This is a genomic window from Nocardia sp. NPDC004573 (genome assembly GCF_053602135.1).
In genome coordinates, this window is the sequence record NZ_JBSGDA010000039.1 from 1 (window position 1) to 46,065 (window position 46,065).

47 protein-coding genes and 1 pseudogene are annotated in these 46,065 nt (G+C 68.9%); 23 read left to right on the forward strand and 25 right to left on the reverse strand.

Features of this window, described 5'->3' with window-relative positions; genetic code table 11:
• Window positions 1-212 (forward strand): hypothetical protein (locus ACWEKR_RS34025; RefSeq protein ID WP_452357998.1); only part of this gene is annotated, 212 nt, incomplete at its 5' end.
• A gap of 72 nt (window positions 213-284) precedes the next feature.
• Here ACWEKR_RS34025 and ACWEKR_RS34030 read toward each other — a convergent pair.
• The 4 genes from ACWEKR_RS34030 to ACWEKR_RS34045 all read right to left on the reverse strand — a co-directional run bounded on the left by ACWEKR_RS34030 (window position 285) and on the right by ACWEKR_RS34045 (window position 5,142).
• Window positions 285-1,472, reverse strand: coding sequence for a CHAP domain-containing protein (locus ACWEKR_RS34030; protein WP_452357999.1), 1,188 nt, complete (start codon window positions 1,470-1,472; stop codon window positions 285-287).
• 254 nt (window positions 1,473-1,726) lie between these two features.
• On the reverse strand, window positions 1,727-2,578 hold the full coding sequence (locus ACWEKR_RS34035) for a TIGR02569 family protein (RefSeq protein ID WP_195091448.1): 852 nt from the start codon (window positions 2,576-2,578) through the stop codon (window positions 1,727-1,729).
• A 55-nt stretch (window positions 2,579-2,633) separates the two neighbouring features.
• On the reverse strand, window positions 2,634-3,818 hold the full coding sequence (gene moeZ, locus ACWEKR_RS34040; protein ID WP_195091450.1) for an adenylyltransferase/sulfurtransferase MoeZ: 1,185 nt from the start codon (window positions 3,816-3,818) through the stop codon (window positions 2,634-2,636).
• Between the two features lie 148 nt (window positions 3,819-3,966).
• Entirely contained in the window at window positions 3,967-5,142 is a 1,176-nt protein-coding gene (locus ACWEKR_RS34045; RefSeq protein WP_452358000.1) for a DUF3152 domain-containing protein, read from the reverse strand.
• 282 nt (window positions 5,143-5,424) lie between these two features.
• Between ACWEKR_RS34045 and ACWEKR_RS34050 the strand changes: the two genes are divergently transcribed.
• The gene (locus tag ACWEKR_RS34050) at window positions 5,425-6,090 is read left to right on the forward strand and encodes a TetR/AcrR family transcriptional regulator (protein ID WP_040869167.1); all 666 of its coding nucleotides are present in this window, start codon (window positions 5,425-5,427) and stop codon (window positions 6,088-6,090) included.
• Window positions 6,091-6,170: 80 nt separating this feature from the next.
• Here the strand turns inward: ACWEKR_RS34050 and ACWEKR_RS34055 are convergent, their stop codons facing one another.
• Together ACWEKR_RS34055 and ACWEKR_RS34060 are read right to left on the reverse strand one after the other, a co-directional pair.
• Window positions 6,171-6,398, reverse strand: coding sequence for a DUF3107 domain-containing protein (locus ACWEKR_RS34055; protein ID WP_159847420.1), 228 nt, complete (start codon window positions 6,396-6,398; stop codon window positions 6,171-6,173).
• A 66-nt stretch (window positions 6,399-6,464) separates the two neighbouring features.
• Window positions 6,465-7,004, reverse strand: coding sequence for a YceI family protein (locus ACWEKR_RS34060; RefSeq protein ID WP_452358001.1), 540 nt, complete (start codon window positions 7,002-7,004; stop codon window positions 6,465-6,467).
• A 102-nt stretch (window positions 7,005-7,106) separates the two neighbouring features.
• On the opposite strand from ACWEKR_RS34060, the gene ACWEKR_RS34065 reads away from it, so the two are divergent.
• Window positions 7,107-7,946, forward strand: a complete 840-nt coding sequence (locus ACWEKR_RS34065) for a helix-turn-helix domain-containing protein (RefSeq protein ID WP_452358002.1) — start codon at window positions 7,107-7,109, stop codon at window positions 7,944-7,946.
• 6 nt (window positions 7,947-7,952) lie between these two features.
• Here the strand turns inward: ACWEKR_RS34065 and ACWEKR_RS34070 are convergent, their stop codons facing one another.
• The 3 genes and pseudogenes from ACWEKR_RS34070 to ACWEKR_RS34080 all read right to left on the reverse strand — a co-directional run bounded on the left by ACWEKR_RS34070 (window position 7,953) and on the right by ACWEKR_RS34080 (window position 10,651).
• Window positions 7,953-8,654, reverse strand: a complete 702-nt coding sequence (locus ACWEKR_RS34070; protein WP_452358003.1) for a ferritin-like fold-containing protein — start codon at window positions 8,652-8,654, stop codon at window positions 7,953-7,955.
• A gap of 27 nt (window positions 8,655-8,681) precedes the next feature.
• Window positions 8,682-9,738: pseudogene (locus ACWEKR_RS34075) on the reverse strand (alpha/beta hydrolase).
• Window positions 9,739-9,793: 55 nt separating this feature from the next.
• Window positions 9,794-10,651, reverse strand: coding sequence for an SCO6745 family protein (locus tag ACWEKR_RS34080; protein ID WP_452358004.1), 858 nt, complete (start codon window positions 10,649-10,651; stop codon window positions 9,794-9,796).
• A 409-nt stretch (window positions 10,652-11,060) separates the two neighbouring features.
• Between ACWEKR_RS34080 and ACWEKR_RS34085 the strand changes: the two genes are divergently transcribed.
• The 6 genes from ACWEKR_RS34085 to ACWEKR_RS34110 all read left to right on the forward strand — a co-directional run bounded on the left by ACWEKR_RS34085 (window position 11,061) and on the right by ACWEKR_RS34110 (window position 16,534).
• Window positions 11,061-12,794 carry a DEAD/DEAH box helicase gene (locus ACWEKR_RS34085; RefSeq protein ID WP_452358028.1) on the forward strand — a complete coding sequence of 578 codons (1,734 nt, stop codon included), beginning with the start codon at window positions 11,061-11,063 and terminating at the stop codon, window positions 12,792-12,794.
• 27 nt (window positions 12,795-12,821) lie between these two features.
• Window positions 12,822-14,051, forward strand: coding sequence for an Rv3212 family protein (locus ACWEKR_RS34090; protein ID WP_452358005.1), 1,230 nt, complete (start codon window positions 12,822-12,824; stop codon window positions 14,049-14,051).
• Window positions 14,052-14,092: 41 nt separating this feature from the next.
• Complete coding sequence (locus ACWEKR_RS34095; RefSeq protein WP_452358006.1) at window positions 14,093-14,605, forward strand: nitroreductase/quinone reductase family protein; 513 nt, start codon at window positions 14,093-14,095, stop codon at window positions 14,603-14,605.
• A gap of 98 nt (window positions 14,606-14,703) precedes the next feature.
• A complete protein-coding gene (locus ACWEKR_RS34100) occupies window positions 14,704-15,309 on the forward strand; it encodes an acid phosphatase (protein WP_452358007.1) in 606 nt (201 codons plus the stop codon).
• 41 nt (window positions 15,310-15,350) lie between these two features.
• A complete protein-coding gene (locus tag ACWEKR_RS34105) occupies window positions 15,351-15,827 on the forward strand; it encodes an N-acetyltransferase family protein (protein WP_452358029.1) in 477 nt (158 codons plus the stop codon).
• 5 nt (window positions 15,828-15,832) lie between these two features.
• Entirely contained in the window at window positions 15,833-16,534 is a 702-nt protein-coding gene (locus tag ACWEKR_RS34110; RefSeq protein ID WP_452358008.1) for an endonuclease V, read from the forward strand.
• Here ACWEKR_RS34110 and ACWEKR_RS34115 read toward each other — a convergent pair.
• Window positions 16,513-16,902 (reverse strand): hypothetical protein, encoded by a 390-nt coding sequence (locus ACWEKR_RS34115; RefSeq protein ID WP_195091540.1) that lies wholly within the window; start codon window positions 16,900-16,902, stop codon window positions 16,513-16,515. The genes ACWEKR_RS34110 and ACWEKR_RS34115 overlap by 22 nt on opposite strands.
• Window positions 16,903-17,122: 220 nt before the next feature.
• On the opposite strand from ACWEKR_RS34115, the gene ACWEKR_RS34120 reads away from it, so the two are divergent.
• Both ACWEKR_RS34120 and ACWEKR_RS34125 read left to right on the forward strand, forming a co-directional pair.
• Entirely contained in the window at window positions 17,123-18,067 is a 945-nt protein-coding gene (locus ACWEKR_RS34120; protein WP_452358009.1) for a diacylglycerol/lipid kinase family protein, read from the forward strand.
• A gap of 253 nt (window positions 18,068-18,320) precedes the next feature.
• Window positions 18,321-18,575 (forward strand): WhiB family transcriptional regulator, encoded by a 255-nt coding sequence (locus ACWEKR_RS34125; protein WP_011211115.1) that lies wholly within the window; start codon window positions 18,321-18,323, stop codon window positions 18,573-18,575.
• Window positions 18,576-19,080: 505 nt separating this feature from the next.
• On the opposite strand, the gene ACWEKR_RS34130 is transcribed toward ACWEKR_RS34125, so the two are convergent.
• Both ACWEKR_RS34130 and ACWEKR_RS34135 read right to left on the reverse strand, forming a co-directional pair.
• Window positions 19,081-20,595, reverse strand: coding sequence for a sensor histidine kinase (locus ACWEKR_RS34130; protein ID WP_452358010.1), 1,515 nt, complete (start codon window positions 20,593-20,595; stop codon window positions 19,081-19,083).
• A 22-nt stretch (window positions 20,596-20,617) separates the two neighbouring features.
• The gene (locus ACWEKR_RS34135) at window positions 20,618-20,833 is read right to left on the reverse strand and encodes a biotin/lipoyl-binding carrier protein (protein ID WP_195091480.1); all 216 of its coding nucleotides are present in this window, start codon (window positions 20,831-20,833) and stop codon (window positions 20,618-20,620) included.
• 90 nt (window positions 20,834-20,923) lie between these two features.
• Between ACWEKR_RS34135 and ACWEKR_RS34140 the strand changes: the two genes are divergently transcribed.
• Complete coding sequence (locus ACWEKR_RS34140; RefSeq protein WP_022597109.1) at window positions 20,924-20,998, forward strand: 50S ribosomal protein bL37; 75 nt, start codon at window positions 20,924-20,926, stop codon at window positions 20,996-20,998.
• A 74-nt stretch (window positions 20,999-21,072) separates the two neighbouring features.
• On the opposite strand, the gene rsrA is transcribed toward ACWEKR_RS34140, so the two are convergent.
• Window positions 21,073-21,339, reverse strand: coding sequence for a mycothiol system anti-sigma-R factor (rsrA, locus tag ACWEKR_RS34145; protein ID WP_195091541.1), 267 nt, complete (start codon window positions 21,337-21,339; stop codon window positions 21,073-21,075).
• 20 nt (window positions 21,340-21,359) lie between these two features.
• Window positions 21,360-22,118, reverse strand: coding sequence for a sigma-70 family RNA polymerase sigma factor (locus tag ACWEKR_RS34150; protein WP_452358011.1), 759 nt, complete (start codon window positions 22,116-22,118; stop codon window positions 21,360-21,362).
• A 170-nt stretch (window positions 22,119-22,288) separates the two neighbouring features.
• Here ACWEKR_RS34150 and ybaK point away from each other — a divergent pair, with 170 nt between their 5' ends.
• Window positions 22,289-22,783, forward strand: coding sequence for a Cys-tRNA(Pro) deacylase (gene ybaK, locus ACWEKR_RS34155; RefSeq protein ID WP_452358012.1), 495 nt, complete (start codon window positions 22,289-22,291; stop codon window positions 22,781-22,783).
• A 74-nt stretch (window positions 22,784-22,857) separates the two neighbouring features.
• Entirely contained in the window at window positions 22,858-23,157 is a 300-nt protein-coding gene (locus ACWEKR_RS34160; RefSeq protein WP_195091487.1) for a hypothetical protein, read from the forward strand.
• A gap of 262 nt (window positions 23,158-23,419) precedes the next feature.
• Here the strand turns inward: ACWEKR_RS34160 and ACWEKR_RS34165 are convergent, their stop codons facing one another.
• Complete coding sequence (locus ACWEKR_RS34165; protein ID WP_452358013.1) at window positions 23,420-24,208, reverse strand: SOS response-associated peptidase; 789 nt, start codon at window positions 24,206-24,208, stop codon at window positions 23,420-23,422.
• A gap of 166 nt (window positions 24,209-24,374) precedes the next feature.
• On the opposite strand from ACWEKR_RS34165, the gene ACWEKR_RS34170 reads away from it, so the two are divergent.
• The gene (locus tag ACWEKR_RS34170; protein WP_452358014.1) at window positions 24,375-25,883 is read left to right on the forward strand and encodes an aldehyde dehydrogenase family protein; all 1,509 of its coding nucleotides are present in this window, start codon (window positions 24,375-24,377) and stop codon (window positions 25,881-25,883) included.
• A 587-nt stretch (window positions 25,884-26,470) separates the two neighbouring features.
• Here ACWEKR_RS34170 and ACWEKR_RS34175 read toward each other — a convergent pair.
• Genes ACWEKR_RS34175 through clpS form a run of 3 tightly spaced genes read right to left on the reverse strand, consistent with a single transcriptional unit; the run spans window position 26,471 to window position 28,535 of the window.
• Window positions 26,471-27,532: a P1 family peptidase gene (locus ACWEKR_RS34175; RefSeq protein WP_452358015.1), complete on the reverse strand. Its 1,062-nt coding sequence runs from the start codon at window positions 27,530-27,532 to the stop codon at window positions 26,471-26,473.
• A gap of 60 nt (window positions 27,533-27,592) precedes the next feature.
• On the reverse strand, window positions 27,593-28,162 hold the full coding sequence (aosR, locus tag ACWEKR_RS34180; protein ID WP_159842688.1) for an oxidative stress transcriptional regulator AosR: 570 nt from the start codon (window positions 28,160-28,162) through the stop codon (window positions 27,593-27,595).
• Window positions 28,163-28,184: 22 nt separating this feature from the next.
• A complete protein-coding gene (gene clpS, locus ACWEKR_RS34185) occupies window positions 28,185-28,535 on the reverse strand; it encodes an ATP-dependent Clp protease adapter ClpS (protein WP_159842690.1) in 351 nt (116 codons plus the stop codon).
• 123 nt (window positions 28,536-28,658) lie between these two features.
• On the opposite strand from clpS, the gene ACWEKR_RS34190 reads away from it, so the two are divergent.
• Window positions 28,659-29,969, forward strand: coding sequence for a nicotinate phosphoribosyltransferase (locus ACWEKR_RS34190; protein ID WP_452358016.1), 1,311 nt, complete (start codon window positions 28,659-28,661; stop codon window positions 29,967-29,969).
• Window positions 29,970-29,971: 2 nt separating this feature from the next.
• On the opposite strand, the gene ACWEKR_RS34195 is transcribed toward ACWEKR_RS34190, so the two are convergent.
• Window positions 29,972-30,163 carry a hypothetical protein gene (locus ACWEKR_RS34195; protein ID WP_159842694.1) on the reverse strand — a complete coding sequence of 64 codons (192 nt, stop codon included), beginning with the start codon at window positions 30,161-30,163 and terminating at the stop codon, window positions 29,972-29,974.
• A gap of 151 nt (window positions 30,164-30,314) precedes the next feature.
• Here ACWEKR_RS34195 and ACWEKR_RS34200 point away from each other — a divergent pair, with 151 nt between their 5' ends.
• A complete protein-coding gene (locus ACWEKR_RS34200; RefSeq protein WP_452358017.1) occupies window positions 30,315-30,881 on the forward strand; it encodes an isochorismatase family protein in 567 nt (188 codons plus the stop codon).
• A gap of 57 nt (window positions 30,882-30,938) precedes the next feature.
• Window positions 30,939-32,987, forward strand: coding sequence for an ATP-dependent DNA helicase (locus ACWEKR_RS34205; RefSeq protein ID WP_452358018.1), 2,049 nt, complete (start codon window positions 30,939-30,941; stop codon window positions 32,985-32,987).
• Window positions 32,988-33,149: 162 nt separating this feature from the next.
• Here the strand turns inward: ACWEKR_RS34205 and ACWEKR_RS34210 are convergent, their stop codons facing one another.
• Complete coding sequence (locus ACWEKR_RS34210; protein ID WP_452358019.1) at window positions 33,150-33,545, reverse strand: RidA family protein; 396 nt, start codon at window positions 33,543-33,545, stop codon at window positions 33,150-33,152.
• 185 nt (window positions 33,546-33,730) lie between these two features.
• Here ACWEKR_RS34210 and ACWEKR_RS34215 point away from each other — a divergent pair, with 185 nt between their 5' ends.
• Window positions 33,731-33,979, forward strand: coding sequence for a hypothetical protein (locus ACWEKR_RS34215; protein ID WP_452358020.1), 249 nt, complete (start codon window positions 33,731-33,733; stop codon window positions 33,977-33,979).
• Window positions 33,980-34,044: 65 nt separating this feature from the next.
• Here ACWEKR_RS34215 and ACWEKR_RS34220 read toward each other — a convergent pair whose 3' ends face one another.
• From ACWEKR_RS34220 to glgP, 3 genes are all read right to left on the reverse strand, one after another.
• Window positions 34,045-34,584: a DoxX family protein gene (locus ACWEKR_RS34220; protein ID WP_452358021.1), complete on the reverse strand. Its 540-nt coding sequence runs from the start codon at window positions 34,582-34,584 to the stop codon at window positions 34,045-34,047.
• Window positions 34,585-34,744: 160 nt separating this feature from the next.
• A complete protein-coding gene (locus ACWEKR_RS34225) occupies window positions 34,745-36,106 on the reverse strand; it encodes an NCS2 family permease (protein WP_452358022.1) in 1,362 nt (453 codons plus the stop codon).
• Between the two features lie 108 nt (window positions 36,107-36,214).
• Complete coding sequence (gene glgP / locus ACWEKR_RS34230) at window positions 36,215-38,788, reverse strand: alpha-glucan family phosphorylase (RefSeq protein ID WP_452358023.1); 2,574 nt, start codon at window positions 38,786-38,788, stop codon at window positions 36,215-36,217.
• A 423-nt stretch (window positions 38,789-39,211) separates the two neighbouring features.
• On the opposite strand from glgP, the gene ACWEKR_RS34235 reads away from it, so the two are divergent.
• From ACWEKR_RS34235 to glgB, 4 genes are all read left to right on the forward strand, one after another.
• Window positions 39,212-39,523, forward strand: a complete 312-nt coding sequence (locus ACWEKR_RS34235) for a hypothetical protein (RefSeq protein WP_159842708.1) — start codon at window positions 39,212-39,214, stop codon at window positions 39,521-39,523.
• Window positions 39,524-39,675: 152 nt separating this feature from the next.
• Window positions 39,676-40,317, forward strand: coding sequence for a LysE family translocator (locus tag ACWEKR_RS34240; RefSeq protein WP_452358024.1), 642 nt, complete (start codon window positions 39,676-39,678; stop codon window positions 40,315-40,317).
• 99 nt (window positions 40,318-40,416) lie between these two features.
• Window positions 40,417-42,420: a maltotransferase domain-containing protein gene (locus ACWEKR_RS34245; RefSeq protein WP_452358025.1), complete on the forward strand. Its 2,004-nt coding sequence runs from the start codon at window positions 40,417-40,419 to the stop codon at window positions 42,418-42,420.
• On the forward strand, window positions 42,417-44,570 hold the full coding sequence (gene glgB, locus ACWEKR_RS34250; RefSeq protein WP_452358026.1) for a 1,4-alpha-glucan branching protein GlgB: 2,154 nt from the start codon (window positions 42,417-42,419) through the stop codon (window positions 44,568-44,570). Before ACWEKR_RS34245 ends, glgB begins: the two co-directional genes overlap by 4 nt.
• A gap of 21 nt (window positions 44,571-44,591) precedes the next feature.
• Here glgB and ACWEKR_RS34255 read toward each other — a convergent pair whose 3' ends face one another.
• Complete coding sequence (locus ACWEKR_RS34255; protein WP_452358030.1) at window positions 44,592-45,440, reverse strand: tetratricopeptide repeat protein; 849 nt, start codon at window positions 45,438-45,440, stop codon at window positions 44,592-44,594.
• Window positions 45,441-45,501: 61 nt separating this feature from the next.
• Window positions 45,502-45,870, reverse strand: coding sequence for a DUF3817 domain-containing protein (locus ACWEKR_RS34260; protein WP_452358027.1), 369 nt, complete (start codon window positions 45,868-45,870; stop codon window positions 45,502-45,504).
• Window positions 45,871-46,065: the final 195 nt, after the last annotated feature.

The following is a 46,065-nucleotide window of genomic DNA, read 5'->3' on the forward strand; positions in this document are numbered from 1 at the left end:
AGGGCGAGAACATCCCGGAACCGGGCATCCCGGAATCGTTCAAGGTCCTGCTCAAGGAACTCCAGTCGCTGTGCCTCAACGTCGAAGTGCTGTCGGCGGGTTCCGCCGTCGAATTCCAGCACGGGGACGACGAGGGCGATCGCACCGCCGCGAACCTGGGAATCTCGCTGTCCGGCAATGAGTCCGCTTCGGTGAACGATCTGTCGAGCTGATACCGCCGCGCATTGATCGGCGCGCCGCGCACGGAACTGTCGCGATAGTCCGTGCGCGGCGCACCGGAACCGTCAGGAAGCCTTCGCCTGGTTGGACGGCGGCTTGACGACGCCGACGAGCGACCCCGCGTTCATGGAATAGCTGTTGGATTTCAATTGATCACTGGAATTGCCCTCGATCGTGGTGATCCGGCCGGTTCGTGGGTCCACGGACTCGACGATTCCGACATGGTCGGGGGTTCCGTCACCCTCCCAGTCGAAAATGATCATGTCGCCCTTCTGGGCGCTCGAGATGTTCGCCGCCAATCCCATGTGCTTGGCGTCGTTCCAGATCGAGGGCACGTAGTTCGGGTTGGTCCACTCGACGTTGTAACCGGCCTGATCCCACGTCCAGGTGGAGAATGCCGCGCACCACGCGTCGTTGATGTTGTAGGGGGCCTTGTAGAGCTTGCCATCCTTACCACGGAACATCGGGACATTGTTGCCGCCGATTTCGGAGACACCGAGCGCCAACTGTTCCCGAGCCTTCGCGATGATATCGTCCGGTGTCCCGGTGCCCTGTGACCACGTAGCGCTGCTCGCGGTCGGCGCCCACGGAGCTCGGGGGCCGGCATCCGGTGCGCTGCCGTAGGGGTTGCGCGGGAGGTCCGGAATCATCTTGTAGATATTGCCCGCGTTCCGTTGCATGCCGCTGTCCGCGTCCTCGATCGTGTCGTGCACACGGTCGACGCCCTCCAGGAGCAGCTGCAGCAACCGGTTTTCCTCGGCGGCGGTCAGGTGCAAGTTGCCATCGGGCAATCGGGTCAGCTGGTGCTCACCGGGTTCACGCTCCAACTCGGTTTTGAGCCCGTTCACGATCTCTTTGACATCCTGGAACGCCTTGTTCGAGGTGTCGAAGCTCGCGATGGCGCTTTCGTTCACGCTGCCGTTCTGCGCCTGCAGTTCTGACGTTTTGTCGAGAAATGCACCGCGCTTGTCTTCGTACTTGTCGACCAGCACCGACGATCCGGGTTCGAGCGTCTGGGCGCCATCCTTGGTGAGCTTTTGGCCTGCCGTGCTCAGCAGCCCGTCGTTGCCCCACACTTTTTTGTCCGCCAACCAAGCGATCATGTCCTTCTGCCCGCCGTCCCAACCCGACGCGAAAAGGAAGACCGAGTTCTGCATGTACACGTTCGCCGTGTCGACGACCGCATTGAGACCGCCGCTGGCGTACTTGGGATGTGGCAGATCAGGGAGATCCAAGTCCGACAAGGTCGTCATGCACGCCCTCCACACGACGCGGTCCCCACGGTCGGCCGCCGCGGGACAACTAACAGCATTCGTCAACCTCTCTCGGCGAGGGTCTCCTGGCACATGCGGCACGCACATGCGTTACCGCGAGTATCCGGCATTCCCGGCATTGGCGACAGCGGGCGGCCGCCACGAATCCCCTCCGCATGTGGGTGAAGTGTCCGCCGGATCGGATCAGCAAGACCCGCGACTTCGCATCACATTGCCGGAGAGTAACTCCGCTGTCAAAGGGTCAGGCGCACCATGTCCGCCGTGCGCGCCAGACCCGGGAACGCCTGGGGCGTCGACCGTGGGTGCAGCGCGTGGACCGCCAGCCGGAACATCACCGCGCGCAACAACATCTGCGGCCACTCCGGCAGGTCCGCCCAGCGATCGAGCAAGCCGTCGTCCGCGCCACCCCAGGACAGGGCGTCCACTACGACCACTGCCGCCGCCCAGGGCACCGGCCGCCAGTACGGGGTGATGTCGGAGAGTCCGGGGACCTGCGCGCCCGCGAACAAGACCGTGCCGAACAGGTCACCGTGCACCAGCTGCGGCGGGGTCTGCACCGGTTTGCGCAGGGTGGCCAGCTGACCGATCAGTTCGATGCTGCGCCGGCCGTCCGGGGAGGTCGACAGGGACGCACCCCCGGCGCGGAGGCTGCGCAGCGGCACCGGCTCCCAGGCGGCGCGATCGGCGGCGACGAACACGTCGATGTCCACCCACGGCACGACCGGTGGCTGGGCGAGAAAGCGCGGCCGCTCCAGATCCGCCGTCGCCTGATGCAGGCGCAGCGACACCGAGACCACCTCGTCGTGCCGCGGCTCGGGTGCGCCCTCCAGATAGGTGTCCGCACGCCAGCCCGAGACGACGTAGCGGCCGTCGGTGGCCCGCACCGGACGCGCCAGCCGCAAACCGTCGACCTTCAGCGTCTCGCGGATCTTCGCCGACCACGCCGCGCGCGCGTGATCGGCGACGGGACTCAGCACCACGTCGCCGAAGCGCCAACCGCCTTCCCAGTCACCGAGCGAAACCGGGGTCACTTCGCGCAGACCGAACGTGGCACGCACATGCTCGGGAGGTTCCACAGAAGTCACGGCCGTACGGTACGTCGTGTCTGATTTGGCGCGCCTCCGGCGCGCCGTATCCGCCTCAGTACACCGGGAGCGACTTGTCCACCTGATTCGCCCAGGCGATCACACCGCCCTGCAAGTGGGTGGCATCGGAGAAGCCCGCGCGTTTGAGGGCCGCCAGGGCCTCGGCGGAGCGCACGCCGGTCTTGCAGTGCAGCACGATCGGACGGTTCTGGGGCAGTTCGGACAGCGCCTCACCGGACAGGATGCGGTCCTTGGGGATGAGCTTGGCGCCCTCGATGTGCACGATGTCCCACTCGACCGGCTCGCGCACGTCGATCAGCTCGATGGGCTTGCCCGACGCCAGCAGCTCTTCGAGCTCGCGCGCGGTGATGGTGGAACCGGCCGCGGCCGCCTGGCCCTCCTCGGACACCACGCCGCAGAACGCCTCGTAATCGATCAGTTCGGTGATCGGCTGACGCTCCGGGTCGCGGCGCAGTTTGATGGTGCGGTAGTTCATGTCCAGTGCGTCGTACACCATCAGACGACCCAGCAGCGGCTCGCCGATGCCGGTGATCAGCTTGATGGCCTCGGTGACCATCACCGAACCGATCGACGCGCACAGCACGCCGAGCACGCCGCCCTCGGCGCAGGACGGGACCATGCCGGGCGGCGGGGCCTCCGGGTACAGGTCGCGGTAGTTGATGCCGCGCCCGTCCGGGGCGTCCTCCCAGAACACCGAGACCTGGCCCTCGAAGCGGTAGATCGAGCCCCACACGTACGGCTTGCCCGCGAGCACCGCGGCATCGTTGACCAGGTACCGGGTGGCGAAGTTGTCGGTGCCGTCGACGATCAGGTCGTACTCGCGGAAGAGGTCCACCGCGTTCTCCGGTTCCAGCCGGAGCTTGTGCAGCCGGACATCGATGCCGGAGTTGATCTCCAGGATGGAGTCGCGCGCGCTGTCGGCCTTCGGACGGCCGATGTCGGATTCGCCGTGGATGATCTGACGCTGCAGGTTCGAGGCGTCGACCTCGTCGAACTCGACGATGCCGAGCGTGCCCACACCCGCGGCGGCCAGGTACAGCAGGGCGGGCGAGCCGAGGCCGCCTGCGCCGATCACCAGCACTTTGGCGTTCTTCAGACGTTTCTGTCCGTCCACGCCGAGATCGGGGATGATCAGGTGTCGGCTGTAGCGGGCTACCTCATCCCTGGTCAGCTCCGCGGCCGGCTCGACAAGTGGCGGCAGGGACTTGGGTGATGACACGTCCAGGACTCCTCGAATCGCTTGGCCGATCGCTGCGGCGGGTATGACGCCCGTGGCGGGCTGGGTCAACTGTGCAACACCGGCGACCGGGCCGTTCTTCCCATCCATCGTTCCGTATACCGGACACGGCGTGACAGCCGCCCCGCCCTTACCCGCGCGGGTAGGGCCAGGGGTTGAAGCGGCAGCGCTTGCCGTCCATCGGGACCACGCCGTGCGGATCGAGGGCGGCGATGTCGTCGTTGCGGGTGCCGAAGGTCTGCTGCATCATCACCGGCGCCAGCCCGCCGTCGGTCTCGCACGCCTGGTGCTGGTGGTAGCCGATGGCGTGGCCGACCTCGTGGTTGATCAGATACTGCCGGTAGGAGCCGATATCGCCCTCGAAGGCGAGCGCGCCGCGCACCCAGCGCACATCCGAGAGCACCACGCGGCGATCGTCGGCGTTGTAGCAGGAGGTGTCGATCGGGATGTCGAAACCGCACTCCTTGCGGCTGGAACCGCGCGAGGTTAGCGAGACGCGGAAGTCGGCGTCGCCTTGGTCGACCCGGCGGAACGCGAATTTGGGGTCGTGCACCCAGCTCTTCGGATTGGCCAGGGTGGAATCGACCATCTTGGCGATGGCCTCGTCACCACCCAAGCCGGAGGTGTCCACGCCGTTCTCGATCTCCACGGTGTAGCGGAAGACGGTCGCGGTTCCGGTGCCGATCTGGGCCGTGGTGCCGGGCACCACGTGCCAGGAGCCGGCGCCGGTCTCGGCGAACCCGCCGCCATCGGGCAGTGCTCCGGTGGGGAGATCGGTGGGAAAGTGCCCGTCGCCCGGTGGGGCGCCGATGATGCCCGCGGTGGCGGTGGCCGGGCTGAGTCGCCCGAGCCCCGGATCCGATCCGGCGGTGCTGTCGGTGTCGGCCGCGCGCACCGCGTCGACGGCGACCAGAACGGTGATCACGACCAGAACGGGCAACGCGTACGCCCGCCAGCCGTAGGTGGAGACGAATCTGCCGAGCGCGCTCTGCTTCTTGGCGTCCCGTTCGGGGCGACCGCGGTCCCTGCCCTCGTCGGGGGACGTGGGATCCCAGCGGGCGCGCAGCGGCTGATGGGACCGCTCGGCCTTGTGGGAGTAGAGGCCGAGCGGATCGTAGACCTCGACACCCTCCCGATCGGACTGCTGCCGGTCCGAATCAGTCTGCGGCGCAGGTGTTTCGGGGGCCGTGCCGCGCTTGCGCTTGCTCGTCTTGCGGCCGGGCGACCCGCCGCCGGCTCCGGAACGCTTGGCTGCGCCGGTCCGAGCCGCCCCATCCGTTCGCGCCTCTGGCCAGGTTCTCGCCATGCTGTCCGACCCTACGGAACCGGGCGCTCCGGGGCCAGCCGGGCGGCGCGCACCACGCCGCCCGCCGGGCGGTCTCTCCGGTCGGTCGGTCACGGTCACCAGAGTCGCACAGCAGCGCATCCCCACTCACGGGCACATCGGCCGGCCCCTTCGGTGCGACAATGTCTCTCCGGGTGGCACCAGTTGTCCGGCCCCGATCCGCGGGCGGGCAACAACCGGGTATCGTTCATGAGACAACCCGGTGCACACCCCTTTGCCGGGGAATCGACTGGGAGAGCCGAAATGACTGACCTCGTGGACCGGATGACGTCCCGTCGATCGTCGTCCGAGGCCATGGCACCCGCCAAACGCGGTACCCGGCTTCCGCGCGACGAGCGACGTCAACAGCTACTCGCCGCGGCAAGCGAAGTCTTCGTGCAGCGCGGCTACCACGCCGCGGGCATGGACGAGATCTCGCAGTGCGCCGGAGTGAGCAAGCCGGTGCTGTACCAGCACTTCAGCAGCAAGCTGGAGCTCTACCTCGCCGTGCTGCAGAACTACGTGGACATGCTGGTGTCCAGCGTGCGCCAAGCGCTGCGCTCCACCACGTCCAACAAGCAGCGCGTCCGCGCGGCGGTGCAGGCGTACTTCGATTTCGTGGACAACGAGATGCAGGGTTTCCGCCTGGTCTTCGAGTCCGACCTCACCAGCGAGCCGCAGGTGCAGCGCCGGGTCGAGCAGGCCACCGAGGCCTGCGTGGACGCGGTCTTCGACCTGGTCGCGCACGACTCGGGCCTGGACCCCTACCGGGCCCGCATCCTGGCCGTCGGCCTGGTGGGCGCGAGCCAGTTCACCGCGCGATACTGGCTGGAGGCCGATCGGCCGATCCCGAAGGAGGAGGCGGTCGACACCACCGTCTCCCTGGCGTGGGGCGGCCTGAAGCACGTGCCGCTGCACCCCATCGACTGAGCGCTTACGACGACGAACGAGCCCTTGTCCCCGATGTATCGGGAACAAGGGCTCGTTGCTTGTCGGCCGGAAACCGGGAGTCAGACCGCGGCGAAACCGACGCGGCCGCCGGTGGTCGAGCCGATCTCGACGTAGGCGACCTTCGAAGCCTGGATCAGGAACTTGCGGCCCTTCTCGTCGGTGAGAGCCAAGACGCCGCCGTCGCCGCCGAGCGCACCGGACACCAGCGCCTCGACCTCTTCCTGGGTCTGCGCGCTGCTGATCACCAGCTCGCGCGGGCTATCCGAAATACCGATCTTGACCTCCACGGCCAACCTCCGAACCTGAGAGTCCTGTGCTGTCGAGTCCAGGCTAGTGGTGGCCGCCGGGGAAGCTCACTTCGGCTCGATGAGCTGAATCTCGAGCTCGATCTTCACGGTGTCGCTGAGCATGCCGGGCAGCGGGCCGCCGACGCCGAAATCGGTCCGCTTGATGGTGCCGGTGGCGGAGAAACCGGCATGCCGATCGCCGGTCGGGCCGAAGTCCTGCACACCGCCCCACTCGACCGCCAGGGTGACCGGCTTGGTGATCGAGCCGAGCGTGGCCTCGCCCTCGACCTCGAAGGTCTCCGCGACGAGCACCGGATGGTTGGCGCGGAAGGTCAGCGTGGGGCGATTGGCGACGTCGAGGAAGTCGGCGGTGCGGATGTGCGCGTCCCGGTCGGCGTTGCCGGTGTCGAAGGAATCGAGGTAGATCGTCGCGCCCACGGTGGCCGCGCCCGACTCGTCGACCACGAATTCGGTCTCGAACCGGGTGAATCCGCCACGGACCTTGGCGATGCCGAGATGGCGGATGGTGAAGGCGACCGAGGAGTGCGCGGCGTCCAGCGCCCACGAACCGGACTTCAGCGTGGTGGATTCCGAGGTAGATGTCATGCCTCCGACAATGACCGGACCGCGGTCCGGTAGCCAGACCGCCGTTATCCTGGACCTGACAGGGCGCGGATAACCGTCCTCGGACCAGGCACGATGGGACCTATGGCCAGTAACGGATTCGCGGAGTTCCTCATCGCCCGGCGCGCCGAGCTGCGGCCGTCGGACGTCGGCTTGCCCGAGGGCGGACGCCGCCGGACTCCCGGGCTGCGCCGCGAGGAGGTCGCCGTCCGCGCGGGCGTCAGCGCCGACTACCTGGCCCGGCTCGAGCAAGGGCGCGACACCAACCCGTCGCTCGCGGTGATCGACGCGTTGGCCGACGCGCTGCTGCTGCGCGGCGACGACCGCCAGTACTTCGGCATGCTCGCGGTGGCTTCCGGCAACGAATCCCGGTGCCCCGGGGGCGAAGCCGCACAGGAGCAGGTGGCTCCGACGATCGAGACGATCCTGCACGCCCTGGAGCCGACCCCGGCGTTCGTGGTCGGCCGCAGGCTGAACGTGCTGGGCTGGAACCAGGCGTGGGCCGATTTCGTCGCCCCACTGGGCCTGCTGGACGGACCGGATCAGCCCAATCTGGCCTGGTACACCTTCGTGCACCCCGCGGCACGGCGCGTCCTGCGCAACTGGGAGGAAGCCGCCGACACTTTCACCTCCGCGCTCTGCCGCGCCAAACTCCACTGGCCCGGCGACGACGCGCTGCTCGAGACGATCGAGGCGCTGCGCGCGCTGCCGGATTTCGCCGACCGCTGGAAGCCGCATCGGGTCGGCGCGCCCGGTTCCGGCACGTTGCACCTCGACCATCCGGTGCACGGCGTGGTCGAGGTCCCGTTCGAGAACTTGGAATCCGACCGCCGGGACCAGAGCGTCGTCGTCTGGCTGATCGACCGGGCGAGCACCCACGCGCCCGGTTTGCGGCTGGTGCCCAACCGCGCGGCCAACGCGTAGCCGCGCTCAGATACCGAGTACCGCCATGCGCTCGGCGTGACTGTCCTGCATCCGCTCGATCAGCGCGGCGATGCCGTTGAGGTCGCCGGTGGCGGTGAGGACCAGATCGGTGAGCTCGTCACGCTGCGCCATGACGAATTGCGCCTGCGTGATCGCCTCACCGAGCAGCCGCCTGCCCCAGAGGGTGAGCCGGTCACGTTCGGAGCGGCTCTCGGTGACCGCCCGCCGCACCTCCTCGACGACGAACTCCGAGTGACTGGTCTCGGCGAGCACGTCGCGAACCACCGCGGCGATGTCCGGGGTCAGCGCGCCCGCGATCTCGGTGTAGAAGTCCGCGGCGATGCCGTCACCGACATAGAACTTCACCATCGACTCGAGCCACGTCGAGGGATCGGTCGAGGCGTGATAGTCGTCCAGCGCGCGCACGAACGGCGCCATGGCGTCGAAGACTTCGGCGCCCCGAGCGGCCAGCGCGGACTCCAGCGTCTTGAAATGCTCCATCTCGGCCGCGGCCATCGCCGCCACCGCCACCTTGCCCCGCAGGGTCGGCGACAGCTTGGCTTCCTCGGCCAGCCGGTAGAACGCGGAGATCTCGCCGTAGGCGAGCACCGCGAACAGCTCGGTCACGCCGGGATGGCTCGCGGGGATGAAGAGGTTCGCTGGGTCGGTCGACGAAACACCTAACGCGGCAGGTGACTGTGCTCCCATGCGCCCCAGCGTAATACTCGGCGCGGGTCACGCGGTCTCGGCCAGGAACTTCTCCAGGTAACTCCATGTCGTGTCACGCGCGGTCGGTCCGGCCAGGATGCCGAGGTGACTGCCGGGGGCGGTCTCGTAGCGGACCAGCGCCGCTCCGGTGAGCACGCGGGCCCCCGCTTCGACGGCGGGGGCCGGGGTGATCACGTCGGAGGGCCCGCCGACCAGCAGCACCGGCACGGTCACCCGATCCAGCTCGATCCGGCGTCCGCCGAGGACGACGGCACCGCGCCCGATGTCGTTGTGCAGGATGAACCTGCCCCACAGCTGTCCGTAGAAGCGCCCCGGATAGCCGGGGCATCTCAGCCATGAACCGGTCGATCGTCTCCATTTTCGCCAGCGCCTCGGTGCGCGCGATATTGCTGGCGACGAACCACGGGCGGGTCAGCTCGCGATCCCAGGCGGTGACCTTGTAGCCGATTCGAGTCAGTGTCGCAGGAACGCCACCGGCTGCGCGGATGACGGTCGAGGTGGCCCGGCCACCCGTGAGGCGCGCGACGGCGCGCAGCTGCGGCACGCCGGTCATCCGGTCGTAGTCCAGCGGCGAGCCGACGGCCGTGATCGAACGGATGGGCAACTCGGGATGCGCCGCGGCGGTCAGCAAGGCCAGCGTGCCGCCGAGGGACCAGCCCACCAGATCGACCGCGCGTCCGTCGCGGTCGGCGCTGGTGCGCAGCACCGCCTCGGGCAGGATGCCGTCGATCCAGTCCTCGAACCCCATGCGCCGGTCGGCGAAGGTGATCGCGCCGTAGTCGACGACGTACGGGCTGCGGCCGATCTCGAGCAGGAAGCGCGCCAGGCTCTGCTCGGGCCGTAGATCGAAACAGGTGGCGGGCGCAGCGAGCGGCGGGACCAGCAGAACGGCGGAATCTCCCTCCGGCACGGTCCCGTCGGCTCGCTCGAACCGCCGCAGCTGCCGGTGCGGCTGGTCGCACAGGATCGTCGCGGGAGTCGGGTCCGGCGCCTCGATACCGGAGCCGAAGGTCAAGGCCCACGCGTTGCGCGCGGCGAGAGTGACGGTGTCGGCAAGACTCACAGCGAAGAGAGTCTCATATATCGGTACCGCGGGTAACAGGCAACTCCCCCCAGCGTCACCGCGGTCCCATGCCGACCGGATTGAGCGGCGGGACCACCGCCTCCTGCACGTCGCGTACCAGGGGCGCGAGCGAGGTGGTCAACTCCGTGATCGCGTCGGCCGACAGCACCGCGAGCGCTCCGGTACACGCCGCTTCGTCGGTCTCGGCTTCGACCTCGGCCAGCAATGCCGCGCCGCTGCCGGTGAGGGTGGGCGTGACCGGTTCTCCGGCGACCAAGCCACGGGCGCGCAACTCGTCGAAAGCGTCCGCCCACTCCGTCTCCGACACCCCGCGCGCGGGGCGCATCACCGATTCGGGCGCCTTACCCGCGGCCACCTGCACGACCAGCGCTTGACGTCCATCGAGACCGTGGGTCACCAAGGCCGCGACGTGGCCGTCGCCGCGGTGCTCGCGCAGCGAGGTGCTCAGCTGCCACAGCGCGGCCACCGGGTCGGTGGGCAGTGGCAGGGCGGCGTTCGCGGCGAACAGCGCCCGCCCCGTGGGATCGGCCGTGCGCTGCACCGGTGCCAGCAATTCGACCGCGCGGGCGCAGACGGCGTCACCCGCGCCCACGCGGCGCAGCAGACCGGTGGCCAGGTCCAGCCGCGCGTCCAGGCAGCGTTGCGGCGTCGCCCGCTCCCACGCCTCCGGAAGCGCGCGACGGACCATGTCGGGATGGAATCCGGCGAAGATCGCCTGCACAGCGGCGGGCGTCACCGCGCCCAGCGGGGCGGCGCGGAAAGCGAAGTAGGTCTGCCAGTAGCCGCGCAACCCGACCCCGACGCCCGCCTCCTTGACGCCGGTTCCGAAATAGACGACATCGTGTAGCGGTTCGAGCGTCGCCCAGATTTGCCGCGCCGGATGAATTCCCATGTGGCGCAGCGTACGTGCGCGCCCGGCGCGGCGAAAGCACACGAGGGGTCCGAGGGATTTTCGATAGCGCGCCGCGGCGGCAATTCGAGCGACGCACAATATCACGCTACAATCGCGTCGGACAACGGAAAGTTTCGCTCGACAGAGTCGCCGGACGTCGCGCTCACGCACACCGCGGAGACGCCGCTGCGACGGCCGGCCGCTTTCGAGTGCGAAGTTTTCGTTGGACAGGAAAATGTGCGCGCACCAATCCGCGTCACCAGTGCGCCGCGCCGATGTCTTGCGAGGTAGTCGCCGCTTTTCGCGGCAGGCGCCCGGCATCCGGAGCGTGGCCGGGTGAAGTATCGCCTGCGGAGTCGTGGTCGTCGTGGACCGCCCGGTCCGCCCCACCTCGTGCGCGCGGGACGTGATTACGAGGAAGGCACGAACCCTGAGCAAGATCACAGTCGATCAGGAACCAGGTCTGGCGGAGACCCTGTTGACGGCCGAACTGGACGCGACGCATACCGCCCCGACATTCGCCGAATTGGGCGTGCGCGCGGAAATCGTCCGCGCACTCGGCGAGATCGGAATCGAACGTACTTTCGCCATTCAAGAACTGACCCTTCCGCTGGCGCTCGCCGGCGAAGATCTCATCGGTCAGGCCCGCACCGGTATGGGTAAAACCTTCGGATTCGGCGTGCCGCTGCTGCACCGGATCGCGACCGCGGAATCGGGCACCACACCGCTGGACGGCACGCCGCGAGCGCTGGTCATCGTGCCGACGCGCGAGCTGTGCATCCAGGTCACCCAGGATCTGGAGAACGCGAGCAAGTACCTGACCAACCATCGGGGACCGCTGCGCGTCGCGTCCATCTACGGCGGCCGCCCCTACGAGGCGCAGATCGCGGCGCTGCGCGACGGGGTCGACGTGGTGGTCGGCACGCCCGGACGACTACTGGACCTGGCCGATCAGCAGCACCTGATCCTCGGCAAGATCGGCGTGCTGGTGCTGGACGAGGCCGACGAGATGCTCGACCTCGGCTTCCTGCCGGACATCGAGCGCATCCTCGGCATGGTCCCGGACAAGCGCCAGACCATGCTGTTCTCGGCGACCATGCCCGGACCGATCATCACCCTGGCGCGCACCTTCCTGACCCGCCCGACGCACATCCGGGCCGAGGAGCCGCACGACTCGGCGGTGCACGATCGCACCGCGCAGTTCGTCTACCGCGCGCACGCCCTGGACAAGAGCGAGCTGATCGCGCGCATCCTGCAGGCCGAGAGCCGCGGCGCCACGATGATCTTCACGCGCACCAAGCGCACCGCGCAGAAGGTGGCCGACGAACTCGCCGAACGCGGCTTCGCGGTCGGCGCGGTGCACGGCGACCTCGGACAGATCGCCCGCGAGAAGGCGCTGACCAAGTTCCGCAAGGGCACCATCGACGTGCTGGTCGCGACCGACGTCGCGGCGCGCGGCATCGACATCGACGACGTCACGCACGTCATCAACTACCAGTGCCCGGAAGACGAGAAGACCTACGTGCACCGCATCGGGCGCACCGGCCGGGCCGGGCGCACCGGCGTCGCGGTGACCCTGATCGACTGGGACGAGCTCAACCGCTGGTCGGCGATCGACAACGCGCTCGGGCTCGGCATCCCCGAACCGGTCGAGACGTACTCGCGCTCGCCCCACCTGTACTCCGATCTCGGCATTCCCGAGGGCGTGACCGGCGTGGTGCGCAAGGTGAAGCAGGAACGCGATCCGGACGCGGTGGTGGTCGAGCGCCCTGCTCGTACCGCGCGCAAGCGCAACCGCAAGCGCACCCGCGGCGGTCAGCCGATCGAAGACGCCCCGAACGTCACCGCCGATGACACCGATGCCCCGACGGGCGACGAGGTCGCGGACGCCGAACCGGTGGCCGACGCCGACAAGCCCGCCCGCCGCAGGCGCAGGCGGCGCAAGGCGACCGGCGACGCCACCGACACCCCGGCCGCGGCGGAGCCGACCGCCGAGTCCTCGGATGACGACGCCGGGGCGGAATCCGACGCGACCGACCGGCCTGCTCGTCGCAGGCGCAGGCGCCGTCGGTCGGGCGAGGGCGACGGGGTGACCGAGGACGCCGGGAGCGCGGCCGAGCCCGCGGCCGCCGCATCGGCCTGACCCACCGGATCGGCTAGTCTCGCATTCGTGCTCGCACCCGAGCGGCGGACGCGCGCCGACATCCTTTCCGCAGTCGCGATCGCGGTTCTCGTGGTGATCGCCGGGGCCGTGGTGTGGGTGCGCGGGGACGCGCACGGCACGGAGTCGGTGACCGCGTCCTCCACGGTGCCGACCCCGGCCGCGGCCGATCGGTTGCCGGCCGCGCTACGTGAGCTGTGGCACGCGCCGGACGGCGCGAGCGCGCGGGCGCTCGTGTCCGGCGGCGTCGTGGTGACCGGTGACGGCGACACGGTCACCGGTCGCGATCCGCGCACCGGTGACCAGCTGTGGAAGTACCGGCGCGACATTCCGTTGTGCGGGGTCGAGGGCCAGTACGGCATGGTGATCGCCGTCTACCGCGACGAGCGCGGCTGCAGCCAGGCCACGATGCTGGCCGGCGACAGCGGCGCTCGTCGCACCGCGCGCAGCAGCTACATGGATCGCGACGTGCGGCTGTCGGTGGACGGCACCTATCTGCTCGCGCAGGGGCCGCAGCGGTTGGAGATGTGGCGCTCGGACCTGGTGCGCACCGTGGAGTACGGCTTCGTCGACGCCCCGGTGAACGTCAAGACCCAGCCGCGCCGAGGCTGCACGTTGCTGTCGTCCGGTTCCAGTCCGTCCCGGCTCGCCGTGCTGGAACGCTGCCCCGTCGACCCGGCACAGCGGCTCACCGTGCTCAACCCGGCCCCCAAGGACAACACGGTGCCGGAGGAGTACGGCTCGCACGTATTGACCGGTCCCGGAGCGGATTCCCCGGAAGCCAAGGTCATCGCGGTGTCCGACAGCCGCATCGTGCTCTACTTCCCCGGCGCCGCGACGGGGGCCGAGCCGCTGCCGCCGCGCTTGGCCGTCTACGACAGCAACGGCAATCCGATTGTGGTGCATCAGCTCTCGGCGCCGTTGAGCCAGGCGACGACCACCACCCGCATCGGATCGGCCTACTTGGTGTTCACCGGTAACAGCGTGATCGCGTTGAACGGCAGCACTTTCGACCCACTGTGGACCGCGGGCGGCGCCCTCGGATCCCCCGCGCTCATGGCAGGCAAGCTGCTGCTGCCTACCTCCGGCGCGCTCACCGTCCTGGACCCCGCGACGGGAGCCGAAGCAGGGCGCATCCCGGTGGAGCGGCCCGGCCATACCGGAAGCCCCATCTCGCTCACGGTCCTCGGGACGACCGTCCTCGAGCTGCGCGACGGCGAACTCCACGCGTTCGCCTGAGGGACGGCGAACTTGTCGGTGGCATGGAGCACACTGCTGGGATGAGCGAAGATCGACCCGCCACAACCGAAGACAACGCTGCCATCACCTCTTACGACGACCCGGACGCGCCGTGGAACCAGAAGTTCCCCGACGACGACATCGCGCACTGGAACGACGGCGTGATCCAGGAGTTCCGCGACAACGCGGGCAAGGTCGGCGGCGCGTACGAAGGCGGTGAGCTGATCCTGCTCACCACCACCGGCGCCAGGAGCGGTAAGAGGCACGTGGTCCCGCTCGGCGTGTTGCGCCGCGGCGAAACCCGCTACGTGAGTTCGTTCATCGAGGACCGGTACCCGGCCTGGTACCACAACGTGAAAGCCGATTCCGCCGTCACCATCGAGCTGGGGGCCACCACCTATCGCGGCACGGCGCGGGCGCTGGAGGGAGCCGAGTACGACGAGTTCGCGGCTTGGGTGACGACGAACAATCCGTTGCTCGCGGACTACCAGTCCAAGGTCTCGCGACCGCTGCCACTGGTGGTGCTCGAACTCGGGGACCCGATCGAGTCCTAGCCCACGGCGGTCGGCACGGGGTGGTCATACGGTTGCCTCGGAACGAGGGGCGTCGGACCGGCGCGGCCTCATGATCATCGGTGGACCATCATGGAGGCATGTCCGCACTCGACGACGCCCGTGTCGTGCTGCTCCGGCACGGCGAGACCGCCTGGTCTACGCAGCGGCGGCACACCGGCCGCACCGACCTGCCGCTCACCGAGCGCGGCGAAGAACAGGCCGTGGCGGCAGGCCGCTTGCTCGCCACGCTGCAACTGCGAAATCCGTTGGTGCGCACCAGCCCACGGCTGCGCGCGCGGCGCACCGCGGAACTCGCCGGGCTCACCGGCGCCGTGGTCGACGACGACCTCGCCGAGTGGGACTACGGCGCCTACGAGGGCCTGACCACCCCGCAGATCCGCGAGTCCGTGCCCGGCTGGACCATCTGGACCGGCCCCGTCCCGGGCGGCGAGACCCGGGAGCAGGTGCGGGAGCGTGCCGACCGGGTGCTGGCCGCCGTGGCGGCCGCGCTGCCGGAGCGGGATATCGTGCTGGTGGGGCACGGTCACTTCTCCCGCGCGCTGATCGCCCGCTGGGCCGAATTCGACATCCGGGAGGGCCGCCGATTCGCCATGTCGACCGGCGCGCTGACCGTGCTCGGCTACGAACATGACGTGCGCGCGATCCGCACACACAACCTGGTACCCAACGGAGCGTCACTGTGACCCGACCCGGCCCCACCACCGCCCTCGACCTCGGCGGCGCCGTGCTGCGCCGCGCCGTCCCCGCCGACGTGCCCGGACTGGTCGGCCTCGTCCATGACCTGGCCGACTACGAGAAGGCGCGGCACGAATGCACGGTCACCGCCGAGCAGCTGCACGCAGCGCTGTTCGGACCGGAGCCGAAGGTATTCGCGCACGTGGTCGCGGACGAGTCCGAACTGCTCGGCTGCGCCATCTGGTTCCTCAACTTCTCCACGTGGGACGGCGTGCACGGCATCTATCTGGAAGACCTCTACGTCAAGCCGGAGACGCGGGGCAACGGCTACGGCAAGGCACTGCTCACGGCCCTGGCGAAGGAGGCGGTGGAGCACGGCTACAGCCGCGTCTCCTGGTCGGTGCTGACCTGGAACAAGCCCTCGATCGACTTCTACGATTCGATCGGAGCCGTGGCCCAGACCGAATGGGCGGGCTACCGGCTGGCGGGCGACGCGCTCGGCAAGCTGGCCGCCGACGCGCGGTAGCGCGTATGTCGTGGTTCCCGCCGCTCGATCCGGCGTCCTGGCCCACCACCGCCGAAGCGGCGACGGCGATGCAGGACGAATTGCGGCCCCTGATCCGCGAGCGCACCCCCGCGGGCGCGCAGTTCCGCACAGTGGCCGGGCTGGATTCCGCCTATGCCGACAGCGGCGCGGTGGCCGCCGCGGTAGTGGTCTTGGCCGCGGGCACCCTGCGCCCGGTCTCTTCCGCTGTCGCGCACGGCGTCGCCGCCTTCCCCTACGTTCCCGGTCTGCTCGCTTTCCGGGAGATCCCCGCCACCCTCGCCGCGCTCGAAAAGCTGGATGCCGCACCGGATCTGCTGGTGTGCGACGGGCAAGGACTCGCCCACCCCCGCCGCTTCGGCCTGGCCTGCCACCTCGGGCTGCTCACCGGCGTGCCGACGATCGGCGTGGCGAAGACCGTGTGGGGCGACTACGCCGAACCGGGCCCGGAACGTGGCGCGACCGCCGACATCACTCTGGAGGGAGCGGTGGTCGGGCGGGCGTTGCGCACCAGAACCGGCGTCAAGCCGGTGTTCGTGTCCGTGGGACATCACATCGACCTCGACACCGCTTGCGCACAGGTCCTCGCGCTGACCCCGCGCTACCGGCTGCCGGAAACCACCCGGCAGGCCGACCGGCTCTGCCGGGCAGCGCTGCGCACGGCGGACTATTCCGGCTCGACCCCGTAGTCCTGGGCCATCCAGCGGGTGGACGGCGGCGCGAACAGCAGCACCAGCGCGGCGACCGCGACGACCCCGAGCGCCGTGCCGTAGACCGGCTGATGCGAGTCGGTGAGCAGCGACCAGGTGACCGGGAGCAGCAGCAGCTGCGCGATGACGGCGATGGCGCGACCCCAGCGTTTCCCCAGCAGCAGGCCGACGCCCGCGGCCAGCACCGCGCCGCCGAGTATGCCGAACCAGGCAGCGGTGCCGTATCCGCTCGTCGCGGACTGGTCGTGACCGAGCAGCCCGCGCACCACCAGCACGATCGCGACGCCCACGGCGACGACGCCTTCCAGCGTCACCAGGGCGCCTGCCGCCCGCACTGTCGTGGGCACCGCCGCACTCCCGTCGCTCACGATCGCGCCCCGCCCGCACTCGGCTCCGTCGTGCGCGGCGGCGCACGGTGTCCTCGCTTGCCTTGCTGACGCTCGTTCACGCGGCAAGCCTACGGCCCGCCCGTCCGCGCGATCGTCCTGACGGGGGCGCGGACAACGGCACGCGGTACATCGCTCGCCGCTTTTCCGGGGCGGGCAAGCCGCCAACTAGGCTGCCCTCGTGCGGACGCTGCTGATCGTGAACCCGAATGCCACCTCGACGACGCCGGCGACTCGGGACCTACTGGCGCACGCGCTGGAGAGCCGCACCCAGCTGACCGTTGCGCACACCCAGCACCGCGGCCACGCGGCGGAACTGGCCCAATGGGCCGCCACCAACGAAATGGACCTGATCGTGGTGCACGGCGGCGATGGGACGGTCAACGAGACGATCAACGGCTTCCTCCCGCTGCCCGTCCTCGACGACGGTCAAGCCTGGTTGCCGCGCCTCGGTGTGATCCCGGGCGGCTCGGCGAACGTCTTCGCCAGGGCGCTCGGCATCTCCCCCGACCCGGTGACCGCTACCAATCAGCTCATCGACCTGCTCACCCTGGACGCCGACCGCCGGATCGGCCTCGGGCTGGCCGACGACCGCTGGTTCTGCTTCAGCGCGGGCGTCGGGCTGGACGCCGACGTCTGCGAGGCGATCGACGCCAGCCGTGCTCGCGGCCGCACCGCCACGCCTGCCCGATATGTTCGAACAACTGTGCGACAATTCTTCCGGGCAAAACGGAAAGAACCGAGCGTTCGGATCGAAATTCCCGGGCGGGAGCCGGTGGACGGCGTGCATTACGCCTTCGTTACCAACACCACACCGTGGACCTATCTGAACGCCACGCCGGTGCACACCAACCCGGGCACCCGGTTCGAAACGGGCCTCGGCGTGTTCGCGGTGCGCTCCATGAGCGTGGCGCCGACCCTGCTGCTCGCGCGACAGCTCCTGGCTGCCAACGGAAATCCCAAGTCCCGCAATTTATTTCGCGAAGACGACGTTCCCGCCGTACGAATCGAGTCCAAAGAACCCATCGGCCTGCAAATCGATGGCGACTTCATCGGGAAGCGCAACGTGGTGGATTTCACTGCCGTGCCCGATGTCCTCGCAGTGGTCGCTCCGCGGCCGCACTGAGGGCGAAACACCGGGAAAACATGGCGGGTAGTGCTGCGAAATCCCGGTGGAGCGAGTACAAAGGACCGGGCAGGCTTCCCATCACGGGGGCCTTCAGAGCGTGAGCTTCCCCACGGTGCACCGCGTGCCTATTGACATCTACGGTGTTCGTGAAAGCATTCACAAGCAACCGTGCGGAAACATTCGAGTCGCACAAGTGAACGAACCACAAACCGTAGGCGCCCTGCGCGGCGCCCAGCAAAGGAGCAGAGGAATGGACTGGCGCCACAAGGCCATCTGTCGCGATGAGGACCCCGAGCTGTTTTTCCCGGTGGGTAACAGTGGTCCGGCGCTCGCGCAGATTGCCGATGCCAAGCTGGTCTGCGCTCGCTGCCCCGTAACCGCTGACTGCCTGTCCTGGGCCCTGAAGTCCGGACAAGACGCCGGCGTGTGGGGTGGTATGAGCGAGGACGAGCGCCGGGCGCTCAAGCGTCGCAACGCGCGCACCCGCACCCGCACCGTCGTCTGATCAGACGACCGGCCTTACCGGGCCATTCAGCCCGGCCCGGTAACGCATTTCAGCCCGGCACCCATAGGTGCCGGGCTGTGTTGTTTTTGCACACCCGACGGCGAACTGGAAATCATCGGTCTCGCTTCGCGACGAATCCCCGATGCCGACCAATGCGGTTGTGCCGGACACCAATATCCGCTCCGCGGATTACGGCGCGACAGCGGCCCGGTTCGGCTCGCGGAAGATCGCGACCTGTGGGAAAGTAGTTGGTTCTCAACCGGGTTGGGACACTCGCAATCCGTTCGGCGCCCTCGCATTCCGCTCGATACGGACATTCGAGCAGTCGCCGCTCCGCAAGCCGTGAACCGCACGCGCGCAGCCGCCACCGCGACCTCCGAGCAACACATCGGTGCCACCGTGACCAGCCACGGAACCGACCTGCGCCTTCTCCGTGGCGGACGACGCCTGCCGGGACCGGCCGCGCCGACTCACCGAGCCGATCGGAGGATTCCGGCGCTCGAACTCAGCGGCCGGAACGACGGCCCAGCGGCACGCGCAGCACGGCATCGGTGCCGATGTCGGCACCGGGATGCAGGCCGATCGAACCGCCGAGTTCGGCGGTGACCAGCGTGCGGACGATCTGCAGGCCGAGCCGGTCGGAAGATTCCAGGCTGAACCCGGGCGGCAGACCGCGCCCGTCGTCGCTGATGATGACGTCCAGCCAGCGGGCCGAACGCTCGGAACGGATTGTCACCGTGCCGTTTTCGCCCGAATCGAAGGCGTGCTCGATGGCGTTCTGCACCAGTTCGGTGAGCACCATCACCAAGGGGGTGGCGCGTTCGGCGGAGAAGACGCCGAGCGAACCGGCGCGGCGCACCTTGATGCGCGCGGTGTGCACCGTGGCCACATCCGCCATGATCGGCAGCAGCCGGTCGACGACCTCGTCGAGATCGACCTCTTCGTCCACCGACATGGACAGCATCTCGTGCACCGATGCGATGGAGGTGACCCGGCGCACCGATTCGGTGAGCGCGACCTGCGCTTCCTCGTTCTCCGTCCGGCGGGCTTGCAGGCGCAAGAGCGCGGCGACGGTCTGCAGGTTGTTCTTGACCCGGTGATGGATCTCACGGATGGTGGCGTCTTTGCTCAGCAGCGCGCGGTCACGTCGCTTGACCTCGGTGACGTCGCGGACGAGCACGGCGGCGCCGGCCAATTCCCCGTGTGGGCGCAGCACGAGGGTGCGCAGCAGCACGGTGGCTCCGCGCGCCTCCACCTCCATCCGCCGCCCGGTCCGCCCGGCCAGCGCGGCCTGGATGTCGCCGACCACTTCCTGGGCGTCGAACGGATCGGTGATCAGCGAGCGGGTGGTGACCGCGAGATCCTGCCCGGCCAGATCGGACTGCAAGCCCATCCGGTGGTAGGCCGACAGCGCGTTCGGGCTGGCGTAGACGACGGTGCCGTCGGTGTCGAGCCGGATGAATCCATCCCCCGCGCGCGGGCTGGAATGGGTAGCCGCGCGATCCTCGGTGGTGGGGAAGGTGCCGTCGGCGATCATCTGGCACAGATCGTCCGCGCATGCCACGTACGCGCTCTCCAGCTGACTGCGCACCCGGGAGCGTTGCAGATCGGTGTCCCGGCTCAGCACCGCGATGACGTCGTCGCCGCAGCGCACCGGGATGGCCTCGCGGACCGCGTGCACCGGATGCGGGTGGTAGACGCCGGACGCCTCGACCTCCCGGTCGGCTCGCACGGTATCGCCGCTGGTCAGCGCCTCGAACACCTGCGGATGGTCGGACTGCCTCGCGCTCGTGCCGACCAGGTCTTCCTGGTGCACGGTGGGCGCGGTCGTGGGACGGCACTGCGCGACACACACGATGTCCGCGCCCTCCGTCACCGGCCCCGCACCGACCCACAGCAGCAGATCGGCGAAGGACAGATCGGCCAGCAACTGCCAATCGCCCACCACCCGCTGCAGATGATCCACGGCGACGCCGGGTAGGTCGGTGTGCTCGGCCAGCAGCTCACTCAGGGTCGCCATGCAGATCTACCGCCGCAATCGATCAGGAGATGACCGCGATCAGATGGCCCGCCTTGATCGCGTCGCCTTCCCGGACACCGACCGACGTCACGGTGCCGCTGGACTCCGCGACCACCGGAATCTCCATCTTCATCGACTCGAGGATCACCAAAGTGTCGCCTTCCCGAACTTCGTCGCCTTCCTTGACGACCACCTGGTAGACGACCGACACCAGTTCGGCGAGCACTTCCTCAGCCATGACACCTCATTCGCTCGTTGCCCTGTATCCGCTGACGGTACAGCCAACCACACGTGAAAGAATGGCCTTCAATCAGAAGGGAGACCACTCATGGGTAAGCGCGGACGTAAGAAGCGTAGCCGCAAGGGGAACGCAGCCAACCACGGCAAGCGGCCCAACGCCTGAGCTGACGCTCGGCCCGCAAGCACGAAGCGGCACGCACTTCCGTGAGGAAGGCGTGCCGCTCGCGTTTCGCACGGCTACTCGGAGGCCTCGACCGATGTCTCTGTCGTGGCGACCGTCCGGCGGAGCTCGATGGTGAGCCGCTCACGCAGCGAGGCGGGCGCGCGATCGCCGCCGCATTTGCGGCTGAGCAGGCTCTTGATCTTCTCCTCGATGCCGTAGGCCTCGATACAGGGACTGCAGTGCTCCATGTGGTGCTGCAACCGTGCCCGGGTCGCGTCGTCGCATTCCCCGTCCAGCATCAACCACACGTCGGCGAGCACCGCCGTGCAATCGAGCTCCATGTCGGGGTCCCGCTCGGTACTCACTGCTTGACCTCCTGGCGTTCCCCCGAACGGTTGAATCCACGCTCGCGCGCGACATCGGCGAGCAAACCCTTCAGTTGTTTCCGGCCGCGGTGCAACCGGGACATCACCGTACCGATGGGAGTGCCCATGATGTCGGCGATCTCCTTGTACGGGAAACCCTCGACATCGGCGTAGTACACCGCCATGCGGAACTCCTCGGGCAGTTCCTGCAGCGCGGCTTTGATGTCGTCGTCCGGTAACGCGTCCAGCGCCTCCACCTCGGCCGAGCGCAGTCCCTGCGAGGTGTGCTCGGCGGTCGCGGCCAGCTGCCAGTCGGTGATCTCGTCCGTCGGATACTGCGCGGGCTGGCGCTGCTTCTTGCGGTAGGAGTTGATGTAGGTATTCGTCAGGATCCGATACAGCCAGGCACGCAGGTTGGTGCCCTCCCGGAACGACTTGAAGCCCTGATAGGCCTTGACGTAGGTCTCCTGGACCAGGTCCTCGGCATCCGCCGGGTTCCTGGTCATGCGCAGCGCGGCGCCGTAGAGCTGGTCGAGCAGCGGGAGCGCGTCCCGTTCGAACCGCTGCGCCAGCTCGGCATCGTCGACGGCGGCGACATCGTCGGCCGCCACGTCATCGTCGCTCGTCACACCTGTCCCTTCGATCGCCGTACCTGCCAAATCTACCGGCATCGGCACATCGAAGGAGAATCCGCCGTCTATCGGGGACACCTCGGTCCCCACCGGACGGTCGTGGAGCAGCACGGGCACAGGCATCTCCTTCACATCTCCATAGGGCCTGCTCACGCGGTGGAATTGCTTCCGAACGCGGTGTACCGGCTACAACATGCGCGACCCGTCCGGTGTTCCCGCCGATCACGGGCTCGCGACGGATCCGCAGGGAAACACGTTGCGGACCGTGCCACGCCCGCCGTTAGGGTTTGGCCATGGCAGCAGGCTCGACCCCGGCGATCCGCGCGTTGACCCAGGCGAAGGTGCCCCATCGCGTACACGCCTACAAGCACGATCCGCGCGCCGACTCCTACGGCACCGAGGCGGTCGACGCGCTTGGCGTCGAACTCGGGGTCGCGGCCGAGCAGATCTTCAAGACGTTGATCATCGAACTGGCCACCGGCACGCTGGCGGTGGCCGTGCTCCCGGTGCCGAACACGTTGTCGCTCAAAGCCGCGGCGGCCGCGCTCGGTGCGTCGAAGGCGAGCATGGCGGACAAGACGCGGGCGGAGAAGACCACCGGATACGTGCTCGGCGGCATCTCCCCGCTCGGTCAGCGCAAGCTGCTGCCCACCGTGATCGATGACTCGGCGCTGGCGTGGGACCGGATGCTGTGCAGCGCGGGACGGCGCGGACTGGAGATCGAACTGGCGCCCGCCGACCTGGTCCGGCTGACCGCCGCGGTGACCGCGCCCGTGACATCCGCGTAATTCGGCCACGATCGGCGCGATCTGTGCGTTACTGAACTGGCCAGATCGACCCGACTCGAGAGGATGTGATGCGAATGTCTACGCACCAGCGGGTGCGCACCGTGATCGTCGCGTTGTCCGGAGCTCTCGTCCTGGCCCTTGGTTCGGTCACGCTGCTTGCGCCGGAGGCCGCCGCAGCGCCGGACAACGCACCGGTCGTCCAGGTCAGCGATTCGGTCTTCGACTTCGACGGTCAAGGCTCCAAGAGCGACGACAAGGCCGGCAAAGCCGAGAAACTCAGCGGGAATGTCACCACCAAGTTGATCGACCTGGTGGCCGGGATCATCAAGTGCGGGCTCAATATCGCTTCACCCAGTGTGAAGTGCTCCCTGTAGTTTCTTGCAGCGCCTGCGGCGCTGCGTGTTCGCGGCCCCCTTATGGCTCGCGTCCGAGTGGCCACCGCCTGCTCCTTCGTCGCTTAAGCGGCGGCCACTCGGACGGGAGCCGGGCCGCGACCGGCGGATGCTCGATCTCGCTTCGCTCGAAACCGGGAGTTGTGGCCGGTGCTCGCGTGCGGCCGTCTGACCGGCGCCTCAGTTCGCGGAGTGCTGCGGGGATCGGGCGGAGGCTACCGCTACGGAGGGGTGCGGCTAGCGATCAGAGCAAGCTGATCTGCTCGGCCTGCTGCTGATCTTCCACTGGCGCAAGCAGTTCCGGGCCGTTGTTGCGCACGCTGTTGACCAAGGTGGGCACCGCGCGGGGCACGATTCCGGCGACCACGTCCTCGGAGGGCGTCTCCAGCAGACTCGCCGGGGCCGGGTGATCCGGATCCAGCCACGCGTCCCAGTGCTCCTGCGGCATTGGCAGCGGCATCCGGTCGTGGATGCGGGTCAGATCGCCGACCGCGTCGGTGGTCAGGATGGTGCACGACAGCAACGGCTCGCTCTCCGGCTGCGACCGATCGCGCCAGACGGACCACAGACCGGCCATGTAGAGACGGGAACCGTCCGCGTTGGCCATGTAATACGGGTGCTTGGCGACCTTTCCTTTCGGGCCCTTCTCCCCATTCGGCTCCACGAGCCACTCGTACCAGCCATCCATCGGCACCAGGCACCGCCGGTACTTCACCGCGTCGCGGAAGGAAGGCGTGGTAGCCGCCTTGTCGGCTCGGGCGTTGAACAGCGGCTTGCCCTTGACCGGCACACCGGGTTCGGCGGCCTTGGTCCACACCGGGATCAGCCCCCAGCGCATGCGCCGGACGCGCCGCTTCGGGTCGTCGTCCTCGTGGCCTTGGTCGTGCCGCTCGACCACGGTGAGCACCTGGGTGGTCGGAGCGACGTTGTAGTTGGTGAAAGCGCCCTGGTCGGCGGCGCCGGTCTCGTCGATCGCATCCAACTCGACCGCGAGCCTGCCCGGGTTGGTCGTGGTCGCATATCGTCCGCACATATCCCGATAGTCCCACTTCCCACCGACAGCGTCGGAGACAATTGGTGCATAGCTGATGACCTGTTGAGAGTTGTGACATAGCATTCTCTCATCGGAAGGACGGGCTGCCCGTCCACTCGGACATGCGCATCGACCGTCCACCGCAGACGGCAAGAGGAGACCCACTGTGACATCCACCGACACCAAACCGGCCGATCACGACACGGCACTGACGTCGGTCAATCCGGCGACAGGAGAGGTGATCGGCACGCACGTCATCGCCGACGACGACGCGGTTGCCGCCGCCGTCGCCAAGGCCCGCGCAGCGGCCGCCACGTGGGGCGCGCTGAGTTTCGACCAGCGGCGCACCCACCTGCTGCGCTGGTCGAGCAAGCTGGTGCAGGACTCGGAGAAGTTCTGCGCGTTGATCCACGCCGAGAACGGCAAGCCGCTCGACGACGCCTTCCTGGAGCTGATGCTCGCGCTCGAGCACATCTCCTGGGCGGCCAAGAACGCCAAGAAGGTGCTCGGCCCCAAGCGGGTGTCCCCGGGCGCGCTGATGTCGAACTTCAGCGCGCGGCTCGAGCAGCGCCCGCTCGGCGTCGTCGGCGTGATCGGCCCGTGGAACTACCCGGTCTACACGCCGAACGGTTCCATCGCCTACGCGCTGGCCGCGGGCAACACCGTCGTGTTCAAGCCGAGCGAATACTCCACCGGCATCGGCAACTTCCTCGCCGACGCGTTCGCGGCGGCGAACCCCGAACTGCCCGAGGGCGTCTTCATCACGATCAACGGCTACGGCGCGACGGGCGCGGCGCTGGTCCGCTCCGACGTCGACAAGATCGCGTTCACCGGCTCCACCGCCACCGGCAAGCGGATCATGGCGGCGGCCGCGGAACGGCTCACCCCCGTGCTGCTGGAGTGCGGCGGCAAGGACGCGGTGATCGTCGCCGCCGACGCCGACATCAAGGCCGCGGCGGACGCGGTCGCCTGGGGCGCCACCGCCAACAGCGGCCAGACCTGCGCCGGTGTCGAGCGGGTCTACGTGGACCGCTCGGTGCGCGAGGAGTTCGTCGCCGAGGTCAAGCGCATCCTCACCGACGTCAAGCCCGGTTCCGGCGACAAGGCGTCCTACGGCCCGATGACCATGCCGAGTCAGATCGACATCGTGCGCCGCCACATCGAGGACGCGCTGAACAGCGGCGGCACCGCGGTGCTCGGCGGTCCCGAGTCGGTCAAGGCGCCGTTCATCGAGCCCGTCGTGCTGGTGGACGTGGACGAGAACTCCGAGGCGGTGGCCGAGGAGACCTTCGGCCCGACCATCACCATCCGCACCGTCGACGGCGTCGACGAGGCGGTGGAATTGGCCAACAACTCCAAGTACGGCCTGTCCTCGGCGGTCTACTCGAAGAAGAACGGCCTGGACATCGCGCGCAGGCTGCGCGTCGGCGCCACCTCGGTGAACTCCGTGCTCGCCTTCGCCGCCATCCCCGGCCTGCCCTTCGGCGGCGTCGGCGATTCCGGCATCGGCCGCATCCACGGCGAACCGGGTCTGCGCGAGTTCGCCCGCCCGCATTCGATCGCGGTGCAGCGCTTCACCGTTCCGGGCATGGCGCTGCTGAGCTACAGCCGCACCGACTCCACGATGAAGCTGCTGCGCAAGCTCGTTCCGTTCCTGCACGGGCGGCACAAGTAGGAATCCACGGCCGGGTGCTCGACGTCGTCGAGTACCCCGGCACCGTGCCATAGGTGGCACCAGCGGCAATCCGCCACGCGAACGCGCCGCGAATGGCGACGGCGACGCGCTGTGACACCGGACGAAGTCGGCAGGGCATCGTCCGCGCGGCGGATACCTCCGCAACCGGGGCATTCGATCGGCACAGCCACGTGCCGCATCCCCGATTCGGCGAAGCTTCCCCCACGCAACTACTTCGGCCGAACCCCGGTCCGAACGAGCGAGACCGAGCATGCGCGGTTCGCGGCCTCGCTCGCAACCGATTGCCCGCCACGTCCGCGACGCAAGCAAGCGACGACCACAGCAGAGCAGCCTCCCGAAACGACGTGCCGCGAGCCGCAGCATTCGTCCCTGACGCGCCCAACGCACCGCAACCACGTCTTTCTTTCGAGCGAAGCGAGACCGAGCATCCGCCGTTCGCGGCCCGGCTCGCGTTTGCGTGGCCGTCGCGTAGGCGACGAAGGAGCAAGCGGCGGTCGCGCAAACGCGAGCCGGGCCGCGAACACCCAGCGCCGCAGGCGCTGGAAAACCAACACAGCCGCTGGAAATCAGATACCGAACAGGTCACCGTAGGCCGGTATGCCCGCCACGGTGCGCGCCGAGCGGATCGCGTCGACGACGGCGCGCTCGACGCAGACCGCTGCGGCCGTGCAGATCTCGTCCAGGACAAGGAGATCGGCCGGGAACGCGGGCGGAAGCGGCAGGTCCGTGCCCTCTTCCGCCGTTCCGGTGGCGAGCGCGAAGAGGGTGTCTCCGTCCAGAGGCGAGTGCGCGGGGCGGATCGCGCGAGCCAACCCGTCGTGCGCGGTGACGGCGACCCGCCTGCATCCGGCAGGGTCGAGCGGGGCGTCGGTGGCCACGACGCCGATCGTGGTGTTGAGCACGGTGCCCTTTACCGGCAACGCGTTCGCCGCCGCCAGTTGCTCCGCGCTCGGCGTCCGCAGACCGAAGAAGCCGGGCCCGTCGGTGCCGCAGCCCCACGGCAACCCGGTGCGGGGATCGAACACCGAGCCGACGGGATTGGCCACGATCAGCGCCGCGACGGTGATGCCTGCGGCGACGCCTTCGCCCAGCGCGATGCTCGCGGTGCCCACCCCGCCTTTGATCGATCCGGCGCGCGCGCCGACGCCCGCACCGACCGATCCGCGGGCGAAGTCGGCGCTCGCCGCCGCGGCGGCCCGGTAGCCGAACTCGGCGGTCGGACGGATGTCCCAGGCGCCGACCGGCAGATCGAAGATCACCGCCCCGGGAACGATGGGCACCACCCGGCTCGGATCGGCCGGGTCCATCACGATGCCCGCGCCGTTCTCCTCCAGCCAGCGCATCACCCCGTCGGCCGCGGCGAGTCCGAACGCACTGCCGCCGGTGAGCAGGATCGCGTCGATCTGGCGGACGGTGTTCATCGGATCGAGCAGATCCGTCTCGCGGGTACCCGGGCCGCCGCCGCGCACGTCGACCGCCGCCACGGCGCCGCCCGGCACGCGCACGACCGTGCATCCCGTCGCCGCCCCGGAGCCGAGCGTGGCGTCCGAGTCCAGGACGTGATGATGCCCGACCAGCACGCCGGGCACATCGGTGATCGAATTACGTTCTCCCGGGACGGCTTTCACCAGTTACTCCTCACGGCGCGGAACTCCTGACGGTCGGCGCCGATCTTCGCAGCACAGGGGTCAGGGAGCCAGCGCCTGGAGCAGCGAGTCCTGCATCCAGGTCAGCCAGTGGTATACGTCCAGGTGCGGAGCGCGCGGGTCGTCGGGGTCGAGATGGTCGGGCGTGTCGGCATCGATGTTCAGCACCGTGCCGAGCGCCAGCCGCACGTCGGTGAGCGCGGTCAACCACGCGTCGGCCTGCTCGGGGGTGAGGACGATCTTGCCGCCCGCGCTCGGCACGGTGTCCAGCACGACCGATCCCGCCGCCAGCTTGGCGTCGATGATGTCGGGCTCGTGCAGGCTGCGTAGCGCGCTGTTGAGGTCGGCGCGCTCGGCGTCGGGCGAGCCGGGCTCATTGCGGTGGAAGTCCGGGAGGAGTCTGCGCAGCCGCGGGTCCTCCGGCGGGACGGTGTTGCCGGATCGCAGTCCGGTGAGGGCGGCCAAGTCGTCCTCAGGGGCCGACCCGGCGCGTTCGGTGAGCAGCCCGGAGACCGCGCCGACCAGGGACCGAAGTACATTGGCCTCCCGTGCGTCCATCTCGGATCGCAGTTTGAGACCGCTCAGCGAGTTCTTCCTGCTCCACTTGCGCACGGCGTCAGGGTAGTCGTCCTGGTCAATCGTCCCGCTGCATGGTGGCCCAGAGTCCCGCGGCGTGCAGCCGCTGCACGTCGTGTTCCATCTTGTCCCGGGAACCCGACGAGACCACCGCCTTGCCCTCGTTGTGCACTTTCAGCATCAGCTCGGTCGCCTTCGCTTTGCTGTAGCCGAACAGCTTCTGGAAGATGTAGGTGACGTAGTGCATCAGATTGACCGGATCGTCCCAGACCACGGTGACCCAGGGGCGGTCCTCCGCCTCCAGGATCTCGGTGTATTCGACCGCTTCGGGCGTCGCCTGTGCCGCCGACAATGTCGCGTTCGCGGCGTCCACAACGACGTCACCCCGGACTCTGCTGCGCAAGGCCATAAGGTCAAGGGTACGACTCGACTCCGGATAAACAACACCCACGCTGCCCCGATTCGCCTATTCGCCGGTTCACCGAGCCGATGCCGGACCCCATGAGCCGACCGTTCTGTCTACAGTGACAGCGTGGATCTGCGTGACGGCCTCGCCAGCACGGCGCTGCTGACCGACCAGTACGAACTGACCATGCTCGCCGCGGCGCTGGCCGATGGCTCGGCGCATCGGCAGTGCACGTTCGAGGTGTTTGCTAGACGTTTGCCCAACGGTCGTCGCTACGGCGTCGTCGGCGGTACCGGCCGGGTGCTCGACGCGCTGCGGCAGTTCCGGTTCGGCGCGGCGGAACTGGCCGTCGCCGCCCCGTTCTCGGATCGGCGGACCCTCGACTGGTTGCGCGACTACCGGTTCACCGGGGACATCGACGGCTATGCCGAGGGGGAGCTGTACTTCCCCGGCTCCCCGATCCTGTCGGTGCGCGGCAGCTTCGCCGAATGCGTCGTCCTGGAGACGCTGATCCTGTCGATTCTCAATCACGACAGCGCGATCGCGGCCGCGGGCGCCCGGATGGTCAGCGCCGCCGGGGGCCGCCGGATGATCGAGATGGGATCGCGGCGCGCCCACGAGCAGGCCGCCGCGGACTGCGCGCGCGCCGCGTATCTGGCGGGTTTCGACGCCACCTCGAACCTGGAGGCGGTGCGTCGCTACGGCATTCCGGGCGCGGGCACCAGCGCGCATGCCTTCGTCCTGCTGCACAGCGGCCCCGACGGGGCACACGAGGCCGAAGCGTTCCGCAGCCAGGTGCAGACACTCGGCGTCGGCACGACACTGCTGGTGGACACCTTCGACATCAGCAGGGGCGTCGCGACGGCCATCGAGGTCGCAGGCACGGAACTGGGCGGCGTCCGGATCGATTCCGGCGATCTCGGCGTCCTGGCCAGGCAGGTGCGCGACCAGCTCGACGCGCTCGGCGCGACCAAGACCCGCATCGTGGTCTCCGGCGATCTCGACGAGTACGCCATCGCGGCGCTGCGCGCCGAGCCGGTCGACGTCTACGGCGTCGGCACCGCGCTGGTCACCGGCTCGGGCGCGCCGACCGCCGGAATGGTGTACAAGCTGGTCGAGGTCGAGGGCGTGCCGGTGGCCAAACGCAGCAGTCACAAGCAGTCCCGGGGTGGCACGAAGAAGGCCGTTCGCTTGGCCCGCGACACCGGAACGATCGTGGAGGAGATCGTCTATCCGGCCTCCGGGCCGACGCCGCCGAGCAACGGCTTCGAAGCCAGGGAGCTACTGGTCCCGCTGATCCGCGAAGGCAAGCAGGTCGACGACCTGCCCACCCTCGCCGAGAGCCGCGACCTGGTCGCCCGCGGGTTGATCAGCCTGCCCTGGGAGGGCCTCAAGCTGTCGGCGGGCGAGCCCGCCGTGGTGACCACGTTCGTCTGAGGTCACCGGCCGCGCCGGTCGGCGCGGGACACCAGCAGCAGTCCGGCGGCGAACAGCGACGCGAACACCACACCGGTGACTCCGAACCACACCCAGGCCGACGGCTCGGCGGGACGGGAGCCCAGCAAGTAGAAGACCACCAGGAAGACGGTGGTGCCGACGGTTACGCTGCGGAACAGTTTCGCAGGGCTCATGAGAGGTCTCCATGCGGGAAGGCGGCACACCGGCTGCCGGGCGAAAGGGGCATCCGGTAATCACCATGGGCGGCGGCCGTGTTTACAACCCAAGCGTCCGACCGAGCGGCAGAATCGGAACAGTCATCCAGCCGGACCGCGGGAGGTCGCCATGACCCGGGCACTGATCATCGTCGATGTCCAGAACGATTTCTGCGAGGGCGGCGCGCTCGCGGTCACCGGAGGGGCCGCCGTGGCGGCCCGGATCACCGAGCACCTCGCGGCGGCGGAATACGGCGCGATCGTGGCGACCCGCGACCACCACATCGATCCCGGCGCGCACTTCTCCGAGCAGCCCGATTACCTCGACAGCTGGCCGCCGCACTGCCGGATCGGTACGCCCGGCGCCGATTTCCATCCGGCCCTCGACCTCGGCCCCGTCCAGGCGGTCTTCTCGAAGGGCGCGTACGCGGCGGCCTATTCCGGGTTCGAGGGCACGACCGAGGACGGCACCGGACTGGCCGACTGGCTGCACGACCGCGGCGTAGACGCCGTCGACGTGGTCGGCATCGCGACCGACCACTGCGTGCGCGCCACCGCCCTGGACGCGCGCATCGAGGGTTTCGACACCCGTGTCCTGCTCGACCTCACCGCGGGCGTCGCCCCGGACACGGTCGCGGCCGCGCTGGATCGCATGCGCGGCGCGGGCATCGATCTCGAAGGCGGCATCAGCCGATAGACCGTCCGGTCTCGGCGAGCGGCCCGCCCTGTCGGAGGCGCCGAGTAGGCTGCTCGCGTGCCCGAACTGCCCCCCGTTTCCGACCTTTTGGCCACCGCCGTGCAGGCGCTCGGCGGTAAGGAGCGCGCCGGGCAGGTGACGATGGCGGCGGCGGTGGACCACGCGATCGACACCAAGGAGCATCTGGCGGTACAGGCCGGGACGGGCACCGGCAAGTCGCTGGCCTATCTGGTGCCGAGCCTGCGCCACGCCGTCCGCACCGGCCGCACCGTGGTGGTCTCCACGGCGACGATCGCGCTGCAGCGTCAGCTGGTCGACCGCGACCTGCCCCGGCTGGCCGAGGCGTTGAGCGGCCCGCTGGGTCGCACGCCGAAGTTCGCGATTCTCAAGGGCCGCAACAACTACCTGTGCTTGAACAAGATCAACAGCGCGATCCCGGACGAGCCTGCGGAGGCGGAGCTGTTCGACGCCTTCGCGATCTCCCGCCTCGGTCGCGAAGTGCAACGGCTCAACGAATGGGCCTCCGACACCGAGACCGGCGACCGCGACGAACTCGCCCCGGGAGTGAGCGATCGCGCCTGGCGGCAGGTCAGCGTGTCCTCCCGGGAGTGCCTCGGCAAATCGCGCTGCTCCTTCGGCCAGGATTGCTTCGCCGAGCGCGCCAGGACCGAGTCGGCACAGGCCGACGTGGTGGTGACCAACCACGCTCTGCTGGCCATCGATGCGATCAGCGGCATCCAGGTGTTGCCCGAACACGACGTGGTGGTCATCGACGAAGCGCACGAGCTGGTCGACCGGGTGACCGGCGTGGCCACCGCCGAACTGGCCGCTTCCGCGATCAGCGCGGCGGCCAGGCGCTGCGCCAAGCTCATCGACGAGCAAGAGGTGGACCGCTTGGAGGGCGCCGCCGAGGCATGGCACACCGTGCTCGACGAGCTGCCCGCCGCCCGGTGGGACACCTTGCCCGACGGCGCCGCCCCGGTGCTGGCCATGATCCGCGATGCCGCGTGGAACGCGCGCACCGCGCTCGCGCCGCCGGGCAGCACCACCGCGCAGGGCGATCCGGAGAGCTCCGCCGCCCGCACCATGGCGCTGGCCGCGCTCGACGAGGTGCACGACAGCGCGGTCCGCGCGCTTACGGCGTTCGACGAGCCCGATCCCGCCGCGCGCCGGGATGTCATCTGGCTGGCGGCCGACGAGATCCGGGGTGTGCAGCGCCGCTCGCTGCGCATGGCGCCGCTGTCGGTGGGCGGGCTGCTGCGCAGCAGGCTGTTCGGCGCCGCGACCGTCGTGCTGACCTCGGCCACATTGCAGATCGGCGGCTCGTTCGACGGGCTCGCGGTCACCTGGGGCCTGCCGGCGCAGTCGGGCAACCGCACCGACCCGGCCACCGCGAACGGCGCGCAGGCGCCGTCGGACGCCGAGGCCGTGCGCTGGAGTTCGCTCGACGTCGGCTCGCCGTTCGATCACGCCAAGTCCGGCATCCTCTACGTCGCCAAGCACCTGCCCGCGCCGGGCCGTGACGGGCTGACACCGGCCTACCTGGACGAGATCGAGCGGCTGATCACGGCCGCGGGTGGGCGCACCCTCGGCTTGTTCTCCTCGATGCGCGCGGCCCGCGCGGCCACCGACGCGCTGCGCGACCGGTTGCCGACCCCGGTGTTGTGCCAGGGCGAGGACGCGACGGGCGCGCTGGTCCGCAAGTTCGCCGACGACCCGGAGACGTCCCTGTTCGGCACGCTGTCGCTGTGGCAGGGCGTCGACGTGCCCGGACCGTCGCTCAGCCTGGTGATCCTCGACCGCATCCCCTTCCCGCGCCCGGACGATCCCCTGCTGGCGGCGAGGCAGCGCGCCGTGGAGATGCGCGGCGGGAACGGATTCATGACGGTGGCCGCCAATCACGCGGCGCTGCTGCTCGCGCAGGGCACCGGACGCCTGCTGCGCAGCGTCGATGATCGCGGTGTGGTCGCCATCCTCGACTCCCGTCTCGCCACCGCCCGCTACGGCGGATACCTGCGCGCCTCGCTGCCGCCGTATTGGGAGACGGCCGATCCGGAGGTCGTGGTCAAAGCGTTGCGGCGGTTGGCCGCCGCGGCAAAGGTGTGATACCGCACACACCGCCCGCGAGCTAATTCCAAACGGAAGTACATTTGGTGGTCGATACGTCGGGTGACCCCCAATTCCCACCCCGAGGTATCGGCCGGTCCCCGCGCCAAGCCCTGCACGCGGCGCGGGGACATCACCGGACTCCGTGTCGCGCAGCCGATCTCAGCCGCGCATGGCCACCGCGTCGACCTCGAAGAGCATTCCGGGCAGCGCGAGCGCCGCCACTCCGGTCAGCGTCTGCGCGGGCGGGCGGTCACCCCAGATCGCGGCGATCTTCTTCCCGAGCACCGCCAACTTCTCCAGATCATGGTCGACGATGTGCGTCCGCAACTGCGCCACATCGGCGAAGTCCACTCCCGCCGAGCGCAAGGCGATGCCGAGACCGGCGAACGCGTTGTCCACCTGAACGGCGAATTCCGCGCTGGTCGTGTGCCCTTCGGCGTCCGAGTCGTACTGCCCGGCGATGAACACCAGTTCGCCGCGCGCCACCGCCACATGGCTGTAGCCGAACCCGGTCGGATCGTGCAATCCCTCGGGATTGCTGATTTCTACGCCCATCACTTCTCCTCGGTCGGTCGAAAAGTTGCAACAGGACGACGATCCCGCCGCTCATGGTGTGACACGACATCAGCCATGCGCTGAATGGACACCAACGTATGATTCGTTGCGTAGCAATAAGTTGCGGCGTCGGACGATCCCCCGCGTATCCTTGAAAGGTCTATCGCTTCATCGGGAGGGTTGAAATGGAAGCGAAATCTACAGTCGCGGTGGTCGGCATCGCCGCGGGACTGATTGTGGGAGTGAGCGGAGTGGCCGACGCGGAACCACACGGGACGCCGGAGCTATACCCGGGCTACGGCACGTACATCGGGACCTACCGCAGTCTCGAAGAGTGCTACTTCGCCGCTGCGGACGAGATCGGACGCCATCCGGACAAGCCCAACTACAAATGCACGAACGGGCCTACAGGATTCACGCTGCGCGTCTGGTGACGCGAAGTGGGTGTCCATCCGCCGTGGGCACCCACTTCACCTTCCAGGTGAGATCTACCGCTCCGTCAGAACACCCATTTCATAAGCAGTGTGATCACTGCGGCGACAACTCCGATTACGACAGCGCCCAATCCCACAACTGGACCTTTCCGCTGCCATGGGCGCCCATTGTCCAACGACAACGCTCCGGGACCCGTGAAGGCGATCGCGGCAGCCGCCGTAGCAAACAGCAAAGGCAATTCGTAGCCCCCGTGGGTGAGCAACCCCATGCTCCATAGCGCGTTGATCGCGTTGATCATCGTGCCCAGAACGATCGCTCCGGCCAGCGGCGTCAGCAGGCCGAGCAGCAGGAGAAGACCGCCGCCGAGCTCGGTCAGGCCCGCCAGAGTCCCGAACACCTTGCCCGGGTTGTAGCCCATCTGCTCGAAGCCGTCGGCGTTGGCCTGCAGACCCGGCCCGCCCCACCAGCCGAAAAGTTTCTGGGCCCCATGCGCCGCGAGCAGGCCGCCGAAGACGACGCGCACGAGCAGCAGGCCGATGTCGGTGGCGATACCGTCCAATTCGCTGTTGGTGCCGGTTCTGTCGAGTACGGATTTGATGGTCATGCTGGTCCTCATCCCTGCGCTGTCGTTGCGGACACGATCGTTACTTCGACGAATAAACGGACTGCGGTCCGATTATCTCACGAAAGGCCAACTGCCCGAGCTCTCGGTCTATTCCACGGACGGGCGCCAGAGATGGTTCAGCGCGACGACGAGCGGACAGTCACTCCGCGAGGAAGAAGAAGTAGCCGAGGAACACCAGCATCAGCGCCCACATCGCCGGGTGCACCTCCTTGACGCGCCCGCGGGCCGCCATGACCACCGGATACAGCAGCATGCCCATGGCCAGGCCGTTGGCGATGGAGTACGTCAGCGGCATCATGACGATGGTGACGAACGCGGGAACCGAGTACTCCAGGCGGTTCCAATCGATCTGGCCCAGCGAGCGGGCCATCAGGATGCCGACCACGATCAGCGCGGGCGCGGTCACCTCGCCGGAACCTGCCACCACCGCGAAGATCGGATAGCAGAACATCGCGAGGAGGAACCAGCCCGCCGTGGTGACGGCGGTCAATCCGGTCCGTCCGCCCGCCGAGACGCCCGCGGTGGATTCCACATAGGCGGTGGTGGTGGAGGTGCCGATGACCGCGCCGGCCATGGTGCCCACCGAGTCCGCCGCAAGCGCGCTCGCGGCGCGCGGCAACCTGCCGTCCGCGTCCAGTAGACCGGCTTGGTTCGCGACGCCGATGAGCGTGCCGGAAGCGTCGAAGAAATCGACGAACAGCATGGTCAGCACCACCACGGCCATCTGACCGGTGAACGCGTCGGGTAGATGGACGATCGCCTGGCCGAAGGTGTGCTCGAGTCCCTCCGGCGCGGCGAACACGCCCTTGGGCAGATCGACCAAGCCGCTGACGATGCCGACGATCGTGGTGAGCACGATGCCGTAGAGCACCGCCCCGTGCCAGCCCCGCACCAGGAACACCACGGTCACCAGCAACCCGAACAGCGCGAGCAGCGTGGTGCCCTCGGTGAAGTCGCCGAGGGTGACCAGCGTCGCTTCGCTGTTCACCACGATCCCGGCGTTCTTCAGGCCGAGGAAGGCCACGAACAACCCGATACCCGCGCCCACGGCGAGCTTGAGCTGCATCGGGATCGCGTTGAGGATGCGTTCGCGAATCCGCGTCACAGCCAGGACGAAGAAGATGGCGCCGGACAGGAATGTGCCCGATAGCGCGACCTGCCACGGAATCCCCATGCCGAGCACCACCGTGTACGCGAAGAACGCGTTGAGCCCCATGCCCGGCGCGAGCGCGATCGGATACCGCGCCCACAGTCCCATGACCAGCGTGCCGAACACCGCTGCGACGGCGGTGGCGGTGAACACCGCCTGCATGGGGATGCCCCGGTCGCCCAGCGCTCCCTCGTCGCCGAGCACCGCGGGGTTGACCGCGAGAACGTACGACATGGCGAGGAATGTCACGGTTCCCGCCATGACTTCGCGCTTGACGGTCGAGCCGGTGGAGCGGACCCCGAAGTACCCGTCGAGGCGTCCTCGGGTCCGGTGCAGAACGTCGGTGACCATGGGTGACTCCAGTCGAGAACGGTGCGGGGCGGGCCAAGGGCACGGTAACCGACGGTTCACTGCCCAGGGCAACCCGCGGTGGCGCCACCGTGACCGGCGCCACCCGGACTATGCGCTCGGCGCGGAGACCAACCCCAACTCGGCGTCGGAGGCCAGCAGATCGTTGTGCGGCAGCACGCGCACCGTGTAGCCGACCGCGCCGGACAGCGGCAGCGGGGTGTCGACCGTGAACAGCTCCGCACCGGCATCCGACCCGGTGTGGGTCATCGGGACCGTGGTGGTGTCGGAGAGGTCGTCGGTCGCCGACACCCGGCCGAGCACCGCCTGCACCACCACGTCCGGCACGCTCAGTCCGCCGAGTTCGACCCGCGCGGTCAACGACAGCCGCGCCCCGATCACCGGCGTGTCCGGCAATCCCGCGCTGTCCACCTGGATCACCTTGACCGAGGGCCACGCCGACTCGACCCGGCGGCGATACTCGGCGATGGCCCGAGCGACGGCGAAATCGTCGGCCGTCGCCCGCTGATGGGCCGCTGCGGCGGGAGCGTAGTACTCCACCGCGTAATCGCGGACCATCCGGGAAGCCAGGACCTTCGGTCCCAGGGTCTGCAACGTGTGCCGGACCATCTCGACCCAGCGCACCGGCATCCCGGACGCGTCGCGCTCGTAGAAGCGCGGCGCCACCGCGCGCTCGAACAGGTCGTAGAGCGCGGCGGCCTCCAGATCGTCGCGGCGGTGCTCGTCCCGGACGCCCTCCGCGGTCGGAATGGACCATCCGTTCTCACCGTCGTACATCTCGTCCCACCAGCCGTCCCGGATGGACAGGTTGAGCCCGCCGTTGAGCGCGGACTTCATGCCGGAGGTGCCGCACGCCTCCAGCGGCCGCAGCGGGTTGTTCAGCCAGACATCGCAGCCCCAGTACAGGTAACGGGCCATCGACATGTCGTAGTCGGGCAGGAAGACGATCCGGTGCCGCACCTCCGGGTCGTCGGCGAAGCGCACCACCTGCTGGATGAGCGCCTTGCCGCCGTCGTCGGCCGGGTGGCTCTTGCCCGCCACGACCAGCTGCATCGGCCGCCGCGGGTCCAGCAGCAGGGCGCGCAACCGCTGCGGGTCGCGCAGCATGAGGGTGAGGCGCTTGTAGGTCGGCACCCGCCGCGCGAACCCGACGGTCAGCACGTTCGGGTCGAAGACACCGTTCACCCAGCCGAGTTCGGCCTCCGCGGCGCCGCGCTCCAGCCACGACGCGCGCAGCCTGCGGCGCACCTCGTCGACGAGGATGCCGCGCAGCGTGTTGCGGGTCGACCACAGCTCGGTGAGATCGACGTCGCGCAGCCGTTCCCAGCCGCGCCCCTCCTCGACCAGTTCCGCGCCGATGTGCTCGCGCGCCTTGTCCACCCACTCCCGCGCCGCCCACGTAGTGGCGTGCACGCCGTTGGTGACCGAGCCGATCGGCACCTCCGCCGGGTCGAACCCCGGCCACAGCGAGGCGAACATCGACCGGCTGACCGCGCCGTGCAGCTTCGAGACGCCGTTGGCGCGCTGCGCGAGCCGCAGACCCATGTGCGCCATATTGAAGACCGACGGGTCGGCTTCCCGGCCGAGCGCCACGATCCGGTCCACGGAAAGACCCGGCAGCAGAGCGGATTCGGATTCGCCGTGCGCACCGCCGAAGTAGCGCCGCACCATCGGCATGGGGAACCGGTCGATGCCCGCCGGGACCGGGGTATGCGTGGTGAACACTGTGCCGGCGCGCACGGCGGCGAGTGCGGAATCGAAATCTTGTCCGGCCGCGACGAATTCCCGGATGCGTTCGACACCGAGGAAACCCGCGTGGCCTTCGTTCATGTGGAACACATCGGGATCGGGCAGCCCGGCCGACGCGGTGAACGCGCGCACCGCCCGCACTCCGCCGATGCCCGCGAGGATCTCCTGGCGGATGCGGTGTTCCTGGTCGCCGCCGTAGAGCCGGTCGGTGACCGCGCGCAGTTCCGGGTCGTTCTCGGCGATGTCCGAGTCGAGCAGCAACAGCGGAACCCGCCCGACCTGCGCGATCCATACCCGCGCACGCAGCACCCTGCGGTCCGGCATCGCCACATGGATGAGCACCGGCGAACCGTCGGAAGTGAGTGCCCGCAGCGGCAGGCCCTGCGGATCCAGCGCCGGATAGTGCTCGGCCTGCCAGCCGTCCGTCGTCAGGGATTGCCGGAAATACCCCGAGCGATACAGCAATCCCACGCCGATCAGCGGCAGGCCGAGATCGGAGGCGGCCTTCAGGTGGTCACCGGCCAGAATGCCGAGTCCGCCCGAATAGTTCGGCAGCACTTCGGTGACACCGAACTCCATCGAGAAGTAGGCGATGCCGCGCACGCCTTCCTCCCCCGCCCTGCGCTGGAACCAGCCCGGCGCCGCCAGGTACTCGCGCAGGTCCGCCGCCGCTGCGTCGACACGCGCGACGTAGTCGGGATCGGCGGCCAGCTCGTCCAGTCGCGCCGCGGGTACCTCGCCCAGGATCCGGACCGGATCGTGCCCCATCTCCTGCCACCGCCGCGGATCCAACGCGGCGAACAGGTCCTGGGTGGGCGGATGCCACGACCAGCGCAGATTCGTGGCGAGCTCACCCAGGGCAGCCAAGCGCTCGGGCAGATGGGCACGGACGGCGAAACGACGCAATGCCTTCATTGGGTAGAACCTACACGGGGCCCGGCGCCTCCGACCCGCGCGACCGCGCTCCGAACAACCTCCCGACCAGCGTGTTTCCGCATCGCGCGGGTCGAAGGAAGCAGCGCACCCGCGCCTACGTAACGCTCGCTACCGTCACGGAACGGCCACGGCTGGCGCACCGGCGCCCCTGTTCCCGCTACCCGATCGAGACCCGCGCTCGCTTGTGAACTCCGGAACGCCGGGCAAACCCACAAGCTGTGCGGACCAACCGGCCGCACCAACCGAATCAGTACGGGAGTGATCGAGATGTGGATGACAGCACACCCAAATCGCGCCCGCGATCGGCGCTGGTCGCGCGCTGGAGCAGCGATCACGGGGTTCGGAGCTTGCGCGGCGGCATTCGTTCTCGTCGCCCCCACCGCCGGCGCGGCGGTAACGACGGTGACCGCGAGCCCCGCCCAAGGGATGAGTTTCGGACTCGGGAACTACGGCACCAATTGCCAGTACCGGGTGACGGCGACGGTGGACAATTCTTCGTCCGATCCCGTTCAGTTCGCCGACAGTGCTGGAGGCAGCTTCTCGCCGAATCCGGCGACGGTGGTCGGCAACCAGGCCACCACCGTCTGGATCCCCGGCGCGACCGGCCAGCACACCATCTCCGCGACGCAAGGCGCCGGCCCCGCCTGGACCTCCCCCGCGATGACGGTGGGCAACGGGATGAACCTCGGCTTCGCATGCCTGGTCATGCCGTAAGCGGCAGTTCGTGATTGTGGCGTCGAACGCCGGGCGGCCACCCAGCGCATGATGCTCCACGGCGGTGGCCGCCCGGGCGCCCGACCTTCCCGCATCGACCGCGGGCACGGAAATCAGTGGCCCGAACAGCGACGAGATGACAGCATCGGCTGATGCCGCACTGGGTTCACGTCCTGCCGCAGTTCCTGTTGGCCTGCCTGTTCATCGCCGCGCTCCCGGGGCCTGCCACCGCCCTGTTCATCCAGCGCGCCGTCCGGGACGGCCGTACCGCGGGTCTGGCGGCGGTGGCCGGGAACGAGATCGGCGTGCTCGGCTGGACGCTGGCGGGTGGGGCAGGGCTGTCCGTCCTGCTGGTCGCGAACCGGGCCATGCACACGGCCGTGCATGTCGTCGGCGCGCTGGTGCTGATCTGGCTCGGTGTGCAGGCGTGGCGCGGCGCCCGCGGCGACGGCGAGTTCGGCAGTGCGATGACGCGTATGCTGCCCGCGGGCCGTACGCCCGCCGCCGCCTTCCGCGCATCGCTGATCTCGATCGCGGCCAACCCCAAAGCGGCGGTCTTCGGGCTCACCGTTCTTCCCCAGTTCCTGCCGTCCGACGGCCCGGTGCTGCCGACCGTCGTGATCCTGGCCCTCATCCAGCTGGTGATCGACACCGCGTGGTGCGTCGGCGTGGTCTTGGCCGCCGACCGCGCGGGCGCCTGGCTGCGCCGCGCCGGTATCCGGCAGCGAGTAGAGCGCGCCCTGGGCGCGGTCCTGGTGGCGCTCGGACTCGGCCTCGCCGCCGACGCTCGCTGAACCGAAAGCCCAGATCAGCCCCCGCGACAAGGGTCCGGAAGCGGGCTGGGGACTTCGGCGGATCGGGTCCGGAAGGCCGGTTGCCGGTAAGTTGGTTCCGTGACCGGCCGCATCGCTATCGATGACACAGCCCCGTCCATCCCAGGCGGCCGGCCCGCCAAGGCGGTGGTCGGCGAAGTATTCCCGGTGCGCACCGTCGTGTGGCGCGAGGGCCACGATGCCGTCGCCGCCACCCTCGTCGTGCGTGCCCCTGGCGCCTCGCGGGTCACCCGCATCCGCATGACGCCGGACTACGAACCCGACGTCTTCAACGCGACCTTCACCCCGAATGCGCCGGGCGCGTGGACCTACCGGATCGAAGGCTGGAGCGATCCCATCGCGACCTGGCGCTCGGCGATCGAGGCGAAACTGGCCGTCGGGCAGAGCGCCGCCGATCTGGCCAACGACCTGGAGCTGGGCGCCCGTCTGTTCGAGCGCGCGGCGCAGGCCGTCGCCAAGAAACAGTTCCAGCGCCTGCGCGCGGTCGCGGCGGCGCTGCGCAGTGACGAACAACTGCCCGCCCGGGTGGCCCCGGCCTTCACCGGGGAAGTCGCCGAGATCCTGCGCGCCACACCGCTGCGCGACCTGGTCACTCGCGGGCCCCAGCACACCGTCCAGGTCGAGCGACATCGTGCGCTCTACGGTTCCTGGTATGAGTTCTTCCCGCGCTCGACCGGCGGTCGTGACGCCGCGGGCAAGCCGGTCCACGGCACCTTCGCCACGGCGGCCGAAGAGCTCCCGCGCATCGCCGGCATGGGTTTCGACGTCGTCTACCTGCCGCCGATCCACCCGATCGGCGAGATCAACCGCAAGGGACGCAACAACGCGCTCACGGCGGAGCCGGGCGACGTCGGCTCACCGTGGGCCATCGGCTCGAAGCACGGCGGTCACGACGCCGTCCATCCCGATTTGGGCACCGAAGCCGATTTCGCCGAATTCGTCCGCAAGGCACGGGAACTCGGCCTCGAGGTGGCGCTGGACCTCGCCTTGCAGTGCGCGCCCGATCATCCGTGGGTGCAGGCGCATCCCGAGTGGTTCACCACCCTGCCCGACGGCACCATAGCCTTCGCGGAGAACCCGCCCAAGAAGTACCAGGACATCTACCCGGTCAACTTCGACAACGATCCCGACGGCCTCTACGCCGAAGTGCTGCGGGTGGTCCGGCACTGGATCGGTCTGGGCGTCACCGTCTTCCGCGTCGACAACCCGCACACCAAGCCCGCCGATTTCTGGGAGTGGCTGATCGCGAACGTGTGGCGCACCGATCCGGACGTCATCTTCCTGTCCGAGGCGTTCACCCGCCCTGCCCGGCTCTACGGGCTGGCCCGGCGCGGATTCAGCCAGTCGTACACGTATTTCACCTGGCGTGTGGCCAAATGGGAGCTCACCGAGTTCGGCAACGAACTGGCCGCCAAGGCCGACGAGGCCCGCCCCAACCTGTTCGTGAACACCCCCGACATCCTGCACGAAAGCCTCCAGCACGGCGGGCCGGGCATGTTCGCCATCCGCGCCGCCCTGGCCGCCACCCTCGCGCCGACCTGGGGCGTCTACTCCGGCTTCGAGCTGTTCGAGCATCAGGCGGTGCGCCCCGACAGCGAGGAGTACCTCGACTCGGAGAAGTACGAGCTGCGCCCGCGCCCGTTCGCCGAGGCGCTCGCCCGCGGCGAATCACTGGAGCCGTGGCTCACCCGGCTCAACGAGATCCGCCGGGCGCACCCGGCCCTGCAACAACTGCGCTGCCTGCATTTCCATCACGTGGACAACGACGCGCTGCTCGCCTACTCCAAGATCGACCCGGTCGGCGGCGACGCCGTGCTGGTCGTGGTGAACCTCAATCCCTTCGGCGCCGAGTGGGGCATGCTCTCGCTCGACCTGCCCGCGATCGGCCGCGAATGGCACGACCATCCGGTGGTGTACGACGAGGTCAGCGGCGAGGAGTATCACTGGGCGCAGACCAATTACGTACGGTTGGACCCCGCCCGCGCCGTCGCGCACATCATCGCCCTGCCCCCCGTGTCCCAGCAGGCGCGCACCGAGCTGGCCTACCGCAGGACGCTGCGATGAAACGTCGCGATCTCATGCTGCTCGCGGCGGGCACCCACACCGACCCGCACACCGTCCTGGGCGCGCATCCCCATCCCGACGGCACGGCCGTGCGGGTGCTGCGCCCACACGCCGAAACCGTGGCGGTGCGCGTCGGCGGCGTCGACCACGCGCTGAAACCCCTCGGTCACGGTGTGTTCGCCGCGGTGCTGCCGTACCCGGAGGTCATGGACTACCGCGTCGTCACCACCTATCCCGGCGGCCAGACCATCGTCAGCGCCGACGGCTACCGGTTCCTGCCCACGCTCGGCGAACTCGACCTGCACCTGATCGGCGAAGGCCGCCACGAACGCCTGTGGGAGGTGCTCGGCGCCCACCCGCGCCGCTACACCACTCTCGACGGCGAGGTGACGGGCACGTCGTTCGCGGTGTGGGCGCCGAACGCCCGCGGCGTCACCGTTATCGGGGACTTCGACGGCTGGAGCGGCAACACCGCGCCGATGCGCAGCTTGGGATCCTCCGGGGTCTGGGAAGTCTTCGTCCCGGGTGTCGGGCCCGGGACCAAGTACAAATATCGCGTGCACGGCGCCGACGGACGGACCGTCGACCATGCCGACCCGCTCGCCTTCGCCACCGAACAACCTCCGGCGACCGCATCGGTGGTCGCCGAGAGCCACCACGCGTGGCACGACCACGCCTGGCTCGAGCAGCGCGCCGCCACCGACCCCACGCGCGCGCCCATGAGCGTCTACGAGGTGCATCTCGGGTCGTGGCGACCGGGACTCGGCTACCGCGAGCTGGCTGACCAGCTCGCGGAGTACGTAGAGGCGACCGGATACACGCACATCGAGCTGCTCCCGATCGCCGAGCATCCGTTCGGCGGCTCGTGGGGTTACCAGGTCACCTCCTACTACGCCCCGACGGCGCGCTTCGGCTCCCCCGACGACTTCCGTGCGTTCGTCGACAGGATGCATGCGGCGGGTATCGGCGTCCTGCTGGACTGGGTACCCGCCCACTTCCCGCGCGACGAGTGGGCGCTGGCCCGTTTCGACGGCACCCCGCTCTACGAGCACGCCGACCCCCGCCGGGGCGAGCAACTCGACTGGGGCACTTTCGTGTTCGACTTCGGCAGGCACGAAGTGCGCAACTTCCTCATCGCCAACGCTCGCTACTGGATCGAGGAATTCCACGTCGACGGTCTGCGCGTCGACGCGGTCGCCTCCATGCTCTACCTCGACTACTCCCGCGGCGAAGGCCAGTGGGAGCCGAACGTGCACGGCGGACGAGAGAACCTGGAAGCCGTCGACTTCCTGCAAGAACTCAACGAGACGTTGCACCGGCAGCACCCCGGCGTCGTGACGATCGCCGAGGAGTCCACCACCTGGCCCGGCGTCACCCGCGGCACCGACGTGGGCGGTCTCGGCTTCACCATGAAATGGAACATGGGCTGGATGCACGACACCCTCGGGTTCCTCGGCCGCGACCCGGTGCACCGCTCCTGGCACCACAACGAGATCACCTTCTCGCTGGTGTACGCCTGGAGCGAGAACTACGTGCTGCCGATCAGCCATGACGAGGTCGTGCACGGCAAAGGCACGCTGTGGACCAGGATGCCGGGCGACGATTTCGCCAGAGCCGCCGGAGTGCGCGCCCTACTGGCCTACATGTGGGGCCACCCGGGTAAGCAGCTGCTGTTCATGGGCCAGGATTTCGGCCAGTTCCGGGAATGGTCGCACGATCGCGGCCTGGACTGGCACGAACGGGACAACCCCCTGCACCGGGGCATCACCACACTCGTGCGGGACATGAACGCGGTCTACCGCGCCCACCCCGCTCTGTGGAGCCAGGACACCACCCCGGGCGGCTACGCCTGGATCGAGGCGGACGACAGCGCGAACAACGTGCTGGCGTTCCTGCGCTACGGCTCCGACGGCTCCGTGGTGGCCTGCGTCTACAACTTCTCCGGGTCGACCCATGACGCCTACCGGGTCGGCCTGCCGCAGCCGGGACGCTGGCTGGAAATCCTCAACACCGACGCCGCGGACTACGGCGGCTCCGGCCTGGGCAACCTCGGCGAGGTGCTGGCGACCGACGAGCCCTGGCACGGCCGTCCCGCCTCGGCCGCGGTGACGCTCGCGCCGCACGCCGCGGTCTGGCTGCGCCACAGCTAGCGAGCCGCACCGGCCACGGACTCAGTACAGCGCGGCGGCCAGCTTGCGGCGCGCGGCCACGACGAACGGCTCGGCCTGGTCGAACAGCTCGAACAGCTCCAGCAGACGGGCCCGCGCCTTTGTGCGGTCGTCGCCGGAAGTGCGCTTGACCACGCCGATCAGCCGATCGAACGCCGCCTCCGGACGCTGCTGGAATAGTTCGAGATCGGCGGCTCGGATCGCGGCCTCGACATTCGACGGGTCGGCGTCGGCCTCCGCGATGGCCGATTCCGGGAGGTCCTGGGCCCGAGCGAGGAAGCGGAGCTGGCGCAACGCGCCCTTGGCCTCCTCGTTCGCCGGCTCCGCGTCGAGAATCGCTTGGTAGGCCGCCTCGGCGCCGGCCAGGTCACCCTGCTCCAGCGCTGCCTCGGCCGCCGCGAAACGGGGATCCTCGGCAGGCTGCTGCGGCTGCCCGCCACCTTCGAGCTTGCCCGCCACCGCGTCGACCACCGCGTTCAGCCACTGCCGCACCTGCGGCTCGGGCTGGACACCCTCGAAATCGGCCAGCGGCTGCCCGGCCGCGATCGCGATCACCGTCGGGATGCCCTGCACCCGCAACGCCTGCGCGATCCGCATATTGGCCTCGGCTTCGACCGTAGCCAGATCCCAGGTGCCGCCGTCGGCGGCGACCAGACGCTCCAACGTGCGGACCAGCTCGATGCTGCCCGGACTGCGCTGCGAGTACAGCACCACCACCACGGGCACCTGCATGGACCGGCGCAGGACCTTGGTCTCGAAATCGGCCTCGGACACCGCGTGGTCGCCACCGGCCGCGGCGCCCGCGCCTCCCGCGGGCTGCTTCAGGCTGGACAGATCGACCGCTCCGGACATGGCGGCGGCGACAGCGGGCGAAGGACGGCGTGCGGCTGGTCGATTCACGACTTCCAGTTTGTCACGACGTGGCGGATACGGGTGCCCCGGACTCGGCGGAGCCGGCGTTGCTCAGCTCACCCAACTGCCCCGACCGCACCGCCCACACTTCGAACAGCACCGTGCAGAACGGCGGGATGCTGGACAGCAGCGCGAGGACGGTGGTCCTGGCGTTCCACCCCAGCTCGCGCGCCGCCACGATCGCGGTGATCACGAACAGCACGAACACGATGCCGTGCGTCATGCCGAACACTTTGACCGGCCACAACACCGGCTCCGGAATCCGCTTGAACACCATGCCGATGATCAGCAGCACCCACGAGATCGCCTCGAGCACCGCGATGAAACGAAACCGCTTGGCCACCGTGCTCAGGTCGAAGACATTGCCCATGCGCCCATTCTGCCGGATGCACTACACACTGTCGTAGTGAGCTGTGTCTATTTTGCGGCGCCTGCGGCGCTGCGTGTTCGCGGCCCCTGTGTGGCTCGCGTGTGCGCGACCGCCGCTTGCTCCTTCGTCGCGTACGCGGCGGCATGCAGCGGCAGTATCGCGACCACGTGGTGCATCGCGTCGTGCAGCGCATGA

Bases quoted from the DNA above. Each gene is read 5' to 3' on its own strand.
- ACWEKR_RS34130 (WP_452358010.1), bottom strand. From the start codon at position 20,595: ATGGCGACCCTGAGTGAGCTGCTGGCCGAGCACACCGACCTACCCGGC.
- ACWEKR_RS34225 (WP_452358022.1), bottom strand. From the start codon at position 36,106: ATGGTCACCGACGTTCTGCACCGGACCCGAGGACGCCTCGACGGGTAC.
- ACWEKR_RS34210 (WP_452358019.1), bottom strand. From the start codon at position 33,545: ATGGGCGTAGAAATCAGCAATCCCGAGGGATTGCACGATCCGACCGGG.
- ACWEKR_RS34100 (WP_452358007.1), top strand. From the start codon at position 14,704: ATGTCCGCACTCGACGACGCCCGTGTCGTGCTGCTCCGGCACGGCGAG.
- ACWEKR_RS34195 (WP_159842694.1), bottom strand. From the start codon at position 30,163: ATGAGCCCTGCGAAACTGTTCCGCAGCGTAACCGTCGGCACCACCGTC.
- ACWEKR_RS34030 (WP_452357999.1), bottom strand. From the start codon at position 1,472: ATGACGACCTTGTCGGACTTGGATCTCCCTGATCTGCCACATCCCAAG.
- glgP (WP_452358023.1), bottom strand. From the start codon at position 38,788: ATGAAGGCATTGCGTCGTTTCGCCGTCCGTGCCCATCTGCCCGAGCGC.
- ACWEKR_RS34240 (WP_452358024.1), top strand. From the start codon at position 39,676: ATGCCGCACTGGGTTCACGTCCTGCCGCAGTTCCTGTTGGCCTGCCTG.
- ACWEKR_RS34045 (WP_452358000.1), bottom strand. From the start codon at position 5,142: ATGGCGAGAACCTGGCCAGAGGCGCGAACGGATGGGGCGGCTCGGACC.
- ACWEKR_RS34095 (WP_452358006.1), top strand. From the start codon at position 14,093: ATGAGCGAAGATCGACCCGCCACAACCGAAGACAACGCTGCCATCACC.
- ACWEKR_RS34065 (WP_452358002.1), top strand. From the start codon at position 7,107: ATGGCCAGTAACGGATTCGCGGAGTTCCTCATCGCCCGGCGCGCCGAG.
- ybaK (WP_452358012.1), top strand. From the start codon at position 22,289: ATGGCAGCAGGCTCGACCCCGGCGATCCGCGCGTTGACCCAGGCGAAG.
- rsrA (WP_195091541.1), bottom strand. From the start codon at position 21,339: ATGGAGCTCGATTGCACGGCGGTGCTCGCCGACGTGTGGTTGATGCTG.
- ACWEKR_RS34220 (WP_452358021.1), bottom strand. From the start codon at position 34,584: ATGACCATCAAATCCGTACTCGACAGAACCGGCACCAACAGCGAATTG.
- ACWEKR_RS34160 (WP_195091487.1), top strand. From the start codon at position 22,858: ATGTCTACGCACCAGCGGGTGCGCACCGTGATCGTCGCGTTGTCCGGA.
- ACWEKR_RS34150 (WP_452358011.1), bottom strand. From the start codon at position 22,118: ATGCCTGTGCCCGTGCTGCTCCACGACCGTCCGGTGGGGACCGAGGTG.
- ACWEKR_RS34050 (WP_040869167.1), top strand. From the start codon at position 5,425: ATGACTGACCTCGTGGACCGGATGACGTCCCGTCGATCGTCGTCCGAG.
- ACWEKR_RS34080 (WP_452358004.1), bottom strand. From the start codon at position 10,651: ATGGGAATTCATCCGGCGCGGCAAATCTGGGCGACGCTCGAACCGCTA.
- ACWEKR_RS34060 (WP_452358001.1), bottom strand. From the start codon at position 7,004: ATGACATCTACCTCGGAATCCACCACGCTGAAGTCCGGTTCGTGGGCG.
- ACWEKR_RS34070 (WP_452358003.1), bottom strand. From the start codon at position 8,654: ATGGGAGCACAGTCACCTGCCGCGTTAGGTGTTTCGTCGACCGACCCA.
- ACWEKR_RS34110 (WP_452358008.1), top strand. From the start codon at position 15,833: ATGTCGTGGTTCCCGCCGCTCGATCCGGCGTCCTGGCCCACCACCGCC.
- ACWEKR_RS34125 (WP_011211115.1), top strand. From the start codon at position 18,321: ATGGACTGGCGCCACAAGGCCATCTGTCGCGATGAGGACCCCGAGCTG.
- glgB (WP_452358026.1), top strand. From the start codon at position 42,417: ATGAAACGTCGCGATCTCATGCTGCTCGCGGCGGGCACCCACACCGAC.
- ACWEKR_RS34200 (WP_452358017.1), top strand. From the start codon at position 30,315: ATGACCCGGGCACTGATCATCGTCGATGTCCAGAACGATTTCTGCGAG.
- ACWEKR_RS34255 (WP_452358030.1), bottom strand. From the start codon at position 45,440: ATGTCCGGAGCGGTCGATCTGTCCAGCCTGAAGCAGCCCGCGGGAGGC.
- ACWEKR_RS34215 (WP_452358020.1), top strand. From the start codon at position 33,731: ATGGAAGCGAAATCTACAGTCGCGGTGGTCGGCATCGCCGCGGGACTG.
- ACWEKR_RS34135 (WP_195091480.1), bottom strand. From the start codon at position 20,833: ATGGCTGAGGAAGTGCTCGCCGAACTGGTGTCGGTCGTCTACCAGGTG.
- ACWEKR_RS34260 (WP_452358027.1), bottom strand. From the start codon at position 45,870: ATGGGCAATGTCTTCGACCTGAGCACGGTGGCCAAGCGGTTTCGTTTC.
- ACWEKR_RS34165 (WP_452358013.1), bottom strand. From the start codon at position 24,208: ATGTGCGGACGATATGCGACCACGACCAACCCGGGCAGGCTCGCGGTC.
- clpS (WP_159842690.1), bottom strand. From the start codon at position 28,535: ATGGCCTTGCGCAGCAGAGTCCGGGGTGACGTCGTTGTGGACGCCGCG.